44 protein-coding genes and 1 pseudogene (2 of these 45 only partly in view) are annotated in these 57,671 nt (G+C 72.1%); 24 read left to right on the top strand and 21 right to left on the bottom strand.

Annotated features, from left to right (window positions below):
* The 3 genes from AC2RP6_RS14295 to mce all read right to left on the bottom strand — a co-directional run.
* Positions 1–936 carry the 5' portion of a coiled-coil domain-containing protein gene (locus AC2RP6_RS14295; RefSeq protein WP_030660359.1) on the bottom strand. It extends 3 nt beyond the left edge of the window, so the window shows 936 of its 939 coding nt (coding positions 1–936); its start codon is at positions 934–936; its stop codon lies off the left edge, out of view.
* 196 nt (positions 937–1,132) lie between these two features.
* Positions 1,133–5,689 (bottom strand): polarized growth protein Scy, encoded by a 4,557-nt coding sequence (gene scy / locus AC2RP6_RS14290; RefSeq protein WP_486446564.1) that lies wholly within the window; start codon positions 5,687–5,689, stop codon positions 1,133–1,135.
* A gap of 190 nt (positions 5,690–5,879) precedes the next feature.
* Positions 5,880–6,308, bottom strand: a complete 429-nt coding sequence (mce, locus tag AC2RP6_RS14285) for a methylmalonyl-CoA epimerase (protein ID WP_030030807.1) — start codon at positions 6,306–6,308, stop codon at positions 5,880–5,882.
* A 135-nt stretch (positions 6,309–6,443) separates the two neighbouring features.
* On the opposite strand from mce, the gene AC2RP6_RS14280 reads away from it, so the two are divergent.
* Positions 6,444–7,643 (top strand): acetyl-CoA C-acetyltransferase, encoded by a 1,200-nt coding sequence (locus tag AC2RP6_RS14280; RefSeq protein ID WP_486446563.1) that lies wholly within the window; start codon positions 6,444–6,446, stop codon positions 7,641–7,643.
* 127 nt (positions 7,644–7,770) lie between these two features.
* Positions 7,771–8,733, top strand: a complete 963-nt coding sequence (meaB, locus tag AC2RP6_RS14275; protein WP_486446562.1) for a methylmalonyl Co-A mutase-associated GTPase MeaB — start codon at positions 7,771–7,773, stop codon at positions 8,731–8,733.
* Between the two features lie 81 nt (positions 8,734–8,814).
* Here the strand turns inward: meaB and AC2RP6_RS14270 are convergent, their stop codons facing one another.
* The 5 genes from AC2RP6_RS14270 to AC2RP6_RS14250 form a co-directional block, all read right to left on the bottom strand.
* Positions 8,815–9,381, bottom strand: a complete 567-nt coding sequence (locus AC2RP6_RS14270; protein WP_486446561.1) for a PepSY domain-containing protein — start codon at positions 9,379–9,381, stop codon at positions 8,815–8,817.
* Positions 9,382–9,497: 116 nt separating this feature from the next.
* Positions 9,498–9,974: a MarR family winged helix-turn-helix transcriptional regulator gene (locus tag AC2RP6_RS14265; RefSeq protein ID WP_486450334.1), complete on the bottom strand. Its 477-nt coding sequence runs from the start codon at positions 9,972–9,974 to the stop codon at positions 9,498–9,500.
* A gap of 64 nt (positions 9,975–10,038) precedes the next feature.
* Positions 10,039–10,842, bottom strand: a complete 804-nt coding sequence (locus AC2RP6_RS14260; protein ID WP_486450333.1) for an AIM24 family protein — start codon at positions 10,840–10,842, stop codon at positions 10,039–10,041.
* An 11-nt stretch (positions 10,843–10,853) separates the two neighbouring features.
* The gene (locus AC2RP6_RS14255) at positions 10,854–11,504 is read right to left on the bottom strand and encodes an AIM24 family protein (protein ID WP_030768970.1); all 651 of its coding nucleotides are present in this window, start codon (positions 11,502–11,504) and stop codon (positions 10,854–10,856) included.
* Positions 11,504–12,142 carry an AIM24 family protein gene (locus tag AC2RP6_RS14250; RefSeq protein ID WP_030826794.1) on the bottom strand — a complete coding sequence of 213 codons (639 nt, stop codon included), beginning with the start codon at positions 12,140–12,142 and terminating at the stop codon, positions 11,504–11,506. The genes AC2RP6_RS14255 and AC2RP6_RS14250 overlap by 1 nt, the downstream gene beginning before the upstream one ends.
* A 186-nt stretch (positions 12,143–12,328) precedes the next feature.
* Here AC2RP6_RS14250 and AC2RP6_RS14245 point away from each other — a divergent pair, with 186 nt between their 5' ends.
* The 5 genes from AC2RP6_RS14245 (at position 12,329) to AC2RP6_RS14225 (ending at position 15,983) form a co-directional block, all read left to right on the top strand.
* Positions 12,329–12,673 carry a DUF3817 domain-containing protein gene (locus AC2RP6_RS14245; protein ID WP_486446560.1) on the top strand — a complete coding sequence of 115 codons (345 nt, stop codon included), beginning with the start codon at positions 12,329–12,331 and terminating at the stop codon, positions 12,671–12,673.
* Positions 12,670–12,966 (top strand): MTH1187 family thiamine-binding protein, encoded by a 297-nt coding sequence (locus AC2RP6_RS14240; RefSeq protein WP_486446559.1) that lies wholly within the window; start codon positions 12,670–12,672, stop codon positions 12,964–12,966. Before AC2RP6_RS14245 ends, AC2RP6_RS14240 begins: the two co-directional genes overlap by 4 nt.
* Before the next feature lie 1,012 nt (positions 12,967–13,978).
* Positions 13,979–14,677, top strand: a complete 699-nt coding sequence (locus tag AC2RP6_RS14235) for a hypothetical protein (RefSeq protein ID WP_486446558.1) — start codon at positions 13,979–13,981, stop codon at positions 14,675–14,677.
* Complete coding sequence (locus AC2RP6_RS14230; protein ID WP_486446557.1) at positions 14,674–15,354, top strand: DUF4166 domain-containing protein; 681 nt, start codon at positions 14,674–14,676, stop codon at positions 15,352–15,354. Before AC2RP6_RS14235 ends, AC2RP6_RS14230 begins: the two co-directional genes overlap by 4 nt.
* Positions 15,351–15,983, top strand: a complete 633-nt coding sequence (locus tag AC2RP6_RS14225; protein ID WP_486446556.1) for a TetR/AcrR family transcriptional regulator — start codon at positions 15,351–15,353, stop codon at positions 15,981–15,983. Before AC2RP6_RS14230 ends, AC2RP6_RS14225 begins: the two co-directional genes overlap by 4 nt.
* 33 nt (positions 15,984–16,016) lie before the next feature.
* Here the strand turns inward: AC2RP6_RS14225 and AC2RP6_RS14220 are convergent, their stop codons facing one another.
* Together AC2RP6_RS14220 and AC2RP6_RS14215 are read right to left on the bottom strand one after the other, a co-directional pair.
* Complete coding sequence (locus tag AC2RP6_RS14220) at positions 16,017–17,060, bottom strand: glycoside hydrolase family 6 protein (protein ID WP_486446555.1); 1,044 nt, start codon at positions 17,058–17,060, stop codon at positions 16,017–16,019.
* Positions 17,061–17,194: 134 nt separating this feature from the next.
* On the bottom strand, positions 17,195–18,190 hold the full coding sequence (locus AC2RP6_RS14215) for an ArsR/SmtB family transcription factor (RefSeq protein WP_486446554.1): 996 nt from the start codon (positions 18,188–18,190) through the stop codon (positions 17,195–17,197).
* A gap of 93 nt (positions 18,191–18,283) precedes the next feature.
* On the opposite strand from AC2RP6_RS14215, the gene AC2RP6_RS14210 reads away from it, so the two are divergent.
* From AC2RP6_RS14210 to icmA, 4 genes are all read left to right on the top strand, one after another.
* A complete protein-coding gene (locus AC2RP6_RS14210) occupies positions 18,284–19,537 on the top strand; it encodes an MFS transporter (protein ID WP_486446553.1) in 1,254 nt (417 codons plus the stop codon).
* Positions 19,538–19,558: 21 nt separating this feature from the next.
* Positions 19,559–20,068, top strand: coding sequence for a MarR family winged helix-turn-helix transcriptional regulator (locus tag AC2RP6_RS14205; RefSeq protein ID WP_030655839.1), 510 nt, complete (start codon positions 19,559–19,561; stop codon positions 20,066–20,068).
* 111 nt (positions 20,069–20,179) lie between these two features.
* Positions 20,180–20,509, top strand: coding sequence for a DUF3817 domain-containing protein (locus AC2RP6_RS14200; protein WP_486446552.1), 330 nt, complete (start codon positions 20,180–20,182; stop codon positions 20,507–20,509).
* 87 nt (positions 20,510–20,596) lie between these two features.
* Positions 20,597–22,297, top strand: coding sequence for a coenzyme B12-dependent isobutyryl-CoA mutase large subunit (gene icmA, locus AC2RP6_RS14195; protein WP_486446551.1), 1,701 nt, complete (start codon positions 20,597–20,599; stop codon positions 22,295–22,297).
* A 145-nt stretch (positions 22,298–22,442) separates the two neighbouring features.
* On the opposite strand, the gene AC2RP6_RS14190 is transcribed toward icmA, so the two are convergent.
* Entirely contained in the window at positions 22,443–23,066 is a 624-nt protein-coding gene (locus AC2RP6_RS14190) for a TetR/AcrR family transcriptional regulator (protein WP_030826756.1), read from the bottom strand.
* A 249-nt stretch (positions 23,067–23,315) separates the two neighbouring features.
* Between AC2RP6_RS14190 and AC2RP6_RS14185 the strand changes: the two genes are divergently transcribed.
* The 4 genes from AC2RP6_RS14185 to AC2RP6_RS14170 all read left to right on the top strand — a co-directional run bounded on the left by AC2RP6_RS14185 (position 23,316) and on the right by AC2RP6_RS14170 (position 27,563).
* Entirely contained in the window at positions 23,316–24,314 is a 999-nt protein-coding gene (locus AC2RP6_RS14185; RefSeq protein ID WP_486446550.1) for a tetratricopeptide repeat protein, read from the top strand.
* A gap of 638 nt (positions 24,315–24,952) precedes the next feature.
* Positions 24,953–25,594: a DUF6230 family protein gene (locus tag AC2RP6_RS14180; RefSeq protein ID WP_486446549.1), complete on the top strand. Its 642-nt coding sequence runs from the start codon at positions 24,953–24,955 to the stop codon at positions 25,592–25,594.
* Between the two features lie 108 nt (positions 25,595–25,702).
* Complete coding sequence (locus tag AC2RP6_RS14175; protein ID WP_486446548.1) at positions 25,703–26,275, top strand: DUF6114 domain-containing protein; 573 nt, start codon at positions 25,703–25,705, stop codon at positions 26,273–26,275.
* Entirely contained in the window at positions 26,265–27,563 is a 1,299-nt protein-coding gene (locus AC2RP6_RS14170) for a hypothetical protein (RefSeq protein ID WP_486446547.1), read from the top strand. Before AC2RP6_RS14175 ends, AC2RP6_RS14170 begins: the two co-directional genes overlap by 11 nt.
* Before the next feature lie 112 nt (positions 27,564–27,675).
* Here the strand turns inward: AC2RP6_RS14170 and pyk are convergent, their stop codons facing one another.
* The 3 genes from pyk to pta all read right to left on the bottom strand — a co-directional run bounded on the left by pyk (position 27,676) and on the right by pta (position 32,542).
* Positions 27,676–29,106, bottom strand: a complete 1,431-nt coding sequence (pyk, locus tag AC2RP6_RS14165; protein WP_486446546.1) for a pyruvate kinase — start codon at positions 29,104–29,106, stop codon at positions 27,676–27,678.
* A 61-nt stretch (positions 29,107–29,167) separates the two neighbouring features.
* Entirely contained in the window at positions 29,168–30,382 is a 1,215-nt protein-coding gene (locus tag AC2RP6_RS14160; protein WP_486446545.1) for an acetate kinase, read from the bottom strand.
* Positions 30,383–30,451: 69 nt separating this feature from the next.
* Positions 30,452–32,542 carry a phosphate acetyltransferase gene (gene pta, locus AC2RP6_RS14155; protein WP_486446544.1) on the bottom strand — a complete coding sequence of 697 codons (2,091 nt, stop codon included), beginning with the start codon at positions 32,540–32,542 and terminating at the stop codon, positions 30,452–30,454.
* Between the two features lie 271 nt (positions 32,543–32,813).
* Between pta and AC2RP6_RS14150 the strand changes: the two genes are divergently transcribed.
* Complete coding sequence (locus tag AC2RP6_RS14150; protein ID WP_486446543.1) at positions 32,814–33,839, top strand: ATP-dependent 6-phosphofructokinase; 1,026 nt, start codon at positions 32,814–32,816, stop codon at positions 33,837–33,839.
* Between the two features lie 53 nt (positions 33,840–33,892).
* Here the strand turns inward: AC2RP6_RS14150 and AC2RP6_RS14145 are convergent, their stop codons facing one another.
* Positions 33,893–34,516, bottom strand: a complete 624-nt coding sequence (locus AC2RP6_RS14145) for a helix-turn-helix domain-containing protein (RefSeq protein ID WP_486450332.1) — start codon at positions 34,514–34,516, stop codon at positions 33,893–33,895.
* 386 nt (positions 34,517–34,902) lie between these two features.
* Here AC2RP6_RS14145 and AC2RP6_RS14140 point away from each other — a divergent pair, with 386 nt between their 5' ends.
* Positions 34,903–35,295, top strand: coding sequence for a MerR family transcriptional regulator (locus AC2RP6_RS14140; protein WP_486446542.1), 393 nt, complete (start codon positions 34,903–34,905; stop codon positions 35,293–35,295).
* Between the two features lie 22 nt (positions 35,296–35,317).
* Complete coding sequence (gene trxA / locus AC2RP6_RS14135; RefSeq protein ID WP_486446541.1) at positions 35,318–35,662, top strand: thioredoxin; 345 nt, start codon at positions 35,318–35,320, stop codon at positions 35,660–35,662.
* Here trxA and glgB read toward each other — a convergent pair.
* The 4 genes from glgB to AC2RP6_RS14115 all read right to left on the bottom strand — a co-directional run bounded on the left by glgB (position 35,652) and on the right by AC2RP6_RS14115 (position 43,265).
* Positions 35,652–37,940 (bottom strand): 1,4-alpha-glucan branching enzyme, encoded by a 2,289-nt coding sequence (glgB, locus tag AC2RP6_RS14130; RefSeq protein ID WP_486446540.1) that lies wholly within the window; start codon positions 37,938–37,940, stop codon positions 35,652–35,654. The two genes, trxA and glgB, sit on opposite strands and share 11 nt — an antisense overlap.
* A complete protein-coding gene (locus tag AC2RP6_RS14125; RefSeq protein ID WP_486446539.1) occupies positions 37,937–39,379 on the bottom strand; it encodes a maltokinase N-terminal cap-like domain-containing protein in 1,443 nt (480 codons plus the stop codon). The genes glgB and AC2RP6_RS14125 overlap by 4 nt, the downstream gene beginning before the upstream one ends.
* A gap of 176 nt (positions 39,380–39,555) precedes the next feature.
* Entirely contained in the window at positions 39,556–41,274 is a 1,719-nt protein-coding gene (treS, locus tag AC2RP6_RS14120) for a maltose alpha-D-glucosyltransferase (RefSeq protein ID WP_053612094.1), read from the bottom strand.
* Complete coding sequence (locus AC2RP6_RS14115) at positions 41,271–43,265, bottom strand: alpha-1,4-glucan--maltose-1-phosphate maltosyltransferase (protein ID WP_486446538.1); 1,995 nt, start codon at positions 43,263–43,265, stop codon at positions 41,271–41,273. The genes treS and AC2RP6_RS14115 overlap by 4 nt, the downstream gene beginning before the upstream one ends.
* Positions 43,266–44,098: 833 nt before the next feature.
* On the opposite strand from AC2RP6_RS14115, the gene glgP reads away from it, so the two are divergent.
* Together glgP and AC2RP6_RS14105 are read left to right on the top strand one after the other, a co-directional pair.
* Complete coding sequence (glgP, locus tag AC2RP6_RS14110) at positions 44,099–46,735, top strand: alpha-glucan family phosphorylase (protein ID WP_486446537.1); 2,637 nt, start codon at positions 44,099–44,101, stop codon at positions 46,733–46,735.
* A 210-nt stretch (positions 46,736–46,945) separates the two neighbouring features.
* On the top strand, positions 46,946–47,578 hold the full coding sequence (locus AC2RP6_RS14105; protein WP_486446536.1) for a hypothetical protein: 633 nt from the start codon (positions 46,946–46,948) through the stop codon (positions 47,576–47,578).
* 140 nt (positions 47,579–47,718) lie between these two features.
* Here AC2RP6_RS14105 and AC2RP6_RS14100 read toward each other — a convergent pair whose 3' ends face one another.
* Positions 47,719–49,989, bottom strand: coding sequence for a M4 family metallopeptidase (locus AC2RP6_RS14100; RefSeq protein WP_486446535.1), 2,271 nt, complete (start codon positions 49,987–49,989; stop codon positions 47,719–47,721).
* Positions 49,990–50,370: 381 nt separating this feature from the next.
* Here AC2RP6_RS14100 and AC2RP6_RS14095 point away from each other — a divergent pair.
* A pseudogene (locus AC2RP6_RS14095) lies at positions 50,371–51,847 on the top strand (sugar transferase).
* Between the two features lie 22 nt (positions 51,848–51,869).
* On the opposite strand, the gene AC2RP6_RS14090 reads toward AC2RP6_RS14095, so the two are convergent.
* Complete coding sequence (locus tag AC2RP6_RS14090; RefSeq protein ID WP_486446534.1) at positions 51,870–52,814, bottom strand: GDP-L-fucose synthase family protein; 945 nt, start codon at positions 52,812–52,814, stop codon at positions 51,870–51,872.
* A 425-nt stretch (positions 52,815–53,239) separates the two neighbouring features.
* Here AC2RP6_RS14090 and gmd point away from each other — a divergent pair, with 425 nt between their 5' ends.
* The 3 genes from gmd to AC2RP6_RS14075 form a co-directional block, all read left to right on the top strand.
* Positions 53,240–54,253 (top strand): GDP-mannose 4,6-dehydratase, encoded by a 1,014-nt coding sequence (gene gmd, locus AC2RP6_RS14085; protein ID WP_030655773.1) that lies wholly within the window; start codon positions 53,240–53,242, stop codon positions 54,251–54,253.
* A gap of 245 nt (positions 54,254–54,498) precedes the next feature.
* Positions 54,499–57,276, top strand: a complete 2,778-nt coding sequence (locus tag AC2RP6_RS14080) for a CBM96 family carbohydrate-binding protein (protein WP_486446533.1) — start codon at positions 54,499–54,501, stop codon at positions 57,274–57,276.
* Positions 57,277–57,371: 95 nt separating this feature from the next.
* Positions 57,372–57,671, top strand: the 5' end (the start) of a protein-coding gene (locus tag AC2RP6_RS14075) for a hypothetical protein (protein WP_486446532.1). The gene runs 375 nt beyond the window's last position; 300 of the gene's 675 nt are visible here — the first part of the coding sequence; it begins with the start codon at positions 57,372–57,374; the stop codon falls past the right edge of the window.

Here is a 57,671-nt window from a genome sequence, read left to right as displayed (position 1 = left end):
GCGGCTCTGCTGCGCCGGGACGCCGCGGGTGACCGGCTCGTCGTCCACGATCGGGTTGGCCGCCGCGACGGCCGCGCCGGTGAGCGTCGCCAGCATCTCGCGGACGTTGGTCAGCTGCGCGTTGATCGAGTCGCGGCGGTTGGTGAGCGCCGCCAGCTCGCGCTCGGACTCGCTGCGGATGCGGTCCGCCTTGGCGTTCGCGTCGGCCACGATGTCCTCGGCCTGGCGCTGCGCGGTCTCCACGGTCTGACGGGCCCGGCGCTCGGCGTCCGTGCGCAGCTTCTCGGCCTCCAGGCGCAGCTGCTCGGCGCGGTGTTCGATCTCCGCGAGGCGCTTCTCGGCCTTGGCCTGACGGGAGGCCAGGTCGCGCTCCGACTGCTCGCGGCGCTTGGCCAGGTTGGTCTCGAAGTCCGCGGCGGCCTGGGCGGCCTTGGCGCGGGTCTCCTCGAAGAGCGCGTCGGCCTCCTCGCGCTTGGAGGCCGCGTCCTTCTGGGCCTCGGCGCGCAGGGTGGCGGCGTCGCCCTTGGCCTTCTCGACGATGCGGACGCCCTCGTCCTCCGCCTTCGACTTGCGGTCGGCCGCGAACGACTCGGCGTCGTTGCGCACCTGCTGGGCGGCCGACTCGGCGAGCTCACGGTGCTGCTCGGCCGCGCGACGGGCCTCCTCGCGCAGGTCCTTCGCCTCCTCCTCGGCCAGCCGCAGGATCTTCTCGACCCGGGCGCCGAGACCCGCGTACGACGGCTCCGCGTCGTTCACCTGGGCCTGGGCGTTCTGCGTCTCGAGGTGCAGCTCCTCGATCCGCTTTTCCAGAGAGTTGATACGTCCAAGGGCGCTGTCGCGGTCGGAGACCAGCTTGGTAATGCGGTCGTCCACCTGACCGCGGTCATAACCACGCCGCACGAGCTCGAAGCCGAAGGGGGAGGAAGTGTCGCTCATGGGGTTCCTGTCGAATGAGACCGATGAGGTGCTACGTGAGGTGTTAAGGGGAATCCTAGGCGCCCAGACGGCGTGTCATCGAGTCAATCCACGTTTGATCTGGACAATGACACCCCTTTTGAGTGGCAAGGCGGCGGAATGCTTGTCACCCGTTCGCCTGAACCTTCATCAGGTGCACACATCCCCGACCGCTTGGCTAGCCCTCTGACGACTTACCACCCGAACGAGTGGATCCCGCTGTCACACCGGCCTTGGTGCCCCCCGCTCCCTGGCCGCCGACCGTGGACTTCCCGCCGCCCGAAGGCGCCTCGAATGATTCCAACGCCTCAAGAACGTCCTGGACACGGGAGATCTCCCCCTGAATGTCCTGCCGCCTGCGGACCAGGACCTCCAGCTCGCGGCGGCCCTCCTCGACGAGGCGCTCGGCCTCCGCCGTGGCCTCCGCGAGGGCCTTCTCGGCCTCCCGCGCCAGCTCGGCCTTCTTCTGCTCGGCCTCCTTGAGCAGCGCCTCCGCCTTGCGGACCGCCGCGATGCGCACCTTGCTCGCCTCGCTGCTCGCGTCCGACAACAGCTCCTTGGCCTTCGCCTCGGCCTCCACGCTCTGCTCGGTCGCCGCGCGCACCAGCTTGTCCACGCGCTCGCCGGCCGACTTCATCTGCTCGGCCGACTCCCGCCGGGCCCGCTCGTGGAGTTCCTCGACCTCGCCCTCGACGCGGCCGCGCAGCTCCTCCGCCCGTTCCCTTATGGCGGCGGCGTCCGTGCGCGCGCCGACCAGCAGCTCGTTGGCGTCCGTACGGGCCTTCTCCACCAGGGAGTTGCCCTCGACGGTCGCCTCCGAGGTGATCCGCGCCGCCTCCTTGCGGGCCGCGTCGACCATCGCGTCGGCCTGCTCCTCGGCCGCCGTCGTGGCGGCGAGGGCCTGCTGCTGGGATTCGGCGGTGAGCTTGTCGGCCTCCGTCGCCGCCTCGGTGATGAGCCGGTCGACCTGCTCCGCGGCCTCGCTGCGGCGCTTGTTCGCCTCCTCGCGGGCCTCGTCCAGCAGCCGCTCGGACTCCGTACGGGCCTCCGCGCGGGTGCGCTCCGCCGCGGTGGCGGCCTCCGCCTTGACCCGCTCGGCCTCCGACCGGGTACGCGCCGCGTGCTCCTGCGCCGAGGACAGCGCCTCCGAGGCGTCGGCGCGCAGGCGTTCCGCCTCGGACGCGGCCTCGCCGACCGTGCGCTCGTTGTCCTTGCGGGTCTGCTCGACGAGCTTGTCGGCCTCGGCCGCCGCCTCCGTGATGAGCCGGTCCGCCTGCTCGGCCGCCTCGGTGCGCAGCCGGTTCGCCTCGGAGCGCGCCTCGTCGAGCGTGTGCTCGGCGTCGCGCTCCGCCGCGGCGAGGGTCTCGCCCGCGGCGGCCGTGACGCGGTCCGCCTCCGCGGTGGCCTCGCCGATGATCCGGCCGCCCTCCGCGCGGGCGTCGTCCAGCACCCGGGCCGCGTCGGCGCGCAGCCGCGCGGCCTCAGCGGCGGCCTCGCCGACCATGGCCTCGTTGGCCACACGGGTCTCGTCGATGAGCCGGTCGCCCTCGGCGCGCGAGTCGACCATGATCTTCGCGGCGTCCCGCTCGGCGCTCGCCAGGGTCTCGGCCGCCTGCGACTTCAGCCGTGCCGCCTGGGTGGTGAGGCGCTCGGCCTCCGCCGCCGCCTCGCCCACGGTGGCCGCGTTCGCGGTGCGGGTCTCCTCGATGAGCCGGTCCGCCTCCGCCGAGGCCTCGGTGATGAGCCGGTCGACCTGCTCGGCGGCCTCGGTGCGCAGCCGGTTGCCCTCGGCACGGGCCTCGTCCAGCGTGGCCGCGGCCTCGGCGCGGGCGGCCTCGGCGGCCTCCGCCGCCTCGGCGGTGATCCGCGCGGCCTCCGCCTCGGCGTCCGCGACCGTGGCCGCGTTCGCCGCGAGGGTCTCCTCGGTGATCCGCGCGGCCTCCGCCGCGGCCTCGGCCGTGATCAGGGCGCCCTCGGTGCGCGAGGCCTCCAGGGACTCCGCCGCCTCGCCGCGGATCCGGTTCGCGTCGTCGCGGGCGTCGGCCCGGGTCCGGGCGGCGTCACGCTCGGACGCGGCCAGCGCGTCCGTGGCCTCGGTACGCACCCGCTGCGCGTACTCGGCGGTGTCGGCGCGCAACTGCTCCGCCTCGGCGATCGCCTCGCCGACGGTCCGCTCGGCCAGGGCCTTCGCCGCGTCCGTCTCCGCGCGCGCCTCGGTGCGGATGCGGGCCGCGTCCTCGGAGGCCCGCTCCCGCTCCTCGTGGGCGTCGGCACGGACCCGGGCGGCCTCCTCCTCGGCCTCCGCCTTCGTCCGCTCCGCCACGTGCTCGGCGGCGCTGCGCAGCCCGGCGATCTCCTCCTCGGCCTGCTCGTGCAGGCCGGCCACGGCGTCGCGCACCTGCTGCGCGGTGGTCTCGGCCGCCGACACCAGCTCGGAAGCGCGGCGCTCGGCCTCCTCGGTCAGGCGGGCCGCCTCGGCCTGTGCCTCCTCCGAGCGGCGGCGGGCCGCGGCCAGCAGCTCCTCGCTCTGCTCGCGGGCCTGCGCCCGCTCCTGGTCGGCGTCGGTCCGGGCCGACGCCAGGGTCTCCTCGGCCTCCCGGCGGCGCCGGGCGGCCTCCTCCTGGGCGGCGGCCAGTGCCTCGGCGGCCTCCTCGGCGACCCGCTCGGCCGCCGCCTTGGCCTCGGCGCGCAGCCGGTCCGCGGTCTCCTGGGCCTCGGAGCGCACGCGCTCGGCCTCGGCCTCGGCCTCGCCGCGCAGCCGAACGGCCACCTGCTCGGCCTCGGCGCGCACCCGGCCGGCGTCCTGCGCCGCCTCGGTGCGCAGCTGGTCGGCCTCCTGCTCGGACTGCGTCTGGAGGGTGCGGATGCGTTCCGCAGACTCGGCGCGCAGCCGGTCGTTCTCCTCGCTCGTCTCGCGGCGGATGTTCTCCGCCGCCGTACGGGCGTCGCGCAGCGTCTGCTCGGCCGTGGTCAGCCGGGCCTCGGCCTCCGTGTGCAGCCGTACGAGCTCCTCGTCGGCCTCCGCCCGCTTCGCGGCCAGTGCCTGCTCGGTCTCCTCGCGCCGCGCGAGGGCCGCCGCGTCCGCCTCGGCGCGCACCGACTCGGCCTGCTCCTCGGCCTCGGCGCGCAGCCGCTCGGCCTCGGCGCGGGTCCGCTCCAGGGTCTCCTCGGCCTGCTTGCGCAGGGTTCCGGCGCGCTCGACGGCCTCGGCGCGGACCCGCTCGCTCTCGGCGGTCGCCCCGGAGCGCAGTTCGTCCGCGTCAGCCTTGGCCTTGCCGAGCAGTTCCTCGGCGGTCTTGGCCGCCTCCTCGATCTGCTGGACCGCCTCACGGCGGGCCTCGCCGCGGATCCGCTCGCCCTCGGCGACGGCCTCCGCGCGCAGCTGCTCGGCCTCGCCGCGCAGTCGGCGGGCCTCCTCCTGCAGTTCGACCGTGCGGGCCCGGTACTCCTCGGTGTCGTCCTTCGCGGCGCCCTTGAGCTCGTCGGCGGTCGCCGCCGCCTGCAGGCGCAGCCGGTCGGCCTCGGCCTCGGCCTCGCGACGGATCCGCTCGGCCTCCTCGGACGCGGCGCGGGTGGTGGCCCGGGCGTCCTCCGAGGCCTTGTTCAGGACGTCCTCGGCCGTGCGGGCGGCCTTCGCCAGCTGCGCGGCCATGTCCTCGGCGGCGGCCGTACGGGCGCTGTCACCGGCCTCGGCGCGGACCCGCTCCGCGTCCGCGCGGGCGTCGGCCAGGGCCTGCTCGGCCTCGGCCTTGAGGAGTTCGGCCTCCTTGGTGGCCTCGCCGACCAGTCGGGCGACCTGCTCCTTGGCGGTGCGGGTGCGCTGCTCGTTGACGGACTCCGCCGACGCGAGCTGGCGCGAGGCGCTCTCCTTGGCCTCCGCGAGGACCTTCTCGGCCTCGGCGCGGGCCTCGCGCAGCGCGGCCTCGGCCTCCTGTACGCGGGATTCGGCGACACGCCCCAGGTCCAGGGTCTGCTGGCGGGTCTGCTCGGCCTCGGCGGAGCTGGTGGAGCGCAGCCGTTCGGCGTGCTGGGTGGCCTCCTGCGCCTGCGTGGAGGCGGCCGTCAGCAGCCGTTCGGCTTCCTTGCGGGCGCGCAGCAGCGTGGACTCGGCCTCCGCGCGGGCGGCCTCGGCGTCGGCGGCCATCCGGCGCCGGGTCTCCTCGGCGACCCGGGCGGCCTCGGCGCGGGCCGCGTTCAGCGCCTGCTCGGCCTCGGCGCGGGACTCCTCCATGAGGCGGCGCGCCTGGGCCTCCGTGCGGGCGCGCAACTGCTCCGCCCAGGCCACGTTCTCGTTGACGTGCGCCTCGACGGTCTGCCGGCGCTCGTTGAGTTCCTGGTCCAGCCGCTGCCGGCGGTTGACGGCCTCGCCGTGCAGCTCGGCCTGCAGGCGCGCCTGGTGCTCGGCGTGCTCCTGGAGGATGCGCTGGGTCTGCGCCCGGGCGTCGCGCAGCTCGCGCTCGGCGTCGGAGCGCATCTGGTCGGCCTGGATCTGGGCGTTGCGGAGCAACTGCTCCGCCTGGTAGCCCATGTCCGCGCCGTCGTAGGCAGGACGGGACGCCAGGGCCCGGCGTACCTCGTGGAGCTTGGCGCGCAGCACCTCGACCTGGTACCCCAGGTCTTCAGCGTGCTGGACGGCCTTCCCGCGCTCCTTCTTCAGCCGCTCCATCTCGGCCTCGAAGCGCGAGAGATGGTCGGCCTCGGCCTGATGGCTCTCCTGGCTTTCGTAGCCCCGCACAGCGCGGTCCCATCCGTCCCCTGGTCGCAAGCTCACTCCCAATGAGCATCGCTCGCCCGCTGAACGACGCCCCCGGGGGAATGGTGTCAGATACCGGGGCAGGGGTCACAGGCCCCGACCCTCTCCGCACCGAACCCCGGCCGAGCCATGGCCACTCTACCGGCCGGGGAATCGGGCCATCAGTGGTCCGTCAGTGGTCGGGGTTCGAGGTGACCAGTTCGGTGAGGACTCCGTGGCAGTCCTTGGGGTGCAGGAAGGTGATCGAGGAGCCCATGGAACCGGTGCGGGGCTGGTCGTAGAGGACGCGGACGCCCTTGCCGCGGATGGCCTCCGAGTCGCCGTGGACGTCCTCGGTGCCGAAGGCGATGTGGTGCACGCCCTCGCCGTTCTTGGCGAGCCACTTGCCCACCGCGGAGTCCTCGCGGGTGGGCTCCAGGAGCTGGATGTAGGAGGCGCCGCCGTCGGAGGTTTCGTTGATCTTCAACATGGCCTCGCGGACGCCCTGCTCCTCGTTGACCTCGGTGTGGAACACCTCGAAGCCGTACGTGGCACGGTAGAACTCGACAGTCTTGTCCAGGTCGAAGCAGGCGATCCCGATGTGGTCGATTCTTGTCAGCATGGGGACAGTGCACTCCTGAAGGGGGCGGTCACGCAACGTGCGCGCGATCACACCGGCAGCCCGGTGACCGCTGCGGTACCGCCCAGTACATTCACGTAAACCCTCGTTCACTCCTCATCCAAGGGGCTGTGCCTCATGTCCGGATCGAACAACACCACTTCCGTGATCGTCGCCGGGGCCCGCACGCCCATGGGGCGGCTGCTCGGCTCGCTGAAGTCCTTCTCGGGTGCCGACCTCGGCGGCTTCGCCATCAAGTCCGCGCTGGAGCGGGCCGGCATCTCCGGCGACCAGGTCCAGTACGTGATCATGGGCCAGGTGCTCCAGGCCGGCGCGGGCCAGATCCCCGCCCGCCAGGCGGCGGTCAAGGCCGGCATCCCGATGAACGTGCCCGCCCTGACCATCAACAAGGTGTGTCTCTCGGGCCTGGACGCGATCGCGCTAGCCGACCAGCTGATCCGCGCCGGTGAGTTCGACGTCGTGGTCGCGGGCGGCCAGGAGTCGATGACGAACGCCCCGCACCTGCTGCCCAAGTCCCGTGAGGGCTACAAGTACGGCGCGATCGAGATGCTGGACGCGATGGCCTACGACGGGCTCACGGACGCCTTCGAGAACATCGCGATGGGCGAGTCCACCGAGAAGCACAACACCCGCCTGGGCATCGAGCGCGCTCCGCAGGACGAATTCGCCGCGACCTCCCACCAGCGCGCGGCGGCCGCCCAGAAGAACGGCGTCTTCGAGGCCGAGATCACCCCGGTCGAGATCCCGCAGCGCAAGGGCGACCCGGTGATCTTCGCCACCGACGAGGGCATCCGCCCCGAGACCACGGTGGAGTCGCTCGGCAAGCTGCGTCCCGCCTTCGCCAAGGACGGCACGATCACCGCCGGCACCTCCTCGCAGATCAGCGACGGCGCGGCCGCCGTGGTCGTGATGAGCAAGGCGAAGGCCGAGGAGCTGGGCCTGGAGTGGATCGCGGAGATCGGCGCCCACGGCAACGTGGCCGGCCCGGACAACTCCCTGCAGTCGCAGCCGTCCAACGCGATCCTGCACGCCCTGAAGAAGGAGGGCCTGGAGGTCTCCGACCTGGACCTCATCGAGATCAACGAGGCCTTCGCCGCGGTCGCCGTGCAGTCAATGAAGGACCTGGGCGTGACCCCGGAAAAGGTGAACGTCAACGGTGGCGCCATCGCCCTGGGCCACCCGATCGGCATGTCCGGCGCCCGCGTGGTGCTGCACCTCGCGCTGGAGCTGAAGCGCCGCGGCGGCGGGATCGGTGCGGCCGCGCTGTGCGGTGGCGGCGGCCAGGGCGACGCGCTGATCGTCCGCGTCGCGAAGTAGGCACGGCAGGCCGCCGCGGGCCCGGACCGGGCCCGCGGCGGCCCGGCTCGCGGGCGCCGCGGGCCCCCTCTCCGGGCCCGCGGCGGCCCGCACGCATCCCGTACGAGAACCGAGGAGCGCAGCACGTATGACGGCGGTGGACGTCCCCCAGCTGGTGGCCCAGGCGCGGGAGGGCCGGCCGAGAGCGGTGGCCCGGCTGATCTCGCTGGTCGAGGGGGCGTCCCCGCAGCTGCGCGAGGTGATGGCCGCGCTGGCCCCGCTGACGGGCGGGGCGTACGTGGTGGGCCTGACGGGCTCGCCGGGCGTCGGCAAGTCGACCTCGACGTCGGCGCTGGTGTCCGCCTACCGCAAGGCCGGCAAGCGGGTCGGTGTCCTCGCCGTCGACCCGTCCTCGCCCTTCTCGGGCGGTGCGCTGCTCGGCGACCGGGTGCGGATGTCGGACCACGCCTCGGACCCGGGGGTCTACATCCGCTCCATGGCCACCCGCGGCCACCTGGGCGGCCTGGCGTGGGCCGCCCCGCAGGCGATCCGGGTGCTGGACGCGGCCGGCTGCGACGTGATCCTCGTGGAGACGGTCGGCGTCGGGCAGTCGGAGGTGGAGATCGCCTCGCAGGCCGACACCTCGGTGGTGCTGCTCGCCCCGGGCATGGGCGACGGCATCCAGGCCGCGAAGGCGGGCATCCTGGAGATCGGCGACGTGTACGTGGTCAACAAGGCCGACCGGGACGGCGCGGACGCCACGGCCCGGGAGCTGAACCACATGCTGGGGCTGGGCGAGGCCCGCGGCGCGAACGACTGGCGGCCGCCGATCGTGAAGACGGTCGCGGCCCGCGGCCAGGGCATCGACGAGGTCGTCGAGGCGCTGGAGAAGCACCGGGCGTGGATGGACGAGCGCGGGGTGCTCGCCGAGCGGCGGGCGGCGCGGGCCGCCCGGGAGGTCGAGACGATCGCCGTGACGGCATTGCGGGCCCGGATGGCGGACGTCCACGGGGACGCGCACCTGGGCGCGCTGGCCACCCGGGTCGCCGAGGGCGATCTGGACCCGTACGCGGCGGCCGACGCCCTCCTGGCGACCCTGACGGAGTCCTGAGCCGTAGCCTCGGCGAGGTGGACGGACGGGACGGCGCCGCGGTGGTGCGGCACCGTCCGCCGCCGGAGGTGGGATGCCGCGTCAGTTGTCGTCGTCCGAGTCCGAGTCCGCATCGGAGTCGGAACCGGAGCGGGTTACCTTCCCCGTGGTGGGGTCCACCTGGGCGTCCCAGGTCTTCCCGTCCTTGCCCCTGACCTCGACGTGCCAGGAGGCGGAGCCGTCGTCGTCGTCCCATTCGACGGTCGTGACCTGTCCGGGGTGGGCGGCCAGGGCCGCCTTCATCGCCTGCTCGGCGGTGACCTCGGCGGAGACCAGGGCCTTGTTCTCGGCGGCGTTCTCGTCGGTGTCCCGGTTCTGCTCGGTGACCTTGCCGGTCGCGGACACCTCCAGCTCGGCGTGGCCCTTGCCGTTCTTGCTGATCACGTCGACGTGCCAGACGGAGCCGTCCTTGTCGAGGGACTCGATCACGCCCGGGTAGTGCTTCACGGCGGCCGCGGCGGCCCCCTGCGCCGTCACGTCGGCGCGCAGGGCGGGTGCCGCGGTGGCGGTTCGCGCCGCGTCGGCGGGCATCGCGGCGGCAGCGGTCACCGGACCGCCGACGAGCAGGACGACGGACGCGGCCGCGGAGACGTACCTGGTGCGCTTCATGGAGGACCTCCTCAGGCCGGCCATGGCGCCTACGGTGGCTCGGCGGCGGCCGGCAGCGGGCGGACACCGCCCATTGTCCGGCCTGCCGCCCGGCGGGGCGCGGCGAGCGCCCGGCCTCAGACCTTCCCGCGGGTGCCGCGCAAGTGCTCCGCCACCGGCGTCAGCGAGGAGCGCAGCGCCGCCAGGGCCTCCGGCGGCAGCAGGTCGATGAAGTGCTGACGGACGGACGCCACGTGGTGCGGGGCGACCTTCCGCATCGTCTCCATGCCCTCGTCGGTGAGCACCGCGTACAGGCCGCGGCGGTCGGACTCGCAGTTGACCCGGCGCACCAGGCCCGCCGTCTCCATGCGCGTGATCTGGTGCGACAGCCGGCTCTTGGACTGCAGGGTGGCGGTCGCGAGATCGCTCATCCGCATCCGGTGGTCCTGCGACTCCGAGAGGTTCACGAGGATCTCGTAGTCGTTGTTGGTGAGTCCGAAGGGCTGGAGATCCTTTTCCAGCTGGTGCATGAGCAGCCTGCTGACGTCCAGGTGGGTGCGCCAGGCGCACTGCTCCGCCTCGGTCAGCCAGCGCGTGGCCGTCTCGGTCTCCATGGTCTCCATGAATGAACTCTACCTAAAAAGTTGAATTGCGTACAAAGGTCGGTGGTGCCGCTCGTCACAGTCCGAGGCGGCGCTGGAGGTCACCCAGCTGCCCCGGCATCCGTGGCACGCCCATCTGTCCCAGGGGGCCCTGGCCGGCGCCCGGCACGCCCTGCGCGTTGCCCGTGGCCGCCCCGGCGCCCACCGCGCCGACCGACTGCTCCGCCATCAGCATCTCCGAGGACTGCAGGAGCACGGTCCCGGCCCCCACGAACTCGAACTGGTGCTCCTCGCCCGAGGTGCCCCCGATGCCGGTCAGCGAGCGCAGTCCGCCCATCACGCCGGACATGTAGCCGTGATCGTAATGGTGACAGGGGGACGGGCAGTCCGCCCAGCCGACCAGCGCCTGCGGGTCCACGCGCAGCGGCGGCTCCATGAACACCACCGGCCCGTTGGAGGCCGCCACGAACTTCCCGGTCCCGATGAGCGTCAGGAAGCCCGGCACGATCGACTGCTTCAGCGCGAGCGAGGGCTGGTACGCCAGCAGGTTGCCCGATCGGATCGTCAGATTGCCGTTGTCCAGGTCGTAGGAGTTCACGTCGAAGGCCCGGTCGGCCAGCAGCATCTTGCCCGAGCCCTCGGCGACGACCCAGTCGCTCGCGTGCAGCGGGGAGTGGAAGCTGGTGCGCAGCAGGCGGTCGAAGCGCCCGTTGCCGATGCCGTTGAACTCGATGCGCCCGTAGTACGAGATCATCTTGCCCTTCTGCAGGAACCACTGGCTCCCTTTGAGCTCCACGCAGAAGGTGTACGCGTTCACGTTGTCGTCGGACGGCAGCGTGTAGGGGTCGAAGACCGTCGGGCCGCCCGGGCCGCCCGTCACGGGGCCAAAGTTCACAGCTTCTCCTCGGAGGCCTGTACGTACACCGCGCCCTGGCCGGACAGTTCCAGCTGGAACGCCTCGCCCGAGCCGCGCCCCACCATGTCGCGCCAGCCGAGGGCGGTGGAGAGCTTGTTCCTGACGTCCCCGTGGTGGGCCACGTAGGCCTGGGGGTCCACGTGGACCGGCCGGTTCGGGGTGATGGGGAGTTCGATGACCCCGCCGTGGGCCATCACCGCGACCGAGCCGTGGCCCTTGAGGGTGGTGGTGAACAGGCCCTGGCCGGTGACCTGGCCGCGGACCATGCCCATGACCCCGCCCTGCGAGCCCATGAACATCGTGCCCTGCTGGAGGGTGCCGTCGAAGGCGAGCAGCCGGTCGGCCTCGACGTAGAGGGTCTCGCCGGTCAGGTTGATCACCTGGATGTGGTGGCCGCCGTGGCCGAACATCACCGTGCCGCTGCCCTCGACCGTCATCAGCGGGGTCTGCTCGTTCGCCACGCGGCGGCCGATCATGCCCATGACCCCGCCCTGACCACCCGTCAGGCTCGGGGTGAAGGAGACGTCGCCGCGGTACGCGAGCATCGCGCCGCGCTGGCTGAACATCCTCTGGCCCGGGACGACCTGGGCCTCGACCATCTTCGAGTTGATCTCACGGAACGGCATCAGACGTCGCCCCCGATGGTGTTGCGCTCGCTGGGCTGCACGTAGACCAGGCCCTCGCCCTCGAAGCGGATCTGGAACGCCTCGCCGGAACCCTCACCGATCAGCGTGCGGAAGGTCACACCGGACTGGAAGGACTGCTGAAGGTTGCCCGTGTGCGCGATGTACGCGCCCGGGTCCACGGACAGCGGGTACTGGGCGCTCACGCGCAGCACCACGGCCGGACCGTCGGAGATGATGGCCGCCTGGCCGGAGCCCTCGACCGTCGTGGTGAACAGGCCGTTGCCCGTCGAGGCGCCGCGCAGCCCCGTGAAGGTGGTGCCGGTCCGCAGGCCCGCGTCGGTGCACAGCAGGTTGCTGGACTCGACGTAGAGCTTCTCGCCGCGCAGATTGACCAGGTTGATCTCACTCGCTCGGTCGGCGAAGAAGCAGGTGCCGTGCCCCTGCACCTCCATCACCGTCATCTGTTCGCCGGTCAGTCGGCGGGTCACCATGCCGCGGAGGCCTTCGCCGCCGCCGGTCATCTTCTTGAAGGCCATCTGCCCGTCGTACGCGACCATGGAGCCGTTCTTCGCTTTCACGGCGTCCCCGGTCAGGTCGACGGCCAGCACCTTGCTGCCTTGGAGTCGGAACTGAGCCACGGGGAGACGTTATCGGCAGCGGGCGTACGCGAACAGGGCCCGTGACCGAGATATGCCACACCTCGGCGGTATGACCCTGAAACCGGTGCGATCCGGGCCCGCTCCGAGCGGGAGGGGCCGGGTCAAGATCCCGTAAAGCGGCTGAGACACTGGAGGCGACCCTGGCCTCCACCCCGAAGGTTCCACGTGGACATCAAGACCGCCTCCGCCCTGCACCGCCTGCGCCTCGTCTCCGTGCCGGAGGCGCTGTCGTTCCCGGCCCTGCTGATCTTCGGCTCGCTGCTGAGCCGGATCTCGGACATCGACTACCTGCTGCTGCCGCTGGGTCTTCTGCACGCGTTCCTGTTCATGGTGTACGCGGTCCTGCTGCTGGACGTCTGGTACAAGGCGAAGTGGCCCTTCAAGAAGGTCGTGCTCTTCTTCGTCCTCGCGGTGGTTCCCCTGGGCGGCCTGTACGGGGACAAGCTGCTCAAGCGCGAAGAGGCGGACAGCGTGGTGGCGGCCCGTGCCCGTGAGGCGGCCCGGGCATGATCGTCGCGTTCTCGGTGACCCCGCTCGGGGTCGGTGAAGAGGTCGGGGAGTACGTCGCCGACGCGGTCCGGGTGGTCCGTGAGTCGGGCCTGCCGAACCGCACCGACGCGATGTTCACGACGGTGGAGGGCGAGTGGGACGAAGTGATGGACGTGGTCCGTCGCGCGGTCGCCGCCGTCGAGGAGCGGGCGCCGCGCGTCTCCTTCATCCTCAAGGCCGACATCCGGCCCGGCGTCACGGACGGCATCACCTCGAAGGTCGAGACGGTGGAACGCCACCTCGAACAGGGCTGACCCCCGCCCCCACACCCCCGAAGCGCCCCCGGCCACGTGGCCGGGGGCGCTTTCGCATGCGCCCCCCGCGGCCCGCCCTGCGGGCGGCTCGGCGGTGCGGGCCGGTTCTCCGGGCGCTGCCCGGACCCGCGCGGTGTGCCCTGCGGTCGGCTGGGCGTTGTGCGGGCCGGTGTTCCGGGTGCTGCCCGGACCCGCGCGGTGCGCCCTGCGGTCGGCTCGGCGGTGCGGGCCGTGTCCCGGGCGCTGCCCGGACCCGCGCGGTGCGCCCTGCGGTCGGCTCGGCGGTGCGGGCCGTGTCCCGGGCGCTGCCCGGACCCGCGCCTCAAACGCCGGCGGGGCTGGTTGGTCTCGGCGATGTGCGGTTCGGGCTGGTTCCGGCGCGGGGCTCGGCGGGGTTTTGGGGTGGTGCCCCGCACGAGGGTCTCCTCGGCTCGGCGCGTGCGGGCGGTTCGCGGCTGTACCCGGGGGTTGCGCCTCGTCCTGCGGGGACCCTCCTGCGTGTCCCCACCCCGCCGGTGGCGTGAGGGGAGGGGGGACGGGGCGGGGTGTCCCCGCAGGACGAGCGCGCGACCTGGGCCGTCTGGCCGCGATGGCCCGCACGCGCCGAGCCGAGGAGACACCCCGGCGCGGCACCCCGTACCGACCAGGCCGACCCGGCCCGACCATCCAGCCCCGCCGGCGATTGAGGCGCGGGCCCGGGCAGCGCCCGGGCACCGGCCCGCACACGCCAAGCCCACCGCCGCGGCACCCCGCACCGACCAGGCCGACCCGGCCCGACCATCCAGCCCCGCCGGCGATTGAGGCGCGGGTCCGGGCAGCGCCCGGAACACCGCCCGCACACGCCAAGCGCACCGCCGAGCCGGCCGCAGGGCACACCGCGCGGGTCCGGGCAGCGCCCGGGCACCGGCCCGCACACGCCAAGCGCACCGCAGGGGAAAGGGTTGAGCGATCGCTCAAGTTCGCTTAGGGTCCCGGTTGAGCGATCGCTCAAAAAGGGGAACGGGGGGCGGGCGTGAGCCTGTACGTCGAGACGGTGATCCGGGCGGGGATGGACGAGCTGTGGGAACGCAGCCAGGATCCGGCCCTCCACCAGCGGTGGGACCTCAGGTTCACCTCCATCGACTACCTCCCGCGCTCCGAGGACGAGCCGCAGCGGTTCCGGTACGCCACCCGCGTACTGCCCTTCGTCTCGGTCGACGGGACCGGCGTCTCCGCGGGGGAGCGCCGCCGGCCCGACGGGACCCGGGTGTCGGCCCTGCGGTTCGCCTCGGACCACCCGCTCTCGCTGCTCGCCGAGGGCAGCGGGTACTGGCGCTACGTACCGGACGGCGACGGCATCCGCTTCCTCACCGGCTACGACTACCGGCCCCGCTGGGGCCGCGCCGGGGCCCTGGCCGACCGCTTCGTCTTCCGGCCCCTCATGGGCTGGGCCACCGCCTGGTCCTTCGACCGGCTGCGGCTGTGGTGCGAACGCGGGACCACCCCCGGCGTCGCCCTCGCCCGGGCGCTCGGCGAGAGCGCGCTGCGCGCCCTGGTCTGCGCCGCCGTCCTGCTGTACGCCCCCGTCGCCGCGGCCCCGTTCGTCCTGGCCGCCGCGCTGCTGCTGCCGCCCCTGCCCGGCACTCCGGCCGCGCGCCGCTGCCTGCGCACGCCGCCCGGCCGCACGCCCGCCACCGCACCCCGCCTGCTCAGCACCCTGGAGCCGTCATGACCTCCATCTTCCGGACCCACATGGGCGCCGACTTCGACCGCCTGCACCCGCAGATCCAGCGCCGGTTCTCGGTCGGGCTGGACAGCGGCGAGGGCTGCGTCGGCCAGGGGACCATGGAACGCATATGGCACGGCGGCAGCTTCGTGAAGCCGTTCCTCCGGCTCGGCGGGATGCGCAACATCCTGGTGCCGCGCGAGGGCCGTGACGTCCCCTTCGTCATCGAGAACCTCCCCTACCTCGACTCCTACGGGCGCGAGACCGTCACCTTCGTCCGGACCTTCCGGCTGCCCGGCGGGCCGCACCGGTTCGACGCCACGATGGTCCACAGCCGTGAGCGCGACTGCGTCCTCGACTACCTGGGCACGCACCAGCACCTCGCCAGCGACCTGCACATGAGCGCCGAGCCCGACGGTTCGCTGCTCATCCGCTCCGGCGAACACCGCTTCCGCGAGGGCCCCGTCGACGTCCGCGTCCCCGACCTCATCGGCGGCGACGCCGAGGTGCGCGAGTCCTTCGACGACGCCACCGGCCGGTTCCGGATCCGGGTGCGCGTGGTCAACCGCCGCTTCGGACCGCTCTTCGGCTACGAGGGGTCCTTCACCGCGCGGTACGTGGACGTCCGCGCGCACGGCGTCCGCGGAGACCTGCGGCCGGTGCGCGAGGAGGCCCGGGCGTGAGCGCGGCCACCAAGGAGAAGCTCCTCGAAGGAGCCCTGCGCACGCTCGTGGAGCAGGGCATCGCCAAGGCGTCGGCCCGCACCATCGCGGCCACCGCCGGGGTCGGCCAGGGCCTGATCTTCTACCACTTCGGCTCCGTCGACGACCTGCTCGCCGCCGCCTGCCGGTACGGCGCCGCGCAGCGGGTGGACCGCTACCGCGACCGGCTCGCGGGGCTGGGCAGTCTCACCGAACTGGTGGAGTTCGCCCGCGCGATGCACGCCGAGGAGCGCGAGGCCGGACACGTCGCCATGCTCGGGCAGCTGCTGGCCGCCGGACAGAACTCGCCCGCCCTCGCCGCCGCCACCGCCGCCGGACTCGGCCTGTGGATCGAGGAGCTGGAGGAGGTGCTCACCCGGCTGCTCGCGGCCACCCCGCTGGACGGGTTCGCCGACCCCGCGGGGCTCGCCCGCGCGACCGCCGCTTCCTTCGTCGGGATCGAGCTGTACGAAGCGGTGGACCCGCAGGGCGCCGGCAACGCCTTCGACGCCTTGGAGCAACTCGCCTCACTGGCCGCCGTACTGGAGGGCCTCGGCCCGCTGAGCCAGCGCGCCGTGCGCCACGGACTGCGCCGCGGCACCCGCGGCTGAACCGCGTGCGGCGGCCCGGCCGGGTACGGCGGATCAGTCGCGGGCGCGGCGGGCCAGGCCCAGGGCCTGCTCGGGCCACCAGGTGCCGGCCGCCGGGCCGCCGCGGCAGGTCCCGTCGGACTCGCCGGGCCGCTTCACCCAGAGGTACGCGTCGACGAGCGGGTCACCGGTCCGGTCGGTCGGCGGCGTGCCCAGGGCGCGACCGGGCGGGTTGCAGGAGGCCGCGGTGCGCTCGCCCGTCAGCGCGCCCGCCCCATTGCGGCCGGTGTCCATGACGAAGTGCCGGCCACCGGCGGCCCGGGACAGCTCGGCGCCGTACGCGCGGACGGCCGCGTCCGGCTGGAAGCCGGAGACGTTCAGGGCAAAGCCGTCGGCCCGTTCGAGGCCCGCCTCGCGCAGCGGGCCGGCGAGGTCCTCGGGATCGCGGATCCACTCCGGACCGCCGGCGTCGAGGTAGACCTTCGTGCCGCGGTTGCGCTTGAGCCGGTCGACCGCCTCGGAGAGGAGCCGGTAGCGCTCGGCGCGCTGCCCGGCGCGGACGCAGCCCTCGACGGCGTGCGCGACGGCGTGCGGCTCCAGGACGACGAGGGCCCGGGCGTCGCCGATCGCGTCGGCGAAGGCGCCGATCCACCGCCGGTAGGCGCCGGCGTCGGCGGCGCCCCCGGCCCGCTGACGGCCGCAGTCGCGGTGCGGGATGTGGTGCGCCGTGAGCACCAGCGTCCGGCCGGCGGCCTTCGCGCCCGCGCGCGCCCGGCGGATCGCCGGGCCGGGATCGCCCGGCCGCCCCCACAGGGCGACCGGCCGGTCGGCGATCCGGCGCAGCACCTGCGCGTCGTCGTAGCGGCCCCTCGCCTCCCACGCCTCGACCTGCCGGGCCGCGTCGCCGTGCGGGTCCACCCAGAAGGCGGACGCGCCGTCGGCGGCGGACGGGGCGCCGGGACCGGCGGGCGGGCGCGGTGCGGGCTCCGGCGCCGAGGTGCAGGCCGGGGCCGCCGCGAGGAGCACGAGCAGGCCGAGGACGGCCGAGGTCCCGGGACGGCGCGGCCTGGGGTACGACCTGGGGGCGACGCGTGGCATCCGGTTCCTCGGGACGAAGGGTCGGGCAGCAGACCGCAAGACCGGAATATGGTGACATGACGGACCGTCGGACCGGCTCCGCGACACCTCCCGCGACACCTCCCACGACACCGGCACCGGCGGTCGGGCGCCGGTCAGCCCGCGGTGTCCCCGGTGGTGAGGGCGATCGCCAGCGGAGTGCGCTCGTAGAGCACCTGGTGGCCCCGGCGGGCGGAGATGAGCAGACCCGCAGCGTGCAGGACCCCCAGGTGGGCCGAGACGGTGGACGGGGCCAGACCCAGGCGGTGGGCCAGGGCCGTGGTGGACGCCGGTTCGTCCAGCGCGCACAGCACGTCCGCCCTGGCCCGGCCCAGCAGCCGGGCCAGCGCGTCCGGCGTGTCCGCACCCGCCGGGGTCCACAGGGCTCCGACGCCCCGCGCCGGGTAGACGACGGTCGGCTGCCAGGGCGGGTCGAAGCCGCCGGCGATCTGCGGCCAGACGAAGGCGCTCGGCATGAGCAGCAGCCCCTGGCCGCCCAGGACGCGGTCGTGGTGCGTGGGCCGCTCGATGGTCAGGGTGAGCGAGGCCGCGTCCCAGGACAGGCCGGGGTGCAGGCCGTCGAACAGCGACTCCAGCCCGCCGGCCGCGAGACGGCGGGTATGGAAGAGGACGTCCGCCTCCAGCAGGGCCCGCAGCCGCGGCCAGTGCGGCTCGACCAGCACGCCCCAGGCCCGCTCCAGCAGGTCCGCCAGCTCGCGCACCGCCCGCGCCGGATCGGCGAGCAGGTGACGCCCCAGGTCGCTGTCGAGCGCCCCCGGCGTGCAGGCCAGCGACCTGCGCATGTCCTCGCGCGCCGCGGCCGGGTCGGCGGCGCGGATCACCGCGAGCTCCTCCTCGAAGGAGACGCCGGGACCGCTCGGCGGCGGGCTGATGAAGTCCGTGCTGTGCCCCCGGCGCGGCATCAGCAGCCACAGCGGCCGCAGGTCCAGTCCGTCGGCTGCGGCCCGGATCCGCCGCAGCCACGGCAGGTGGTAGCCCTGCCGGTCCGGCCGGCTCAGGGTCCGGATCGCCTCCTGCGTCTCCCACGCCGGCGACAGGGCGAACCGGCACCGCAGCAGGTCCTCGTGCCCGAAACGATGGTGCAACCCCATGCCGCACCCTCCCGCTCCGCGAACCGTCCCGCCGGACATTCGTCCCTGGCCGAATCTCTACGCCGGCCAGCCTAGGCCCCCGACGCTGCCGTCATGGCACCCGTCACCCCGGCCCCGGCCGATGCGGCCACCGTCGGCTACCGCACCGTCTTCCGGACCCCGGAATTCCCCGCCGTCTTCGCCGCGCACCTGATGTCCGTACTCGGCCTGGTCGTCGCCGAGATCTCCCTCTCCGTCCTCGTCTACCGCCTCACCGGATCACCCCTGATGAGCGCGCTCACCTTCGCGCTCGGCTTCCTCCCCCACGCCCTCGGCGGCACCCTGCTCGCCGGGATCGCCGACCGCCTCCCCGCCCGGCGGGTGCTCGTCACGTGCGACCTCCTCTGCGCGGCGTGCGCGGCGGTCATGGTGCTGCCCGCCACCCCCGTCGCCGCCCTCCTCGCCCTGCGCTGCGCGATGGCCTTCGTCGCGCCCCTCTTCCAGGGCACGCGCAACGCCTCCCTCCCCGACATCCTCGGCTCCGGCGAGGCCTACGTCCTGGGCCGCTCGCTGCTGCGCCTGGTCGCCCAGAGCGCCCAGCTCATCGGCTTCGGGCTCGGCGGACTGCTGCTCACCGTGCTCGCCCCGCGCGGCGCCATCGCGCTGACCGCCGCCGGATTCCTCTGCTCGGCCCTGCTGCTGCGGCTGGGCACCCGAGCCCGTACGGCGCGGACCACCGCGCGCACCTCACCGCTCGCCGGCATACGGGCCGTCCTGGGACGGCGCCGGCTGCGGGCGCTCACCCTGCTGTTCTGGCTGCCGCCCGTCTTCCTCGTCGTCCCCGAGGCGCTGCTCGCCGCGTACGCCGACGGCATCGGCGCCACCACCGCCGTGCTCGGGCTGATGATGTGCGCCATGCCCGTCGGCACCATCGCCGGTGAGCTCTGGGCCGGCTCCGCGCTCAGCGCCCGGACGCGTTCGCGGATCGTCGCCCCGCTCGCCGCCACCGGCCTGCTGCCGTTCCTCCTCTACGCGGGCCGGCCGGGCGTGCCCCTCGTCCTGCTCGCGCTGCTGCTCGCCGGTCTGGCCCACGCCCACACCCTGGGGCTCGACCAGTGGTACGTCGAAGCCGTCCCCGACGAGCTGCGCGGCCGGGCGATGACCCTGCTCAGCACCGGCCTGATGACCCTCCAGGGGGTCGGCATGGCCCTGGCCGGGCTGGCCGCCGAGTTCTTCCCGGTGCACGGGGTCGTCACCGGCGCCGGAGCCCTCGGCACTGCCGTCGTGCTGGGGCTCCTGGCCGAACTGCGGTCCGCCGTCCGGCAGGAGGAGCGACTGAGGGATGAGACGGCCCGCGCCGGGAAGTGACCTCCCGGTAGGGTCGGTCGCGTGCCCAAGCCGCTCAGCCTCCCCTTCGACCCCATCGCCCGCGCCGACGAGCTCTGGCAGCAGCGGTGGGGGCCCGTGCCCTCGATGGCCGCGATCACCTCGATCATGCGCGCCCACCAGATCCTGCTCGGCGAGGTCGACGCGGTCGTCAAGCCGTACGGGCTGACCTTCGCCCGCTACGAGGCCCTGGTATTGCTCACCTTCTCCAAGGCGGGCGAGCTGCCGATGTCCAAGATCGGCGAGAGGCTGATGGTCCACCCGACCTCGGTGACCAACACCGTGGACCGCCTGGTGCGGTCCGGGCTGGTCGCCAAGCGGCCCAACCCCAACGACGGCCGCGGCACCCTCGCCTCCATCACGGAGAAGGGCCGGGAGGTCGTCGAGGCCGCCACGAAGGACCTGATGGCCGTCGACTTCGGCCTGGGCGCCTACGACGCCGAGGAGTGCGGCGAGATCTTCGCCCTGCTCCGCCCGCTGCGGGTGGCCGCCGCGGACTTCGAGGAGTCCTGAGTCCTTGCCGGCCCCGCGATACCGGGGCCTCGATACCGGTCCCGCGATACCGGGGCCTCGATACCGGGGCCGCGTCAAGATCGAGCAAAACGGACGGTTAGGCTCGTCGGCATGAAACGAAGCGTGCTGACCCGCTACCGCGTCATGGCCTACGTGACCGCGGTCATGCTCCTGATCCTCTGCGCCTGCATGGTGGCGAAGTACGGCTTCGACACCGGTGCCGAACTGACCTTCTTCGTGTCGCAGGCCCACGGTGTGCTCTTCATGATCTACCTGGTCTTCGCCTTCGACCTGGGCTCCAAGGCCAAGTGGAGCTTCGGCAAGCTGCTCTGGGTGCTCGTGTCGGGCACCATTCCGCTGGCCGCGTTCTTCGTCGAGCGCACGGTGCGTGCCGAGGTCGAGCCGCTGGTCAGCGACTCCCTCGCGACCGCCCGGGCCTGATACGGGGCGAGCTTCACCCACCCCCGGGGCGAGTCCCCGGGGGTTTGCCATCGACATTTACTAGGACGTCCTAGTAAATTCGTGGGTATGGACGCTGACGCCATCGAGGAGGGCCGCCGCCGCTGGCAGGCCCGTTATGACAAGGCCCGCAAGCGCGAGGCAGACTTCACCACGCTCTCCGGCGACGAGGTCGAGCCGGTCTACGGCCCCCGGCCCGGCGACGCGTACGAGGGCTTCGAGCGGATCGGCTGGCCCGGGGAGTACCCGTACACCCGCGGTCTGCACGCCACCGGCTACCGCGGCCGGACCTGGACCATCCGCCAGTTCGCCGGCTTCGGCAACGCCGAGCAGACGAACGAGCGCTACAAGATGATCCTGGCCGCCGGCGGCGGCGGCCTCTCCGTCGCCTTCGACATGCCGACCCTCATGGGGCGCGACTCCGACGACCCCCGCTCGCTCGGCGAGGTCGGCCACTGCGGCGTCGCCATCGACTCCGCCGCCGACATGGAGGTCCTCTTCAAGGACATCCCCCTCGGCGACGTCACGACCTCGATGACCATCTCGGGCCCGGCCGTGCCCGCCTTCTGCATGTACCTCGTCGCCGCCGAGCGCCAGGGCGTGGACCCGGCCGTCCTGAACGGCACGCTCCAGACGGACATCTTCAAGGAGTACATCGCCCAGAAGGAGTGGCTCTTCGAGCCCGAGCCGCACCTGCGCCTCATCGGCGACCTCATGGAGTACTGCGCGAAGGGCATCCCGGCCTACAAGCCGCTGTCCGTCTCCGGCTACCACATCCGTGAGGCCGGGGCCACGGCCGCGCAGGAGCTGGCCTACACCCTCGCCGACGGCTTCGGCTACGTCGAGCTGGGCCTCTCCCGCGGCCTGGACGTCGACCACTTCGCCTCCGGCCTGTCCTTCTTCTTCGACGCGCACCTCGACTTCTTCGAGGAGATCGCCAAGTTCCGCGCGGCCCGCCGGATCTGGGCGCGCTGGATGAAGGAGGTCTACGGGGCCAAGAGCGAGAAGTCGATGTGGCTGCGCTTCCACACGCAGACCGCCGGCGTCTCCCTCACCGCGCAGCAGCCGTACAACAACGTCGTGCGCACCGCCGTGGAAGCCCTCGCGGCCGTTCTCGGCGGCACCAACTCGCTGCACACCAACGCCCTCGACGAGACCCTCGCGCTGCCGAGCGAGCAGGCGGCCGAGATCGCCCTGCGCACGCAGCAGGTGCTGATGGAGGAGACCGGCGTCGCCAACGTGGCGGACCCGCTGGGCGGCTCCTGGTACGTGGAGCAGCTCACCGACCGCATCGAGGCCGACGCCGAGAAGATCTTCGAGCAGATCAAGGAGCGCGGGCTGCGCGCCCACCCGGACGGCCGGCACCCCATCGGGCCGATCACCTCGGGCATCCTGCGCGGCATCGAGGACGGCTGGTTCACCGGCGAGATCGCCGAGTCGGCCTTCCAGTACCAGCGCTCGCTGGAGAAGGGCGACAAGCGGGTCGTCGGCGTCAACGTCCACCACGGCTCGGTCACCGGCGACCTGGAGATCCTCCGGGTCAGCCACGAGGTGGAGCGCGAGCAGGTCCGCGTGCTCGCCGACCGCAAGGGCCGCCGCGACGACGCAAAGGTCGCCTCCTCCCTCACGGCCATGCTGGACGCGGCCCGCGACGGGTCGAACATGATCCCCGCCATGCTGGACGCCGTGCGAGCCGAGGCGACGCTGGGCGAGATCTGCAACGCGCTGCGGGACGAGTGGGGTGTCTACACGGAGCCCCCGGGCTTCTGATCCCGCCGGCCCGGAACCCGCGTCGAAGGCCGGTCGTGCCCCTCCCCGTACGGTGGGGGCACGACCGGCCTTCCCGTTTCCGGGCCCGGGGTCAGCGTCCGCCGGCCGCATGCCGGGCCCGTGGTGTGAGCGGACCCGCCGGGGGTCAGGCGGCGGCCGAGGGGCCGCGGAGGCCGTGCATCAGCAGGGCCGTGAAGGCGGCCACCCAGAGCTCGTCCACCGGCTCGGAGCTGACCAGGGCGCGGTGCACCACGGTGCCCGCGATCACGTCGAAGATCAGGTCCGTGGTCCGGCCCGCGAGGAACTCGTCCTCTTCGTAGGGGAGTTCGCCGCGGGCCTGGGCGCGTTCGCGGCCCAGTACGACGAGACGTTTCTGCCGGTCGACGATCGCCGACCGGATCCGGTCACGCAGGGCCTCGTCCCGGGTGGACTCCGAGACGACCGCCATCAGGGCCGTACGGGCCTCCGGGCGGCGCAGCAGCTCCGCGAAGCGCAGCACCACGTACTCGATGTCGGCTTCCAGGGAGCCCCGGTCCGGCAGTTCGAGGGAGTCGAAGAGTTCCGCGACGGCGTCCACGACCAGCTCGCTCTTGCCCGCCCAGCGCCGGTACAGGGTGGTCTTGGCGACGCCCGCGCGGGCCGAGACGTCGCCCATCGTCAGCTTCGACCAGCCCAGCTCGACCAGCGCGTCCCGGGTGGCGGCGAGGATGGCGGCGTCCGCGGCCGCGCTGCGGGGGCGACCGGTGCGTCCGGGGCTGGGGTTGCGCATGGCCGAGACCATACCCGTCGGTAGCCGAACGGGACGCTGTGGTTCAGATCACGGTCACGGCGGGGGCGCGCGGGCCCTCCGGGGGAGTTACGCTACGGCTCGTAGCGTAAGAGCGACAACCACGCGAAGAGCTACAGGCGCCAGGTGGGGACCCGGCGCCGCCCAGCAACACGATCGCGACAGTACGACCGCACGGCCAATTCACGCGATCTTTTTCGTCGGCGCGCGCACACGGGGGAGGATGTACGCATGCAGCCCAGAAACATGTCCATGAGCGGCGTCGTCGACCTCGCCGCGGTGAAGGCGGCCGGCGAGGCCAAGGCCAAGGCCGAGCAGGCCCGTGCCGAAGCGGCCCGCCAGGCGGGCCAGGGCGGCGGGGCCGGCCCGGCCGTCGGCGCCGTTCCGCCGTCCGCGCTCGTCGTCGACGTAGACGAGGCCGGCTTCGAACGTGATGTGCTCCAGCTCTCCGCGGAAGTCCCGGTCGTCCTGGACTTCTGGGCCGAGTGGTGCCAGCCGTGCAAGCAGCTCAGCCCGCTCCTGGAGCGCCTGGTCACCGAGGCCAACGGCCGTCTCGTGCTGGCCAAGGTGGACGTCGACGCCAACCAGATGCTGATGCAGCAGTTCCAGATCCAGGGCATCCCGGCCGTCTTCGCCGTGGTCGCCGGTCAGGTGCTGCCGCTCTTCCAGGGCGTCGCCCCGGAGCAGCAGATCCGCGAAACCCTCGCCCAGCTGGTCCAGGTCGCCGAGGAGCGCTTCGGGATCATCGGCATCGAGGTCGACCCGAACGCCGAGGGACCCGCCGGGCCCGTCGAGACCGAGGCCCCGGCCGGCCCGCACGACGCGCTGCTGGAGGCGGCCGTCGTCGCGCTGGACGCCGGTGACCTCGGCGGCGCGGTGCAGGCGTACAAGAACGTGCTCGCGGACGACCCCGGCAACACCGAGGCCAAGCTGGGCCTCGCCCAGGCCGAGCTGCTCGCCCGGGTGCAGCACATGAACCCGCAGCAGGTGCGCTCCGCCGCGGCCGAGAACCCGCGCGACCCCGCGGCGCAGATCGCCGCGGCCGACCTGGACCTGGTCGGCGGTCACGTGGAGGACGCCTTCGGTCGTCTGGTGGACACCGTGAAGGTCACGTTCGGTGACGACCGGGATGCGGTGCGGCTGCGGCTGCTCGAACTGTTCGAGGTCATCGGCGCCGACGACCCGAGGGTCACCGCGGCGCGGACGGCGCTGGCGCGCGTGCTCTTCTAGACCGGCTCCGATCCGGCGCCGGACCGGCCGCGCAGCCGCTCCGGACCGGTCCCGCGCAGGGTCGCGGACGTCGCCGGAGCGCCGCCGATTTGTTGACACGTAGATAAACAGCGGCCGCACTTTGCCAAAACTTGGCAATTGCGGCCGCTGTTACTCGCAGTAAATCGAACCCTGTGAACTGTCCGGTGTGTTCACCATTTTGCCGTTCTGTCATGGCCCTTGGTGGCACCCTGTGTTGCCGACGGACGGTTACGGGCAGCATTCAGGTTATCGGGCCGTTACCCGCCAGTAACGAACCCCCTTGTGCCCCGGCCGGGAATGGACCACGATCGGCGACGCTCGGTCCTTCCCGCAGAGCCGCTCACTCGGAGCCGCGGTGGAGGGTCCCCACCGGGCCGGCCGGTGGCAGTGGCACCGGCCGTGGGACAGGGGGGTCTCTGCCACACGGCGGGGCCTGTCCTCCAGGTTGCGCGAACGCGTGGCCCAGTGGTTGTCGCTCGGGGGTGAACGCCGGTGTATCGGACGTGGCACGGCCGCGGCCCGGCCGCCTGCGCTCCTTCCCGAGGACGTAGCACTTCTCCCATCCCAGGACGGGCACGGCCCGGACCGGAGATGTACGTCCGAGAAGGAGGAACGAAATGAGTTCTCAGGTTCGTGGCGGGACCAGATGGAAGCGCTTCGCGCTCGTCATGGTGCCGAGCATCGCGGCCACGGCCGCGGTCGGTGTGGGTCTGGCGCAGGGTGCCCTCGCGGCGTCCTTCAGCGTCTCCGGCCAGGACTTCAAGGTCTCGGCCGACAAGCTCGACGGTGACAACCTCATCCAGTACGGCGGCATCGCCGAGGGGCACGACCTCAAGGGCAATGCGCAGCACCACCCGGTGACGATCTCCGGGTTCAGCCACGCCGAGATCACCAACATGTGCCAGTCGCTGGTGACCCCGACGCCGCTGGGCAACATCACGCTGCAGCTGCGCACCGGCCACAAGGGCAAGCCGGCCGTCGCCGACAACATCTACCTGGATGTTGCGGAGCTCGACACCGACGCCGAGTTCAAGAACCTGGACATCGGTGTCGCGGTCGGCGACGCGGGTCACAAGACCAAGCCGCAGGCCGGCACGGTCACCAGCCCGTACGCGTTCTCGCAGCGCGCCGACAAGGCGATCCTGACCAACGTGCGTCAGAAGGCGTGGGCGACCACGGCGGGCACCTTCAAGCTGCCCGACCTGAAGCTGCGTCTGCTCGGTGGCGACCAGCCGTGCTACCAGGACATCAAGGACTGATCCGGTCCTGGTGAATGACCGGACGGGCGGGCGCCGGCGGCCGTTGCCGCCCGCCCGTCCGGGCTCCACAGAGTTCTCCGTACCACCGTTTCCAGGGAGCTGTTGTCCATGAACCCCCAGGCCCCGGTTTACGTTCGCGCAGAAGACGACGCCTGGCTCACCGTGGTGTACTACCACTTCCGCGCCTGGCGCGGTCGCCGTCCCTTCTGGGCCGGGCTGTTCACGCTCCTCGGTGGCTTCCCGATCGCGTACTTCCCGTATGCGGACCTCCGGCTGGGCAACGTCAGTCTCGCCATGGCCACCACCGGCGGCGCGGGCGCACTGATCATCGGTGTACTGCTCATCACGCTGGGCCTGGCCCTCTGGTTCCAGCAGACCATCCGTGTCTTCGCCGGCGTCGCCTCGATCCTGCTGGCGCTCGTGTCCCTGCCGGTCTCCAACCTCGGCGGATTCGGGATGGGCTTCATCTGCTCCCTGGTCGGCGGCGCCCTGGCGCTGTCGTGGGCCCCCGGACAGCCGGTGGACGAGGAGCCTGCGGACCAGCCGCCGGCCACCGTCCCCCTGACCAAGTCGGAGGCGATGGCGGGTGCGCCGGGCGTCCCCGGACCCCGTGCGACGGAGACGGCAAACGCGAGCGAGACGACTGCCCACGCCGATGGCGGGAGGAACAGTGCGGGGTGACGAGACGCAGCGGGCCGTGGCCCCGGGCGCAGAGTCCCGTGAGAGGAAGGGCCCGCGCCACGCGGCGCCCAGGAAGTCGCTGCTGAACAAGATCCAGATACCCGTCGGCAAGACCATGGCACTGGCGGCGATGCCGACGGCCGTGTTCGTCGGCATGGGCATGGCGCCCAAGCTGGCCGTGGCCGACGACAAGGAGATCCCCTTCGCGCCCGGACCGTGCGTGACGCGCTCCGACGAGCCGGCGGAGACCGAGTCGAAGTCCCCGTCCCCCACGCCCTCCACGACGGCCTCGCCGAGCGCGTCGCCCAGCGCGTCGCCCGCACCGTCGACGGCCGCGAAGCCGAAGGCCGGCGCCGCGCCGGAGACCGCCAAGTCCCCGTCGGCGAACGCCCCGGCCCCGGCGACCACCACGCCGGCGCCGACCACGCCGGCGCCGACCAAGTCCGCGAACCCGCTGGACCCGCTGGGCGTCGGCGACAAGCTCAAGGACCTCATCGACGGGCTCGGCCAGCCGCTCAAGGACACCAAGGCGACCCCGACGCCCACGGCCACGCCGTCCACGACGGCCAAGCCGGCCCCGGCCCCGGACCCGGCCGCCGACGCGATCCGGGACGCGGCCAAGCAGGCGGGCGCCAAGGTCGAGGAACTGCCGGACGCCGTCAAGGACACCGTCAAGAAGCCCAAGGACGAGACGCCCAAGGACGAGGGCGGCGAGGACAAGGCCGACAAGGACGACGCCGACAAGGACAAGGGCAAGGACGACAAGGACGAGGCGAAGAAGGACCCGGACGGGAAGGAGCCCTTCCCCTGCCCGACCTACGACGCCGAGGCCCTCGCCAACGCCGAGCTGGAGCAGGGCATCCCGCTCCTGCCGGACGAGCCCTGGTACCTCGACAGCTCGCTGCTGACCCTCTACGGCCTGGACTACCACGGCATCGTCGAGGTGAAGACCGCCGGCGGCAAGGTCAAGAAGGTCCTGAAGTTCACCGCGGACTCCCTGGACATCAAGGACCTCTACCAGACGGTCGGCAAGAACGGGAACGTCGCCCACCTGAAGTCCCGTCCGGGCTCCACGTCCAAGATCCGCGGCGGCACGGTGACGATGTACACCGAGAGCCTCAAGGGGAACCTGTTCGGTCTGATCCCGATCGAGTTCACCCCGAACAGCCCGCCGCCGCTGAACGTCCCGTTCGCCTTCTTCACGGACGTCAAGGTCGTCCAGGCGGCGCAGTTCGGCGGGACCCTCACGGTCCCGGGCCTGAAGAACTACATCGGCCCGCCGGAGTAGTCCGCGCAGGGCCGAGCGCCGCACGCCGTACACACCGAGGGCGGCACCCCGCATCGCTGCGGGGTGCCGCCCTCGGTCTCTGTGCGGCAGAGTCGGGTGCGGCGCTGCGGCGTCAGCCGCGGGCGACGCCACCCAGGTGGTGGACCCGGACCATGTTGGTGGTGCCGGGTACGCCGGGGGGCGAACCGGCCGTGATGATCATGGTGTCGCCGTCGTTGTAGCGGCCGAGCTTGAGCAGCTCGCCGTCGACCAGGTCGACCATCGCGTCGGTGGTGTCCACGTGCGGGACGATGTACGACTCGACGCCCCAGCTCAGCGTGAGCTGGTTGCGGGTGTTGACGTCGGTGGTGAAGGCCAGGATCGGCTGGGTCACCCGGTAGCGCGACAGGCGGCGGGCGGTGTCACCGGACTGGGTGAAGGCGATCAGCGACTGGGCGCCGAGGAAGTCCGCGATCTCGCACGCCGCGCGGGCCACGGAGCCGCCCTGGGTGCGCGGCTTCTTGCCCTGGACCAGCGGCTGGAGGCCCTTGGAGAGGAGCTCCTCCTCGGCCGCCGCGACGATCTTCGACATCGTCTTGACGGTCTCGATCGGATAGGCGCCGACCGAGGACTCGGCCGACAGCATGACCGCGTCCGCGCCGTCGAGGATCGCGTTGGCGACGTCGGACGCCTCCGCGCGCGTCGGACGGGAGTTGGTGATCATCGACTCCATCATCTGGGTCGCCACGATCACCGGCTTGGCGTTGCGGCGGCACATCTCGATGAGCCGCTTCTGGACCATCGGGACCTTTTCGAGCGGGTACTCGACGGCCAGGTCACCGCGGGCCACCATGACCGCGTCGAAGGCGGCGACCACGGCCTCCATGTTCTCGACGGCCTGGGGCTTCTCCACCTTGGCGATGACGGGGACCCGGCGGCCCTCCTCGTCCATCACCTTGTGGACGTCCTTGACGTCGTTGGCGTCGCGCACGAAGGACAGGGCGACCATGTCGCAGCCCATCCGCAGGGCGAAGCGCAGGTCGTCGACGTCCTTCTCCGACAGGGCGGGGACGTTCACGGCGGCACCCGGCAGGTTGATGCCCTTGTGGTCCGAGATGACACCGCCCTCGATGACGATGGTCTTCACCCGGGGGCCGTCGACCTCCGTCACCCGAAGCTCGACGTTGCCGTCGTTGATCAGGACCTGGTCGCCCTTGGCGACGTCGCCCGGGAGCCCCTTGTAGGTGGTGCCGCAGATGGACTTGTCGCCCGGGACGTCCTCGGTGGTGATGGTGAACTCGTCACCGCGCACCAGCTCGACGGGGCCCTCGGCGAAGGTCTCCAGACGGATCTTCGGGCCCTGGAGGTCGGCGAGGACGCCGACGGCGCGCCCGGTGTCCTCGGAGACCTGCCGGACGCGGTCGTACCGCTCCTGGTGTTCTGCCTGGGACCCGTGGCTGAAGTTGAATCGGGCCACGTTCATGCCTGCCTCGATGAGCGCTTTCAGCTGCTCATACGAGTCGACGGCGGGGCCCAGCGTGCAGACGATTTTGGAACGGCGCATGACTGGATCCTATCGGTTTGTTTCGCAGCGGAATATTCCGGCTGGTGGAAAGTCCAAGTGACTAATGGGTAACCAGCGCGTACGCCTGGGTGGCGATCTCCAGTTCCTCATCCGTCGGGACCACCGCCACGGCCACCCGGGCATGATCCGCCGAAATCAGCCGCGGCTGCGGGGAACGCGCCGCGTTGGCTTCGAGATCCAGCGCCAGACCCAGCTCGGCGAGGCCGTCGACCGCCGCCTCCCGGACCTGGTGGGCGTTCTCCCCGACCCCGGCCGTGAACGCCACCGCGTCCACCCGGCCCAGCACCGCCGAGTAGGCCCCGATGTACTTCTTCAGCCGGTGGACGTAGGCGTCGAAGGCAAGGCGTGCCGACGCGTCGCCCTCGCCCGCCCGCCGCAGCACCTCGCGCATGTCGTTGTCGCCGCACATGCCCAGCAGACCGCTCTTCTTGTTCAGGAGCGAATCGATCTCGTCCACCGAGAGGCCGCCCACCCGTGCCAGGTGGAAGACGACCGCCGGGTCGAGGTCGCCCGACCGGGTGCCCATGACCAGCCCCTCCAGCGGGGTCATGCCCATGGACGTCTCCACGCAGATCCCGCCCCGCACGGCCGAGGCGGACGCGCCGTTGCCGAGGTGCAGCACGATCACGTTCACGTCCTCCACCGGCCTGCCGAGCAGGGCGGCCGTCGCCCGGGAGACGTAGGCGTGGGAGGTGCCGTGGAAGCCGTACCGCCGGACGGAGTACGCGTCCGCGGTCGCCGCGTCGATCGCGTACCGCGCCACGTGCTCCGGCATCGTCGAGTGGAAGGCGGTGTCGAAGACGGCGACCTGGGGGATGTCCGCGCGCAGCGAGCGGGCCACCTCGATGCCCGTGACGTTCGCCGGGTTGTGCAGCGGCGCCAGCGGGATCAGGTTCCGGATCTCCGCGAGGACCTCGTCGTCGATCACGGTCGGCCGGGTGAAGCGCGTCCCGCCGTGCACCACCCGGTGGCCCACCGCGGCCAGCTCGGGGGAGTCCAGACCCGTCCCGTCGGCCGCGAGCTCGGCGGCCACGGCCTTCAGGGCGGCCTCGTGGTCCGCGATCGGGCCGTTCTGCTCGCGTCTGCCGCCGGTCGCCGCCGGGCCGGTGAGCGGCTCGTGCACCAGCCGGGAGGTCTCCTCGCCGATGCGCTCGACCAGGCCGACGGCCAGGCGCGACCGGTCCGCCATGTCGAGGAGCTGGTACTTGACGGACGAGGAGCCGGAGTTGAGGACGAGTACGCGCGATGCGGTCACGGCGGGGTCTTTCCTTGTCGCGGGCGGTGGAGAGGGGGGAACGGGAGAAGGAGGAAGGGGCGGAGCGGGTCAGGCGGTGGCGGCGGGGCCCGGGGCGCCCTGCGCCTGGATGGCGGTGATGGCCACGGTGGTGACGATGTCCTGGACGAGTGCGCCGCGCGACAGGTCGTTGACGGGCTTGCGCAGGCCCTGGAGCACCGGGCCGACCGCGACCGCGCCCGCCGAACGCTGCACCGCCTTGTAGGTGTTGTTGCCGGTGTTGAGGTCGGGGAAGACCAGCACGGTCGCCCGGCCGGCCACCTCCGACCCCGGCAGCTTCGTCGCGGCGACGGAGGGCTCCACGGCCGCGTCGTACTGGATCGGGCCCTCGACGGCCAGGTCGGGGCGCTGCTCGCGGACGATCTCGGTGGCCTTGCGCACCTTGTCGACGTCGGCGCCCGAACCGGAGGTGCCCGTCGAGTACGAGAGCATCGCCATCCGCGGCTCGACACCGAAGGCGGCGGCGGTGGCCGCGGACTGGACGGCGATGTCGGCCAGTTGCTCGGCGTTAGGGTCGGGGTTGACCGCGCAGTCTCCGTAGACGAGGACCCGGTCGGCCAGGCACATGAAGAAGACCGAGGAGACGATGGACGCCTCCGGCTTGGTCTTGATGATCTCGAAGGCCGGGCGGATGGTCGCGGCGGTGGAGTGCACCGAGCCGGAGACCATGCCGTCGGCCAGGCCCCGCTGGACCATCAGGGTGCCGAAGTAGTTGACGTCGGTGACCACGTCGTGGGCCAGCTCGACGGTCATCCCCTTGTGGGCGCGGACCTGCGCGTAGTACTCGGCGAAACCTTCCCGCAGCGGGGAGGTCGCCGGGTCGATGAGCTGTGCGGCCGAGATGTCGACACCGAGGTCCCCGGCCTTCTTCAGGATCGTCTGCTCGTCGCCCAGCAGGGTCAGGTCGCAGACGCCCCGGCGCAGCACCACGTCCGCGGCGCGCAGCACGCGCTCCTCGGCGCCCTCGGGCAGTACGACGCGGCGGCGCTCGGAACGCGCCCGCTCCAGCAGCTCGTGCTCGAACATCATCGGCGTGACGCGCTCGGAGCGGCCCACCGAGAGCAGGCCGCGCAGCTCGCCGGTGTCCACGTGCCGCTCGAAGAGGCCGAGCGCGGTCTCCAGCTTGCGCGGGGTCGCGGAGTTCAACCGGCTCTGCAGCGAGAACAGTTCGGCGGCGGTCGGGAAGCTGTTGCCGGCCACCGACACCACGGGCGTGCCCGGCGCCAGCTTCGAGGCCAGCGTCAGGATGTCCTGGCCCGGCCGCTCGTTCAGGGTGAGCAGCACACCGGCGATCGGCGGGGTCCCCGAGGCGTGCGCGGCGAGCGCGCCGATGACGAGGTCGGAGCGGTCGCCGGGGGTCACGACCAGGCAGCCCGGCGTCAGGGCGTTCAGGAAGTTCGGGAGCATGGCGCCGCCGAAGACGAAGTCCAGCGCGTCGCGGGCCAGGCCCGCCTCGTCACCGAGGAGCACCTCGCCGTCCAGCGCCCTGGTGATCTGGGCGACCGTCGGGGCGGACAGCGACTTGTCGTCCGGCAGCACGTAGCAGGGCACGGGGAGGCGGGCCGCCAGCCGTTCGGCTATCAGGTCCCGGTCCTCCGCGGCCACCCGGTTGACGACCATCGCGACGACGTGGCAGCCCAGGCTCTCGTACGCCCGGTAGGCGTTGCGGGCCTCGGCGCGCACGGCCTCGGCAGGGTGCTTGGTGCCGCCCACGACGGGGACGACGACCGCGCCCAGCTCGTTGGCGAGGCGGGCGTTGAGCGCCAGCTCGTCGGGGAGGTTGGTGTCGGCGTAGTCCGTGCCGAGGACGAGTACGACCTCGTAGTCCCGGGCCAGCCGGTGGTAGCGGTCGACGAGCTGGGAGACCAGCTCGTCGGTGCCCTTCTCGGCCAGGATCGCCGACGCCTCGCGGTACTCCATCCCGTAGGCCGTCGAGGCGTCCTGCTCGATCCGGTAGCGGGCCTTGAGCAGGTCGAAGAGGCGGTCGGGTGCGTCGTGGAGCAGCGGTCGGTAGACGCCGACCCGGCCCGTCTGCCGGGTCAGGAGTTCGATGATCCCGAGTTCGACGACCTGTCGGCCGTCCCCCCGCTCGATACCGGTCACGTACACGCTGCGCGTCACGCGTGCTCTCCGTCTCTCGTGTGGTCGATCGGCCCGGTTGGACTGGCTTGCCCTCTTGACAATACCTCCGCCAATGGATAGGGCGCCCGATGGAACAAAGGCCCGGTCCGGAGGGCCGGAAGGCCTCCGGGGCGAGTGGCGCGGAGCGCGCCCCACCCGGAGCCCGTGGAACAATCGGACAGGCGGCATCAATACGCCCTGCACGTGTACGGGCCGGCGCAGGCACCCGCACACACGGCCGGGTGCGACCAGGAGCAGGAGACACAGCACGATGCGTATCGGAGTTCTCACCGCGGGCGGCGACTGTCCGGGCCTCAACGCTGTCATCCGGTCGGTCGTACACCGCGCGGTCGTCGGGCACGGCGACGAGGTCATCGGCTTCGAGGACGGCTTCAAGGGCCTCCTCGACGGCCACTTCCGCCCCCTCGACATCAACGCCGTCAGCGGCATCCTCGCCCGCGGCGGCACGATCCTCGGCTCGGCGCGGATGGAGCGGGCCCGGCTGCACGAGGCCGCCGAGAACGCGCAGGAGCTGGCCGTCCGCTACGGCATCGACGCCCTCATCCCGATCGGCGGTGAAGGCACCCTGACCGCCTCCCGCATGCTGTCCGACGCCGGCATGCCGGTCGTCGGCGTCCCGAAGACCATCGACAACGACATCTCCTCCACCGACCGCACCTTCGGCTTCGACACCGCCGTCATGGTCGCCACCGAGGCCATCGACCGCCTCAAGACCACCGCCGAGTCGCACCAGCGCGTCATGGTGGTCGAGGTCATGGGCCGCCACGCGGGCTGGATCGCCCTGGAGTCCGGCATGGCGGGCGGCGCCCACGGCATCTGCCTGCCGGAGCGCCCCTTCGAGGTGGACGCCCTGGTCAAGATGGTCGAGGAACGCTTCGCCCGCGGCAAGAAGTTCGCCGTCGTCTGCGTCGCGGAGGGCGCGCACCCGGCCGCCGGCTCCATGCCGTACGAGAAGGGCGCGATCGACGCCTACGGCCACGAGCGCTTCGCCGGCATCGGCAACCGCCTCGCCGTCGAGCTGGAGCACCGCCTGGGCAAGGAGGCCCGCCCGGTCATCCTCGGCCACGTCCAGCGCGGAGGCGTCCCCACCGCCTACGACCGCGTCCTCGCGACCCGCTTCGGCTGGCACGCCGTCGAGGCGGTCCACCGCGGCGAATTCGGCAACATGACCGCCCTGCGCGGCACCGACATCGTGATGGCCCCCCTCGCCCACGCGGTCACCGCGCTCAAGACCGTCCCCGAGGACCGGATGTACGAGGCCGAGTCGGTCTTCTGACCCCCGGCCGCCCCGGGCGGACGCCCGCGCCCTCCGGGCGGCCCGGCCCCGACCTACGACGCGCCGCCCGCGAGCTGCCAGAAGCGGTCCACGATGCCCGTCAGGAACTCGCGGCCCGCGTCCCCGCTGGCCGCCTCGCCCTGACCGCCGCCCCAGCTGAGCGTCGCCACCATCCGCGACTGGTAGTCCCCGTGCAGCTGCTCCAGCACCCGCTCCAGGTGGTGCCGGGGGATCGGCAGCAGCTTGCCGAGCGGCTTCACGTACGCCTGCCAGCGCGTGGTGACCGCGCTGCGCAGCAGCTCGGCCAGCTCCTCGTGCTTGCCGGTCGCCGTCACGAACTGGGCCAGGGTCAGCCCGAGCACCGTGGCCAGGGCGGCGGACTGCCGCTCGTTGCCCTTCCAGCGCCCGGTGTCCTCCATCTTCTGGTAGGCGCTCGTCTCCAGGCCGATCCGCCGGGCCAGTTCGTCCGCGGCCAGCCCGCGGGCCATCCGGTGCTCCCGCAACGTGACCGGCTCGGCGAGCAGTTCGCCCGGAGCGCACCACAGGACGCCCGCGAGCGCGGTGAGCTCGGCGGACGACGGTGATATCTCCCCGCGCTCCCAGGCCATCACCGTCTCGGGCGCGACGACGAGTCCGTACTGGGCGCGCAGGCCGTAGGCGACATGTCCGGGAGCCATGCCCAGGGCCGCGCGCAGGCGCCGCGCGGCGGGGGCATTGAATGGTGGGCTGGAGTGCACACCGCACACCGTAGAAGTGGCCGGGCTGCGCCGCCTACAGACCAAACAAACAAGCCCATACCTCGTAGGAAAGTCCTAGGAAGTAGGGGGCTTTTGGCGAGTTTTCCGGCGACTGTCCGGTAATCGGGGCACTCGAAGATCCAGTACTCAGTACGGTTCCAGCCAACGCCCGGCGACGCAAGACCCCTCACACGCCCTCCCCGGAATGTGAACCGGAACGCCTTCCTGTACGTGGTTCCTGTGGGGCCCTCGCATACGGGGGTGGCGAGGGCCCCGCCCTCCCCGCCCCTTGCCCTGACGTCGGCGTCAACGCTTACGGTCGGTCCATGCGCATCGGCGAACTGGCGGAACGCGCCGGGACCAGCACCCGGACGCTGAGGTACTACGAGGCGCGCGGGCTGCTGCCCGCGCGGCGCGCGGACAACGGCCACCGGACCTACGACGAGGACGACCTGCGGCTGCTGCGGGAGATCCGCACGCTCCAGGACTTCGGCTTCGAACTGGAAGAGACCCGGCCGTTCCTGGAGTGCCTGCGGGCCGGCCACCCGGCCGGGGACTCGTGCCCCGCTTCGCTCGCCGTCTACCGGCGCAAGCTCGCCGAGCTGGACGACCTGATCGGCCGGCTCGCAGACGTACGGGACCAGGTCGCGCGGCAGCTCGCCGGCGCCGAGGAGGCAGCCGGCGAGGCCGCCGCCCCGCGCTGCGAGATGACGCCCTGACCCCCACGAGAGAGGAATCGACATGGTGCACGCCCACGGAGTGGCCGAGGTGACCGACGCGGACTTCGAGGCCGAGGTCCTCGCCGAGCGCGGCAGGCCCGTCCTGGTCGAGTTCACGGCGGACTGGTGCGGCCCCTGCCGCCAGCTCGCCCCGGTGCTGTCGAGCATCGCCGCCGAGGAGGCCGAGCGCCTCAAGGTCGTGCAGATCGACGCGGACCGCAACCCCGGCACCGTGGCCCGGTACGGGGTGCTGTCCATGCCGACCCTGCTCCTCTTCCGCGACGGCGAACCCGTCCGCCAGATGGTCGGCGCCCGGCCCAGGCGCCGCCTCCTCCAGGAACTGGACGACCAGCTCGCTACGGCCTGAGCCAGATCGTGGCCAGCGGCGGCAGCGTCATCCGCAGGCTCGCCGGGCGGCCCTGGGCCGGTACCGGCTCGGGCCGCAGCGGCTGCGCGTGGTGCACCCCGCTGCCGCCGTAGGCCTCCCTGTCGGTGTTGAGGACCTCACGCCACTGCGGCACCTCCTCCGGCACCCCGATCCGGTAGCCGTGCCGGACCACGGGCGAGAAGTTCGACACCGCCAGCAGCTGCGAACCGTCCTGCGCGTACCGCAGGAAGGCGAAGACGTTGTCCTCCGCGGCGTCCGCCTCGACCCAGGCGAAGCCCTCCGGTACGGTGTCGCGCTCCCACAGCGCCGGCGCCGCCGCGTAGGCGAGGTTCAGGTCGCGCACGAGGTCGCGCACGCCCCGGTGGTCGGCGGCCGCCCCGTAGGAGGAGTCCAGCAGCCACCAGTCCGGCCCGTGGCTCTCCGACCACTCCGACCCCTGGGCGAACTCCTGCCCCATGAAGAGGAGTTGCTTGCCCGGATGGGCCCACATGAAGCCGAGGTACGCCCGGTGCGCGGCCCGCTGCTGCCACCAGTCGCCGCCCGGGATCTTCGACACGAGCGAGCGCTTGCCGTGCACCACCTCGTCGTGCGAGATCGGCAGCACGTAGTTCTCGCTGAAGGCGTAGATCATCCCGAAGGTCATGTCGTGGTGGTGGTACTTGCGGTGCACCGACTCCTTCGACATGTAGCGCAGGGTGTCGTGCATCCAGCCCATGTTCCACTTCAGGCCGAAGCCCAGCCCGCCGCCGTCCGTCGGCCGGGTCACGCCGTCCCAGGCGGTGGACTCCTCCGCGATGGTCACCACCCCCGGGCAGCGGCGGTACACGGTGGCGTTCATCTCCTGCAGGAACGCCACGGCGTCCAGGTTCTCCCGGCCGCCGTGCTCGTTGGGCGTCCACTCGCCCTCGCCCCGCGAGTAGTCCAGGTAGAGCATCGAGGCCACCGCGTCCACGCGCAGCCCGTCCACGTGGAACTCCTCGCACCAGTACACGGCGTTGGCGACGAGGAAGTTGCGCACCTCCTTGCGCCCGTAGTCGAACTCCAGCGTCCCCCAGTCCGGGTGCGCGGCCCGCCGCGGGTCGTGGTGCTCGTACAGGGGCCGTCCGTCGAACTCCGCCAGCGCCCACTCGTCCCGCGGGAAGTGCGCCGGCACCCAGTCGACGATCACGCCGATCCCGGCCCGGTGCAGCGAGTCCACGAGGAAGCGGAAGTCGTCCGGCGTGCCCATCCGCGAGGTCGGGGCGTAGAAGCCGGTGACCTGGTACCCCCACGAGCCGCCGAAGGGGTGCTCGGCGACCGGCATCATCTCCACGTGCGTGAAGCCCAGCTCCTTGACGTACGCGGGGAGCTGCTCGGCGAGCTGGCGGTAGGAGAGCCCCGGCCGCCAGGACGCCAGGTGCAGTTCGTACACCGAGAAGGGGGCCTGGTGCGGGGGGCGGGCGCCGCGCCTCGCCATCCATTCCGCGTCCTGCCACGCGTACTGCGACGCCGTGACCACGGAGGCGGTCGCCGGCGGGACCTCCGTGGACCGGGCCATCGGGTCGGCGCGCAGCGTGTGGCTGCCGTCGGGGCGCGTGATGTCGTACTTGTACAGCGTCCCCGCGCCGACCCCGGGCAGGAACAGCTCCCAGACACCGCTCGCGCCGAGCGAGCGCATCGGATGGGCGACCGAGTCCCAGTACGAGAAGTCCCCGGCGACCCGCACCCCCTGCGCGTTCGGCGCCCACACGGTGAACCGGGTGCCCGCCACGCCCTGGTGCACCATCGGCTGGGCGCCCAGCGCCGTCCACAGCCGCTCGTGGCGGCCCTCGCCGATCAGGTGGAGGTCCAGCTCGCCGAGGGCGGGCAGGAACCGGTAGGCGTCCTCGACCTCGATCTCGTCGCCCTCGTACGCCACCAGCAGCCGGTAGTCCGGTACCGCCGCCAGCGGCAGCAGACCGGAGAACAGCCCGTCGCCCTCGTCGTGGAGCTCCGCCCGCAACCCCTTGGCGATCACCGTGACCGCCTTGGCGTAGGGGCGCAGTGCCCGGAAGGCCACCCCGCCGTGCTGGGTGCGCGCGCCCAGCACCGCGTGCGGGTCGTGGTGGCGGCCCTCCAGCAGCCGGGCCCGTTCCTCGGAGCCGAGCGCCGGCGCCGGCCGGACCCCGTGCGGAGGGGCGGCACGGCGGGCCCGGGGAGTGCGGGGCTTCTCGGCCGCCGCCGGGGCGGGTGCGGCATCGTCGCGGACGGTCGGTGACGGCTGTCGTGCGGCGCTCACGCGAGCGGCCTCCTCGGGGGCTTCGGGCGGGGGTGCGGATGGGGAGAGAGGGCGGGCGGGGTCGGCGGCACGCGGTGGGCGGGCCGTACCGGTTCCGAGAGCCGCCGGATCGCGGCCATCGGGACGTGCAGCCAGTCGGGGCGGTGCCGGGACTCGTACCGCGCCTCGTACACCGCCTTGTCGGTCTCGTACGCCCGCAGCAGTACGGGATCCTCGCGCGGGTCCCGGCCGGTGGTGCGGGCGTAGCCCTCGCAGAACGCGGCCCGGCAGTCGTCCGCCCAGGCGGGGGCGAACGGCCGGTGCGAGCGGGCGGCGTAGTCGAAGGAACGCAGCATCCCGGCGATGTCGCGCACCGCCGGTTCGGGACGGCGCCGGTCGGCCAGGGGCCGGGCCGGCTCGCCCTCGAAGTCGATCAACGACCAGCCGCCGTCGAGGGTGCGCAGGGTCTGACCCAGATGGAGGTCACCGTGGATCCGCTGCGCCGCCACCCCCGCCCCGCGGGACGCGGCCAGGGCGTCGAAGGCCCCCCGCAGCCCGGCCTCGTAGGGCCGCAGCGCCGCGACCTCCCGGGCCGTGGCCGCGAGCCGCGCCGTCATTCCGGCGGCCAGCCGGGCGGTCTGCTCGGGACCGAGGGCGACGGTGGGCAGGGCCGCGGCGAGCGCGCTGTGCACCTCCGCGGTGGCCCGGCCGAGCGCGTGCGCCTCGGCGGTGAAGTCCTCGCCGGCGCCGAGCCGGCGCAGTGCCAGCTGCCAGCCGTCGTCGGAGCCGCGCAGGTACGGCTGGAGCACGCCCAGCGTCAGCGGTTCGCCACCGGGTGGCTCCGCCTCGTACCAGGCGACGGGCGCCGGCACCCGCGTGCAGCCGGCCGCGGCCAGCGCCCTGGGCAGCTCCAGGTCCGGGTTGACGCCGGGGCCGACCCGGCGGAAGACCTTCAGGATGAACGAATCTCCGTAGATCAGGGACGAGTTCGTCTGCTCTCCGGACAGCGGCCGGGGCGTGAGCCCGGCCGGGATCGGCGTGGCCGGATCGCGGTCGAAACGCAGCGGGCCGAGCGTGCCGGGCGAGCGCAGCCGCTCCATCAGCATCGCCGCGAGCCGGGGGTCGCCCAGCGCCTCGTAGACCACCCGGCCGGCGTAGGGGCCCTCCTCGGCGTGGCCGATGAGGGTGGGGGCGAGTGCGGGCGGCAGGGACGGGCGGATGCCCAGCAGCAGCTGGTAGCAGTCCCCGTCCACGTCCAGGAGCACGTGCAGCAGTCCGGGGGTGGAACCGGGGGGCAGCAGGTCGGCCGCCGAGACGGTCGTGAGTCTGCTGATGGCCCGGCCCTTGCCCGCGAACCAGCGCTGCGCGGGCAACCAGGCCCGCAGCATCGGTTCCAGCGGGGCGATCCCGGCGGCCCGGTCGGCAGTGAGCCGGCTCCGGGCGGATGCAGCCTCCGACATGGCGTCGCGTCCTTTCCCCGGGCCGTCACAGAATGCGCAGAGTGTCCCGGATGCGCGGCAGTTGCTTCTCCGGCATGTGCGTGTGTCGGGTCAGGATGATCCGTACAGGGGCGGGCGATTGACCCGTTCGAGCCGCCCGCCCCTTGCTTCAGGCGTGTCCGCCTGTGACCGTGCCGCTATTCGGCGCGGCGGTCACCGCGCTGTTCGGCACGCAGCCGGAACCAGTAGAAGCCGTGTCCCGCCAGGGTCAGCAGGTACGGCCACTCGCCGATCGGCGGGAAGCGCACGTCACCGGTGAGCTCCACCGGTACCCGCCCGTTGAACGACTGCAGGTCCAGCTCGGTGGGCTGCGCGAAGCGCGAGAAGTTGTGCACGCACAGCACCAGGTCGTCCCCGTACTCGCGCAGGAACGCGAGCACCGCCGGGTTGGACGACTGCAGTTCGGTGTACGAGCCGAGGCCGAAGGCGGGGTTCGCCTTGCGGATCTCGATCAGCCGACGGGTCCAGTGCAGCAGCGAGGAGGGCGACGCCATGGCCGCCTCGACGTTGGTGACCTGGTACCCGTGGACCGGGTCCATGATGACCGGCAGGTTCAGCCTGCCCGGATCGCACGAGGAGAAACCGGCGTTGCGGTCCGGGGTCCACTGCATGGGGGTGCGGACGCCGTCGCGGTCGCCCAGCCAGATGTTGTCGCCCATGCCGATCTCGTCGCCGTAGTAGAGGACCGGCGAGCCGGGCAGCGACAGCAGCAGGGCCGTGAACAGCTCCATCTGGTTGCGGTCGTTGTCCAGCAGGGGGGCGAGGCGGCGCCGGATGCCGATGTTGGCCCGCATCCGCGGGTCCTTGGCGTACTCGGCGTACATGTAGTCGCGCTCTTCGTCCGTGACCATTTCGAGGGTGAGCTCGTCGTGGTTGCGCAGGAAGATGCCCCACTGGCAGTTCTTCGGGATGGCCGGGGTCTTGGCCAGGATCTCGGAGACCGGGTAGCGCGACTCTCTTCGCACCGCCATGAAGATGCGCGGCATGACCGGGAAGTGGAACGCCATGTGGCACTCGTCGCCGCCCTTGGCGAAGTCCCCGAAGTAGTCGACGACGTCCTCGGGCCACTGGTTGGCCTCGGCGAGCAGCACGGTGTCCGGGTAGTGCGCGTCGATCTCCGCCCGGACCCTCTTCAGCAGCTGGTGGGTGCGGGGGAGGTTCTCGCAGTTGGTGCCCTCCTCGGCGTACAGGTAGGGCACGGCGTCGAGGCGGAAGCCGTCGATGCCGAGGTCCAGCCAGAACCGCAGGGCGGAGATGATCTCCTCCTGGACGGCCGGGTTCTCGAAGTTGAGGTCCGGCTGGTGGGAGAAGAAGCGGTGCCAGTAGTACTGCTTGCGGACCGGGTCGTACGTCCAGTTCGAGGTCTCGGTGTCGACGAAGATGATCCGGGCGTCCTGGTACTGCTTGTCGTTGTCGGCCCACATGTAGTAGTCGCCGTAGGGGCCCTCCGGGTCCTTGCGCGACTGCTGGAACCACTCGTGCTGGTCGCTGGTGTGGTTCATGACGAAGTCGATGATCACCCGCATGCCGCGGGTGTGCGCGGCGTCGACGAACTCCACGAAGTCGGCGAGGTCGCCGAACTCGGGCAGCACCGAGGTGTAGTCGGAGACGTCGTAGCCGCCGTCGCGCAGGGGCGAGGCGAAGAACGGCGGCAGCCACAGGCAGTCGACGCCGAGCCACTGGAGGTAGTCCAGTTTGGCGGTGAGGCCCTTGAGGTCCCCGACGCCGTCGCCGTTGCTGTCGTGGAAGGAGCGGACGAGGACCTCGTAGAAGACGGCCCGCTTGAACCAGTCGGGATCGCGGTCCTTGGCTGGGGTGTCCTCGAAGGTGTCGTGGACGGGATCGTTGATCATCATGTGGTGGGTGACCCTCCGGTGGGCGGGGACGGTCGCAGAGCGGCCAGGACGTGCGCGGGCGTGCGGCCCGGCTCTAGACGCACGTAGTTCGCCCTGCCCCAGTGATAGGTCTCGCCGGTGAGCTCGTCGCGCACCGCGAGGGACCCGTGCCAGTCGAGGCCGAGTACCGGCATGTCCAACGAGACCGTCGCCTCCTGGGTGTGGTGCGGATCGAGGTTGACGACCACCAGTACGGAATTGGCGCCCGCGTGCTTCGAATAGGCGATCACCTGTTCGTTGTCGGTCGGGTGGAAGTGGATGTCGCGCAGCTGCTGGAGCGCGGGGTTGCGCCGGCGCAGCCGGTTCAGGGTGGTGATCAGCGGGGCGATGGTGCGGCCCTCGCGGTCGGCGGCGGCCCAGTCGCGCGGCCGGAACTCGTACTTCTCGGAGTTCAGGTACTCCTCGCTGCCCTCGCGCACCGGGGTGTTCTCGCACAGCTCGTAGCCGGAGTAGATGCCCCAGGTGGGGGACAGGGTGGCGGCGAGGACGGCGCGCACCTCGAAGGCGGGGCGGCCGCCCTTCTGCAGGTACTCGTGCAGGATGTCGGGCGTGTTGACGAAGAAATTCGGCCGCATCACCGAGGCGGACGCGGTGCCGGACAGCTCGGTCAGGTATTCGGTCAGCTCGGCCTTGGTGTTGCGCCAGGTGAAGTACGTGTAGGACTGCTGGAAGCCGACGGCGGCGAGCGCGCGCATCATCGCGGGCCGGGTGAAGGCCTCCGCCAGGAAGATCACGTCCGGGTCGGACTTGTTGATGTCCGCGATCACCTTCTGCCAGAAGACGACGGGCTTGGTGTGCGGATTGTCGACCCGGAAGATGCGCACCCCGTGGTCCATCCAGTGCCGCAGGATCCGGCAGGTCTCCTCGACGATGCCGGCCATGTCGGTGTCGAAGTGGACCGGGTAGATGTCCTGGTACTTCTTCGGCGGGTTCTCGGCGTACGCGATGGTCCCGTCGGCGCGGTGGCGGAACCACTCCGGGTGCTTCTCCACCCACGGGTGGTCGGGGGAGCACTGGAGGGCGAAGTCCAGCGCGATCTCCATGTGCAGCTCACGGGCGCGGGCGACGAAGGCGTCGAAGTCCTCGATGGTGCCCAGTTCGGGGTGGACCGCCTCGTGCCCGCCCTCGGTGGAGCCGATGGCCCACGGTACGCCGGGGTCCCAACTGCCCGCGGAAAGCGTGTTGTTCGGGCCCTTGCGGTAGGTGCTGCCGATGGGGTGGATGGGCGGCAGGTAGACCACGTCGAAGCCCATCGCGGCGATGGCGGGCAGCCGCTCGGCGGCGGTCCGGAAGGTGCCGCTGACCGGGGCCTCGCCGGGCTCCAGCACCGCTCCCTCGGAGCGCGGGAACATCTCGTACCAGGAGCCGAAGAGGGCCCGCTTGCGCTCGACGAGCACGGGCAGCGGTTTGGAGGCGGTGACCAGCTCCCGCAGGGGGCGCCGGGCGAGCGCGGCCGCCACGGCGGGGGAGAGGGCGGCCTCGTACCGCTCGGCGGCCGGCCGGTCCTCGTCCCGCATGATGTCGGCTGCGGCCAGGACGGCCTCGCGGCCGTCGCGCTTGGGGATCCGGGCCGCGGCCCGCTCGTAGAGCTCGGCGCCCTCCAGCAGCACCAGCCCGGTGTCGATCCCGGCGGGGATCTTGATCGCGGCATGGGCCCGCCAGGTGCCCACCGGGTCGCTCCACGCCTCGACGGTGTACGTCCACCTCCCCTCGACCTCGGCGGAGACCCGGGCGCCCCACCGGTCGGTGCCGGGAGCGAGTTCGCTCAGCGGCACGGGGGGCCGCAGCCGCCCCTTCGGATCACGCAGGACGACGTGGGCGGAGAGGGCGTCGTGTCCTTCGCGGAACACGGTGGCGGAGATCTCGAAGACCTCGTCCACGACCGCCTTGGCGGGTCTGGCGCCGCAGTCGACGGCGGGGCGGACGTCCAGCACGGGAATGCGACCGATCATGATGGGATCACCTGGGGGCAGTTCGCAGGGCTCGGTGACAACAGTCCAGCCGGTGTCACGACTGGTAGTGCACGCTCTGTTCGCTCTGTTTCTAGCCGCTCAAGAGACGGCTGGGCTGCGGGCATGGCCGCTCCTGTCCGCGTTCACTCGGGTGGCGGGGAGAGGGTTTGTGGGCGGGTGCGCCGTGCGTGTACCACGTGTACCCGGGGAGCCCTTCCCACTCTCCCCCAGCCCAATCCGCGCACTTGGTTAACTACTCGTACGTAGTGGCACGGGCAATACCAAGGCTCCGCTCGACATCCGGCGGGGCTCCGTCAAGTCGGCCGGGACTAGGTGACGTAGGAGCCCGCAACACCCGTCTCACGGCTCTCCGCAGCCCCTCGGGAACCACCCGCGCGGGGGTATGCGAGACAGCGGGTCCATGGTGCCGCGGGACGGGAGTGACCCGTGTTTCGCAGGATTTGAGAGATGTGGCCGAAAAAAGCCGGTCCTGGCCGGAGAGGCCCCGGCTCCGCGGCGGCCGGAAGCGGTGCGATGCCCGTCGGCCGCCAGGACACCGGCCGGGACGCCGGCACGGCCGAGACGCCGTACCGGGGGAACGGGCCGCGCGCCCTCCCCTTCGGGGAAACGGGCTGCACTCCCTCCTCCCGGGGCAGCCACTCGCGCACGGGCGCGGCGCCTCCACTGCTCGGCAGCCGGCGCCGGGATCATGGTGCCCGGCAGAGGCGGCATGGCCGGAATGCGGGGGCGTCGCTAGCCTTCCCGGGGTGATGCGCGGGTGCACAGCGTGGTGCGGCCGCTCCGATCCGCAATCCCCTGCGAAGGTGGAACGTGTGAAGGCTATCCGTCGATTCACCGTGCGCCCCGTCCTCCCGGAGTCCCTGCTGCCGCTCACCGATCTCGCGCGCAACCTGCGCTGGTCGTGGCATGCCGAGACCCGCGAACTCTTCCAATCCGTCGACCCCGAGGGCTGGCAGGCCGCCGGCGGAGATCCCGTCCGGCTGCTCGGCACGGTCTCCGCCGCCAGGCTTGAGGAACTGGCCGGAGACCGTCGGTTCCTGCGGCGCCTCGCCGTCGCCGCCGCCGACCTCGATGACTACGTGAACGGTGGGAGGTGGTACCAGAGCCGGGAGAACGGCCCGGAACTGCCCGCCGCCATCGCCTACTTCTCCCCGGAATTCGGGATCACCGCCGCCCTGCCCCAGTACTCCGGCGGCCTCGGCATCCTCGCCGGGGACCACCTGAAGGCCGCCAGCGACCTCGGCGTCCCGCTCATCGGCGTGGGACTCCTCTACCGCCACGGCTACTTCCGCCAGTCGCTCTCCCGCGACGGCTGGCAGCAGGAGCACTATCCCGTCCTCGACCCCAACGAACTCCCGCTCGGCCTGCTCCGCCAGGACGACGGCACCCCCGCCCGCGTCTCGCTGACCCTGCCCGGCGGCCGCGCCCTGCACGCCCACGTCTGGCAGGCGCGCGTCGGGCGCGTCCCCCTGCTGCTCCTGGACTCCGACGTCGAGGACAACGACGCCACCGCCCGCGAGGTGACCGACCGGCTCTACGGCGGCGGCAGCGACCACCGGCTCCTCCAGGAGATGCTGCTCGGCATCGGCGGCGTGCGCGCGGTGCGCGCGTACTGTGCGATCACCGGCCACCCCGACCCCGAGGTCTTCCACACCAACGAGGGCCACGCCGGTTTCCTGGGGCTGGAGCGCATAAGGGAACTGGAGCGGGAGCAGGGCCTCGGCTTCGACGCAGCCGTCGAGGCGGTGCGCGCCGGAACCGTGTTCACCACGCACACCCCCGTCCCGGCCGGGATCGACCGGTTCGAGCGGAGCCTGGTCGCCCGGCACTTCGGTGAGGGCGGGGAACTGGCCGGAGTACCGGTCGACCGGATCCTCGAACTGGGCGCGGAGTCCTTCCCCGGCGGCGACCCCGGCGTGTTCAACATGGCGGTGATGGGGCTGCGGCTGGCCCAGCGGGCCAACGGCGTGTCCACCCTGCACGGCGCGGTCAGCCGGGAGATGTTCGCCGGGCTGTGGCCCGGCTTCGACCCGGCCGACGTCCCCATCACCTCCGTGACCAACGGTGTCCACGCCCCGACCTGGGTGGCCCCCGAGGTCGTCCGGCTCGGTTCCCGCCAGATCGGGGCCGGCCGTACCGAGGACGCCCTGTCGGTCGGCGGTTCCCGTCGCTGGGACGCCGTCGCCGACATTCCCGACCAGGACGTGTGGGACCTGCGCCGGGTGCTCCGCGAGCAGCTGGTCCAGGAGGTACGGGACCGGCTGCGCGCCTCCTGGCTCCAGCGCGGGGCCGCCGCCGCCGAACTGGGCTGGGTGGACTCCGTACTCGACCCCGACGTGCTGACCATCGGCTTCGCCCGGCGCGTGCCCTCGTACAAGCGGCTGACGCTGATGCTGCGCGACCCGGACCGGCTGCGCAGGCTGCTGCTGGACCCGGAGCGGCCCGTGCAGATCGTCGTGGCGGGCAAGGCGCACCCGGCCGACGACGGCGGCAAGCGGCTCGTGCAGGAGCTGGTGCGCTTCGCCGACGACCCGCGGGTGCGCCACCGGATCGTCTTCCTGCCCGACTACGGCATGGCCATGGCGCAGAAGCTGTACCCGGGCTGTGACGTCTGGCTGAACAACCCGCTGCGCCCGCTGGAGGCGTGCGGCACGAGCGGGATGAAGGCCGCGCTGAACGGCTGTCTCAACCTGTCCGTCCTGGACGGCTGGTGGGACGAGTGGTTCGAGCCGGACTTCGGCTGGGCCATCCCGACCGCCGACGGGCTCGGCGCGGACGAGGACCGCCGGGACCACCTGGAGGCGAGCGCCCTCTACGAGCTGATCGAGGGCCGCGTCGCGCCCCGGTTCTACGACCGGGCCGGGCGCGCCGGGCTCCCGGTGCGGTGGATCGAGATGGTCCGGCGCACGCTCGTGTCACTGGGGCCGAAGGTGCTGGCCGGGCGGATGGTGCGCGAGTACGTGGAGCGGCTGTACGCACCGGCCGCGCTCGCCCACCGCGCCCTCACCGCCGACGCGGCGCGGGACCTCGCCTGGTGGAAGGGCCGGGTCCGGGCGGCGTGGCCGCGGGTGGGCGTCGAGCACGTGGAGGCGCTGGCCGCGGCTCCCGTGAACGGCACCGCCGAGCTGGGAGCCACCCTCACGCTGCGGGTGCAGGTGTCGCTGGACACGCTCGCGCCCGAGGACGTGGAGGTGCAGGCGGTCGCGGGCCGGGTGGACCCGCAGGACGTGATCCGCGACGGGCGGACCTTCCCGCTGAAGCCGGCCGCCGGTCCCGACATGGAGGGCCGCTGGGTCTACGAGGGCCCGCTCGCCCTCGACCGCACCGGGCCGTTCGGCTACACGGTCCGGATCCTGCCGACGCATCCGCTGCTGGCGACCCCGGCCGAACTGGGCCTGGTCGCGGCTCCCGCGGACACGGACAACGGCGGCGGGGTACTGCTGCGGTAGCGCGGGCGTGAGCTGCGCGGAACGGGCGGGCGGCGGGTCGACCGCCGCCCGCCCCACGGCGGCGCCCGGCGGGGACCTCCCGGGTGAACCTGCGCACGCGCCCCGCATGCCGAATCGTTTCAGCGCCCCGGTCCGCTCCTACGCTGCCCGCGGATGCCACCGGATCCGGCGTCCGCGGAACCCGAGGAACCGAGGAACGGACTCTCACCCATGCGTCTTGGCACCACCGCCGCCGTGTTCGCCGGCGCTCTCGCGCTCGCCCTGCCCACGGCCGGCCCCGCGCCGGCCGACGACCACGGGGACCGCCTCGGCACGCTGTCCTACCGGTACGTCGACGACGCGGGCCGCGAGCGGCAGGGCCGGATCCGGCCCGCGGACGACGGCACCTGCTACCTGCTCACGGGCACGTCCCGCCGCGACCCCGCCGTCCAGGTCACCAACCGGACGCGGTCGCGGGCCCTGCTGTACGACAACCCCGGCTGCGCCGGCCGCGCGGTGGCGACGCTGAGGCCGAACGGGACGGTGTCGGACGTGCGGGTCGTCGCCGCCTTCTTCAAGCCGGTGGACGAATCCGGTCAGGGTCCCGGCCGCGGTGACTGGGGCGACGGGGGAGAGGAGGGCCAGAGCCGCGGTGACTGGGGCGACGGCGGCGAGGAGGGCCAGGGCCGCGGTGACTGGGGCGACGGGGGCGAGGAGGGCCAGGGCCGCGGTGACTGGGGCGACGGCCGCGAGGAGGGCCAGGGCCGCGGCGACCAGGGTGACGCCGACGCGGTGGAGGAAGCGGAGCAGACGGACGGGCCGGAGGAGGACTTCGTCCCGATGGTGCTGCGCGCCCTCGGCTGACCCGCCGCACCGCGACCGTCAGCCCCGTCAGCCCCGTCAGCCCCGTCCGGCCCATGGGACAGGGCCGCCCGGGGAGGTCTTCTCCCGGGCGGCCCCGTGTCTATCTGTCCGTGCGGCTGTGACTCACGCTGCCCGACGGATCAGAAGGTGAGCTTCCAGCTGTTGATGTAGCCGGTGTCCAGGCTGGCGGCGTCCCGGACGCGGAGCTTCCAGGTGCCGTTGGCGACCTCCGAGGAGGCGTTCACGGTGAAGGTCTGGACGATGTTGTCCGCGCTGCCACCGGTGCGGTTGCGCAGGTTGTAGACGCTGCCGTCGGGGGCGACCAGGTCGACCACCAGGTCACCGACGTAGGTGTGGACGATGTTCACGTCCACCTTCAGCGTGCTCGGGGCGTTGCCCGTGCGCGTCACGCTGATCGGGGACTCGACCGTGGCGTTGTCCTTGATCTGGTAGTCGGCCGTGTTCTCGAAGACGTTCTGCTGGCCGGTGCCGACGGTCCAGGTGAAGGACGCCGTGCCGGTCTTGCTCTGCGAGTCGGTCACGGTGACGGTCACGTTGGACGTGCCCGCGGTGGTGGCCGTACCGGAGATCAGACCGGTCGAGGAGTTGATCGACAGGCCGGCCGGCAGGCCGGTCGCCGCGTAGCTCAGCGCACCCGGGTTGGTGCTCGTGGCCTGGACCTGCAGGCTCACGGCGGTGTTGATCTGGGTGGTCTGGTTGGCGATCGGGGTGACCGAGACGCCGCTGACGATGCGCGGGCCGACGTTGATGGCCGCCCACGCGTTCGCCGCGTTGTTGTAGGTGGTCGAGCCCGCGCCGTACAGGTCGGCCGCCGCCTGCAGGGTCGCCGTACGGGCGGCCGCGTAGTTGGTGTTCGACTTGAACAGACCGGTGGTCAGCGCGCGGAACCAGATCTTCGAGGCGGCGTCGCGGCCGATCGCGGTGACCGGGAGACCGTCGGAGGTCGGCGAGTCGTAGCTCACGCCGTTGACGACCTTGGCGCCCGAGCCCTCGGAGGCCAGGTAGTACCAGTGGTTGGCCGGGCCCGAGGAGTAGTGGACGTCGATGCCGCCGAGGCCGGAGTACCAGGCGTCCTTGGACGAGCCGTCCTTGCTCGGCTTGTCCATGTAGCGCAGCGGGGTGCCGTCGCCGTTGATGTCGATCTTCTCGCCGACCAGGTAGTCACCGACGTCCTGGGGGTTGTTGGCGTAGAACTCGACGGCGGCCGCCATGATGTCGGAGGTCGCCTCGTTCAGACCGCCGGGCTCACCGCTGTAGGTCATGTTGCCGGTGACCGAGGTCAGACCGTGGGTCATCTCGTGCGCGGCGACGTCGGTGGAGGTGAGGGGCTTGTTGTTGCCCTCGCCGTCGCCGTACGTCATGCAGAAGCAGGAGTCGGACCAGAAGGCGTTCACGTAGGAGTTGCCGTAGTGGACCCGGCTGTACGGGGCCACGCCGTCGTTGCGCAGGCCGTTGCGGCCGTGCACGTTCTTGTAGTAGTCCCACGTGACCGCGGCGCCGTAGTGGGCGTCACCGCCGGCCGTCTCCAGGTTGGACGGCAGGCCGTTGCCCCAGACGTCGTCCGGGCCGGAGAACAGCGTGCCGGTGCCGGAGCCCGTGCCGCGGTTGAGGTTGTAGGTCTTGTGGCTGCCGCGCGCGGCGTCGGTGAGGTTCCAGGTGCTGCCCGACTGCGTGGTGCCCAGGGTGACCTGACCGCTGTACATCGTGTTGCCGGTGCCGGTCTCGATGGCCTGCCACTCGGTGATCTTGGCGCCGGTCTTGGCGTCGGTCACCACGTGCAGCTCGTTCGGGGTGCCGTCGTGCTGGATTCCGCCGACGACGGTCTCGAACGCGAGGACCGGAGCGCCTTCGGCGGCCCAGATCACCTTGCGGGCGTTCTTGGAGGGCTTGGCCTCCTTGGAGCCCTCGGCGCCGGCGGCGGCGACGGCCTGGCTCTCGGCGGCCGCCGGGGTGACGGTGGCGTCCGTGGTGGCGACCTTGATCTCGTGGTGGGTCGCCTTGGTCACACTCTTGGTGACGCCGTCCTTGGCGTGGACCGTGAGGTCACCGCCGAGCACGGGCAGGCCGTTGTAGGTCCGCTCGTACGTCGTGTGCGTCGTACCGTCCGCATCCTGGACGACGTCGCGGACGACGAGCTTCTCGCCACTGCCGAGGCCGAGCGCCTTGGCGGCCTGTGCGGTGGTCGAGTTGGCCTCGGCGAGGAGCGTCGCACGCTCCGATGCGCTGAGTACGCGGTTGGCCGCGCCCGGATTGGACTGGGCGGCCTTGGGTGCCTGTGACGCGGTGGCGTCGGCGGTGGCGGTTCCGGTCTGTATACCTACGGCGAGCAGGGCTGCCGCGGCAACGAGCGCGCCCGCCGCGGTGGCACGCCTCTGGGGGGTGGACCTCAACGCAGACTCCTTCTGCAAGGGGGGTTCCGGATGGCTGGGTGGGCCTCCGGGCAGAGCAGGTGCGGTGCGATGAACGGTCGAAGATTGCCACTTGGCGCGGCGGATGTCAGGGCCGCGTCAAAAGGTTGGCCGGAAACAGTTCGTTGTCCGAAGATACGTATCCGGTATCCGGAGCATTCACCTTCGTGTGCGTCCCAGGGCGTCCAGGATTCGGAACGGGTGCTACCGGTTGCTAACACTTGCGCAACAAGAGACTGGGTTGACCGAAACGGCATTTACCGTACGGGTGTTTGCCGTACTGTTTGCCGGTGCGGCGGTGTCCGTTGCCAGGGGAAGCCGTGGACACTTGCCGAAGTCATAGACCACGTGCCAGGGGGGCCCATGAGGCATGTTCATTTTCCTGCGCAAAGGGTGGCCAGAGCGGCCCATGAGTCCCTGGCGCCCGCACGGCGCCTCGGGGACAAGGCCCGCTGGTACCGTCCGGCCGCGATGGCCGCCGACTTCTTCGGCGCGGCCGTCCCCGTCGGACTCGTCTTCGACGCCGCCCAGCAGGTCCGACCCGTCTACTGCGCGCTGGCCGCGGCCGTGGCGTGGACCGGCATCCAGGCGCTGCGCCGCCGGTACGCCACGCGGGCGCTCGGAGAGTCCCGCGGAGTGCTGCCGGTCCTCCACGACTGGCTGATTCTGATCGGCGTCCTGGCCGTGGCGCGCGTGGTGACCGAGGAGGACACGCCCCGGCTGTCCGCCCTCGGGGCCCTGGTGCCCGCCCTGCTGATCACCGTCGCCTGCCACAAGCTGACCTACCGCCACCTCTCGGCCGCCCGCCGCGAGGCACAGGCCGTGAGCCGCGTCCTCGTCATAGGGGAACCCGACGCGGCCGAGGACGTCATCGCCCACCTCGCCGCCCGCACCGACCACCCGTATGTGGTCGTCGGTGTCGTGCCCGTCGGCACCGGCCGGCTCGCCAGCGGCGTCCCCGTGGCGGCCCGGCTCGACGCGGACGCCCCCGGGGCCCCCGGCGTCGACTCGGCCGCCGTGCTCGGCGCGGTCCTCAGCCACCACGCCGACCTGGTGCTGGTGGCCCCCGGCGTACGGATCACGGGGGAGCGGCTGCGCCGCATCGCCTGGGCCCTGCACGACGCGGGACTGGAGACTCGCCGTCTTCCCCGGCCTGGTGGAGGTCTCCGTCAAGCGGCTGGAGACGCTGTCCGCCGGCGGACTCGCCGTGCTGCGCGTCGCACCGCCGGTCAGCCGGGGCGTGCAGACCTTGCTCAAGTCGGTCCTCGACCGGGTGGGCGCGGCGGCCGGCCTGCTGCTGCTCTCCCCGTTCTTCCTCGGGATCGTCCTCGCGATCCGCTTCGGCTCGCGCGGTCCCGCCTTCTACCGCCAGCGGCGCATCGGCCGCGACGGGGTCCCCTTCGTCATGTGGAAGTTCCGCACGATGGTGGTGGACGCCGACGCGCGCAAGGCCGAGCTGGCCGGGGCCAACGAGAACGACGGCCTGATGTTCAAGATGCGGCGCGACCCCCGGGTCACCCGGGTGGGCCGGCTCCTGCGCCGCACGTCCCTGGACGAGCTGCCGCAGCTCGTCAACGTGCTCATCGGCGACATGTCGCTGGTCGGCCCGCGCCCTCCGCTGCCGGAGGAGGTGGCCCAGTACGACGAGGTCGAGCTGCGCCGGCTGACCGTGCGCCCCGGGATGACGGGGCTGTGGCAGATCAGCGGCCGGTCGGACCTGTCGTGGGACGAGACGATCCAGCTGGACCTGCAGTACGTCGACAACTGGTCCTTCACCAGTGACGTCGACGTGATGGGCCGTACGCTCCGCGCCGTCGTCGACGGTCGCGGAGCCTACTGAGGGGCCGAGGCCGCCTGTGCGATCAGCTCTGCTCGCGCCACCACTTGTACGTGGAGGCGATGCCGTCCCGCAGCGGGATGCCGGGCTTCCAGCCGAGCGCGGTCAGGCGGCCGACGTCCAGCAGCTTGCGCGGCGTCCCGTCGGGCTTGGAGGTGTCCCAGGCGAGCCGGCCCCGGAAGCCGGTCACTTCGGCCACCGTCTCGGCGAGTTCGCGGATCGTCAGGTCCTCGCCGCAGCCGATGTTCACCGGCTCGTCGCCGTCGTAGCCGTTCAGCAGCACGGCGCACGCGGCGGCCAGGTCGTCCACGTGCAGGAACTCCCGGCGCGGAGTGCCGGAGCCCCACAGCGTGACCTCGTCGCGGCCCTCGGCGGCGGCCTCGTGGAAGCGCCGGACGAGAGCGGGCAGGACGTGCGAGGTCTCCAGGTCGAAGTTGTCGCCGGGCCCGTAGAGGTTCGTCGGCATGGCCGAGATGTACGAGGCCCCGTACTGCTTGCGGTACGACTGGACCTGGACGATGCCGGCGATCTTCGCCAGGGCGTAGGCCTCGTTGGTCGGCTCCAGCGGGCCGGTCAGCAGGGCGTCCTCGTGGATCGGCTGCGGCGCCAGCTTGGGGTAGATGCAGGACGAACCGAGGAACAGCAGGCGGCCCACGCCGGCGGCGTGGGCGCCGCCGATCACGCTGAGCTGGATCTGCAGGTTCTCCTCCAGGAACTGCACCGGGTACGTGCTGTTGGCCATGATCCCGCCGACCTTGGCGGCGGCCAGCACGACGGCGTCCGGGCGGACGTCCTTCAGGTACGCCCCGGTGGCCGCGGCGTCGCGCAGGTCGAGGTCGGCACGGCCCCGGGTGAGCACCTCGTGGCCGTCGGCGGTGAGCCGGCGGGCGACCGCGGACCCCACGAGGCCGCGGTGGCCCGCGACGAAGACGCGGGCGTTCGGGGGCAGGAGCGGCAGCGAACTTGTCATACCGCCGATGATGCCAGTCCGCTCCCGCGGGGGTCGCAGGGGTCCACGGCCCCGGCTCGGCCGATCCTGCCCCGGGACGGCAGACCCCACGGTCGGGGCGCCGCCCCGGACCGCACCGTCGGCCCCGACCCGCCCGGCCGAGGGCCGGCCCCTGCCGACCCCACGGTCCCGGCCGACGGCCGGTACGCGGCACTCGGCGCGGCCGGTGGCGCCGGCCCCGGAACCGGGGCCGTGCCGGGCGGCGTCCGCACCACAGAGCGGCGGGCGCCCCGCAGAGGGCGGGCAGCGGCGGCCGTGTACGGTACGCATCCAGCCCTCGGGCCGCGGCCCGACCGCTCCGAACGCCGCCCCGCAGGGCCCGCTCCGCACCCGCTCCGAGGCCACGCCTCACCACGACACACAGCAACCACCAGCAAGGGGACCCCATGGGCAAGACCGCACTGATCACCGGAGTCACCGGACAGGACGGCTCGTACCTCGCCGAGCTCCTGCTCTCCAAGGGCTACACGGTGCACGGTCTCGTGCGGCGGTCCTCCAGCTTCAACACGGAGCGGGTCGACCACATCTACCAGGACCCGCAGACCGCCAACCGGTCCTTCGTCCTGCACCACGCCGACCTCTCCGACGGCGTCGCGCTGGTGAACCTGCTCCGCGACATACGCCCCGACGAGGTCTACAACCTCGGCGCGCAGTCCCACGTCCGCGTCTCCTTCGACGCCCCGCTCTACACGGGCGACGTGACCGGCCTCGGCGCGCTGCGGCTCCTGGAGGCGATCCGCGCCAGCGGCGTCGACACCCGCATCTACCAGGCCTCGTCCTCCGAGATGTTCGGGTCCACCCCGCCGCCGCAGAACGAGCAGACCCCGTTCCACCCGCGCAGCCCGTACGGCGCCGCCAAGGTCTTCGCCTACTGGACCACGGTGAACTACCGCGAGGCGTACGACATGTTCGCCGTCAACGGGATCCTGTTCAACCACGAGTCCCCGCGCCGCGGCGAGACCTTCGTGACCCGCAAGATCACCCGCGCGGTCGCCCGCATCAAGGCCGGCCTGCAGGACCACCTCTACCTCGGCAACCTCGACGCGGTGCGCGACTGGGGCTACGCCCCCGAGTACGTCGACGCCATGTGGCGGATGCTCCAGCAGGACGAGCCCACCGACTACGTCGTCGCCACCGGTGTGGCCGCGACCGTCCGCGAGTTCGTCGAGTCCTCCTTCTCGCACGCCGGACTCGACTGGACCGAGCACGTCCGCTACGACGCCAAGTACGAGCGCCCCAGCGAGGTCGACGCCCTCATCGGCGACGCCTCCAAGGCCCATGACCTGCTCGGCTGGAAGCCGTCGGTCCTGGTGGCCGAATTGGCGCAGATCATGGTGGACGCCGACATCCGCCAGGTCGAGGACCAACTGGCGGGCGCGACGGTCCGTATCGATCGCTGAGGCCTTATATTTCCCCTACGATTTGCCGTGTTCCGGTCATGCAGGCGGTTCTGCGCCAGTGTGACCGGGGCAAACGTGCCGTATGTCCCTAGTGCACCCTCCATGCTGAACCTTTGATTCCAAGTTGGTATGCAATGGGTCAAGGGAGGTGACCAGGCCCCCGCGTGAGCCCTAGTCTGCGCCAGATACATATGGCTGTTCGGATAGTTCCAGCCATCAAACCGGGCGATTGCCCTGGGGGGCTCATGCGTAGATCCAGAGGGCTGACTGCCGCCCTCGTACTGTCACTGGCCGGTGCGGGCACCGGTATAGGCCTGGTGTTGATGCCGCAGGCGTCCGCCATCACGGCACCGGTGGCATTCACCGCCGACGAGCTGCCGACCTGGCAGCCGGACGGCATCGTCTGGGCGATGGCCCAGGCCGAAGGCACCGTCTTCGCCGGCGGCACCTTCTCCGCCGTCCGCCCGCCCGAGGGCGTGGCGGGTGCCGAGCGGGAGGCCGTGAACTTCGTCGCGCTCGACGCCGCGACGGGCAACCCCACCTCCTGCAAGCTCGCCTTCACCGTCGGCGACGGCACCGCGACGGTGCGCACGCTGGTCGTCTCGAAGGACAAGAAGACCCTCTACGCGGGCGGCTACTTCGGCGCCGTCAACGGAACCCCGGTCTCCAGCCTCGCGGCCATCGACATCGCCAGCTGCACCCCCAAGGCAGCGTTCCACCCGGGCTTCCCCGCCACCGTGCGCGGGCTCGCGGTCACGGACGACACCCTCTACGCGGCCGGTGACTTCACCACCGTCGAGGGGCAGACCCGCGAGCGGTTCGCCGCCGTGGACGCGTCCTCCGGTGCGCTCAAGCCGTTCGTCGCCAACGTCGACGAGCCGGGCCGCGCGGTCGAGGTCACCCCCGACGGCAAGAACGTCCTGCTCGGCGGCGACTTCTTCACGGTCAACAACGCCAACAGCCACGCGCTGGCCGTCGTCGACGCCACCTCCGGCGCGGTGAAGAAGACGTACAGCAACATCCCGTCGAACTCGGTCGTCAAGGACATCTCCACCGACGAGACCGGCTTCTACACGGGCCACGAGGGCTCCGGCGGCGGCGTCTTCGACGGTCGCATCGGCCTGCGGCTGAGCGACTTCACCGAGAAGTGGCGCGACCGCTGCCTCGGCGCCACCCAGTTCGTCCTGCCGTACGAGGGCGTCCTCTACAGCTCCTCGCACGCACACGACTGCTCCACCGAGCTGGAGTTTCCCGACGGCAAGCGGAACTTCCTGCTGGCCCAGCCGACCAACCACGAAGGCGCCGCCCCCGCGCCGGTGGACGGCTTCGTCCGCGGCCCGGCCAAGCTCGGCTGGCACCCCACGGCCAACGACGGTCTCGGCGAGGGCATCGGCCCGCGCGTGATGGCCGTGGCCGAGAAGAACGACGTCAAGTACATGTGGGTCGGCGGTGAGTTCACCCTCATCAACGGCAAGGCCCAGCAGGGTCTGACCCGCTTCGCCTCCACCGGCGACGTCGGCGCCCCGACCACCCCGGTGGCCAGCGCCTCCAGCGTCAAGCCCGGCGAGGTCCAGGTCCGCTGGCGCACGAGCTACGACGCGGACGACAGCAAGCTGACGTACCGCATCTACCGCAACGGCTCGGCCACCCCGGCCGCCACCGTCACCGCCAGCTCGCTGGAGTGGGAGCGCCCCCAGGCCTCCTGGAACGACACCACGGTCAAGGCCGGGCAGTCGTACACCTACCGGGTGACCGCGACCGACGCCGCCGGCAACACCAGCGCCCTGTCGGCCACCACCTCGGTGACCGTCCCGACCGCGGTCCAGTCCTACCCGAACCAGGTCCGCACCGACGGCGCCGACCTGTACTGGCGCTACGACGACGCGGTCAGCCCGTACGTCGCCGACTCCTCGGTGTCCGGCAACCGCAGCGGCGTGCAGTTCAACGCCCCCGCCCTGAAGCAGTCGCCCGGCGCCGTCCCCGGCAGCACGGCGATGGGCTTCAACGGCACGAGCCAGCTGGTGCACAGCGACCGCCGCCAGTCGGTCGGCAACACGTTCACCATCGAGACGTGGTTCAAGACCAACACCACGCGCGGCGGCAAGCTGATCGGCTTCGGCAACAACACCACGCGCAGCAGCGGCTCGAACGACCGCCACATCTACATGACGAACACCGGTCGCCTGGTGTTCGGCGTCTACAACGGCTCGACCCGGACGGTCTCCACCGGCCTGTTCGAGACGTACAACGACAACAAGTGGCACCACGTGGTCGGCACCCAGGGCCCCGGCGGCATCACGCTGTACGTCGACGGCCAGAACAAGGGCTCGCTGAACGCCACTAGCAACAGCGCCTACGCGGGCTACTGGCACGCGGGCGGTGACAACCTCTCCGGCTGGCCGACCCGTCCGACGAGCAACTTCTTCGCGGGTCAGCTCGACGAGACCGCCGTGTACCCGACGGCGCTCACCCAGGCGCAGGTCAAGAACCACTTCGACCTGGCCAAGGCTCCCACCGACACGGTCTCCACGGTCAAGGCGACCGAGGACACCTACATCAACCAGGGCGCCCCGAGCACCGCCTACGGCACCTCCACCTCGCTCGCCGTGCGCGGCAGCGGCTCGCTGTACCAGACGTACATGCGCTTCACCCTGCCGGCCGCCCCGGCCGGCCAGGTCCTGAAGTCCGCCTCGCTGCAGTTCAAGACCAGCACCCAGGCCAGTGCCGGCACCGCCGACACCGTCTCCGTGGTCCCGGTCACCGGCAACTGGAGCGGCGCGAGCACGTCATTCAACACCAAGCCCACCCTCGGCACCACCCCGCTCGGCAGCATCGCGGGCGTACCGGAGGGCTCGGCGGTGCACAACGTCGAGCTGGACACCGCCGCGGTCACCGCGGCGCTGGGCAGCAGCTACAGCCTGGGCCTGACCAGCGGCGGCACCGACCCGCTGTGGATCTGGTCCTCCGAGTCCACGGCCGCGGAGGGCACTCCGCAGCTGGTCCTCACCTTCGGCGCGAAGTAGCACCACCGAAGCAACCGCCTGACGGATGCGGGGCCCGGCTGCGTGGCCGGGCCCCGCGTCCATGTGCAGATCCTTTTGAGTACGGGAGCCATCCGATGTACCGACGCTCCGCAGCGGCCGCCGTTCTGCTCGCCGCCGCCCTGACGCTGACCGCCTGCAGTTCGGGCGGGGACGACGCCGACGCAGAGGCCAAGGCGAAGCCGCCGGCCTCGTCGGCGGCCCCCGACCCGGCCGACACCCCGGCCCCGTCGGCGCCCGCCGCCGACGCGAAGCCGACCGGCCCGGTCCTCCCCGACGCCAAGCTCACCCCGAAGACGGGCAGCTTCACGGCGGAGGAGAAGAAGTACCTGAGCGGGCGCGTCCCGGAGAAGATGGACCCGGCGGCCGTCCTGCAG

The sequence above is a fragment of the Streptomyces sp. WAC03905 genome (assembly GCF_057371075.1).
The sequence above is the reverse complement of the archived record's forward strand: the minus strand, read 5'-3'. Positions and strand labels throughout refer to the sequence as shown.

What these genes read in the sequence shown, in the direction of transcription:
- mce (WP_030030807.1), bottom strand. Translation starts at nt 6,308, where the DNA reads ATGCTGACAAGAATCGACCACATCGGGATCGCCTGCTTCGACCTGGAC.
- AC2RP6_RS14280 (WP_486446563.1), top strand. Translation starts at nt 6,444, where the DNA reads ATGTCCGGATCGAACAACACCACTTCCGTGATCGTCGCCGGGGCCCGC.
- meaB (WP_486446562.1), top strand. Translation starts at nt 7,771, where the DNA reads ATGACGGCGGTGGACGTCCCCCAGCTGGTGGCCCAGGCGCGGGAGGGC.
- AC2RP6_RS14270 (WP_486446561.1), bottom strand. Translation starts at nt 9,381, where the DNA reads ATGAAGCGCACCAGGTACGTCTCCGCGGCCGCGTCCGTCGTCCTGCTC.
- AC2RP6_RS14265 (WP_486450334.1), bottom strand. Translation starts at nt 9,974, where the DNA reads ATGGAGACCGAGACGGCCACGCGCTGGCTGACCGAGGCGGAGCAGTGC.
- AC2RP6_RS14255 (WP_030768970.1), bottom strand. Translation starts at nt 11,504, where the DNA reads ATGCCGTTCCGTGAGATCAACTCGAAGATGGTCGAGGCCCAGGTCGTC.
- AC2RP6_RS14240 (WP_486446559.1), top strand. Translation starts at nt 12,670, where the DNA reads ATGATCGTCGCGTTCTCGGTGACCCCGCTCGGGGTCGGTGAAGAGGTC.
- AC2RP6_RS14230 (WP_486446557.1), top strand. Translation starts at nt 14,674, where the DNA reads ATGACCTCCATCTTCCGGACCCACATGGGCGCCGACTTCGACCGCCTG.
- AC2RP6_RS14220 (WP_486446555.1), bottom strand. Translation starts at nt 17,060, where the DNA reads ATGCCACGCGTCGCCCCCAGGTCGTACCCCAGGCCGCGCCGTCCCGGG.
- AC2RP6_RS14215 (WP_486446554.1), bottom strand. Translation starts at nt 18,190, where the DNA reads ATGGGGTTGCACCATCGTTTCGGGCACGAGGACCTGCTGCGGTGCCGG.
- AC2RP6_RS14210 (WP_486446553.1), top strand. Translation starts at nt 18,284, where the DNA reads ATGGCACCCGTCACCCCGGCCCCGGCCGATGCGGCCACCGTCGGCTAC.
- AC2RP6_RS14200 (WP_486446552.1), top strand. Translation starts at nt 20,180, where the DNA reads ATGAAACGAAGCGTGCTGACCCGCTACCGCGTCATGGCCTACGTGACC.
- icmA (WP_486446551.1), top strand. Translation starts at nt 20,597, where the DNA reads ATGGACGCTGACGCCATCGAGGAGGGCCGCCGCCGCTGGCAGGCCCGT.
- AC2RP6_RS14190 (WP_030826756.1), bottom strand. Translation starts at nt 23,066, where the DNA reads ATGCGCAACCCCAGCCCCGGACGCACCGGTCGCCCCCGCAGCGCGGCC.
- AC2RP6_RS14185 (WP_486446550.1), top strand. Translation starts at nt 23,316, where the DNA reads ATGCAGCCCAGAAACATGTCCATGAGCGGCGTCGTCGACCTCGCCGCG.
- AC2RP6_RS14180 (WP_486446549.1), top strand. Translation starts at nt 24,953, where the DNA reads ATGAGTTCTCAGGTTCGTGGCGGGACCAGATGGAAGCGCTTCGCGCTC.
- AC2RP6_RS14175 (WP_486446548.1), top strand. Translation starts at nt 25,703, where the DNA reads ATGAACCCCCAGGCCCCGGTTTACGTTCGCGCAGAAGACGACGCCTGG.
- pyk (WP_486446546.1), bottom strand. Translation starts at nt 29,106, where the DNA reads ATGCGCCGTTCCAAAATCGTCTGCACGCTGGGCCCCGCCGTCGACTCG.
- AC2RP6_RS14150 (WP_486446543.1), top strand. Translation starts at nt 32,814, where the DNA reads ATGCGTATCGGAGTTCTCACCGCGGGCGGCGACTGTCCGGGCCTCAAC.
- AC2RP6_RS14145 (WP_486450332.1), bottom strand. Translation starts at nt 34,516, where the DNA reads ATGGCTCCCGGACATGTCGCCTACGGCCTGCGCGCCCAGTACGGACTC.
- AC2RP6_RS14140 (WP_486446542.1), top strand. Translation starts at nt 34,903, where the DNA reads ATGCGCATCGGCGAACTGGCGGAACGCGCCGGGACCAGCACCCGGACG.
- trxA (WP_486446541.1), top strand. Translation starts at nt 35,318, where the DNA reads ATGGTGCACGCCCACGGAGTGGCCGAGGTGACCGACGCGGACTTCGAG.
- AC2RP6_RS14125 (WP_486446539.1), bottom strand. Translation starts at nt 39,379, where the DNA reads ATGTCGGAGGCTGCATCCGCCCGGAGCCGGCTCACTGCCGACCGGGCC.
- treS (WP_053612094.1), bottom strand. Translation starts at nt 41,274, where the DNA reads ATGATGATCAACGATCCCGTCCACGACACCTTCGAGGACACCCCAGCC.
- AC2RP6_RS14115 (WP_486446538.1), bottom strand. Translation starts at nt 43,265, where the DNA reads ATGATCGGTCGCATTCCCGTGCTGGACGTCCGCCCCGCCGTCGACTGC.
- AC2RP6_RS14105 (WP_486446536.1), top strand. Translation starts at nt 46,946, where the DNA reads ATGCGTCTTGGCACCACCGCCGCCGTGTTCGCCGGCGCTCTCGCGCTC.
- AC2RP6_RS14090 (WP_486446534.1), bottom strand. Translation starts at nt 52,814, where the DNA reads ATGACAAGTTCGCTGCCGCTCCTGCCCCCGAACGCCCGCGTCTTCGTC.
- gmd (WP_030655773.1), top strand. Translation starts at nt 53,240, where the DNA reads ATGGGCAAGACCGCACTGATCACCGGAGTCACCGGACAGGACGGCTCG.
- AC2RP6_RS14080 (WP_486446533.1), top strand. Translation starts at nt 54,499, where the DNA reads ATGCGTAGATCCAGAGGGCTGACTGCCGCCCTCGTACTGTCACTGGCC.